This window comes from Nostoc sp. DedQUE09, assembly GCF_034530915.1.
Classification (GTDB): Bacteria; Cyanobacteriota; Cyanobacteriia; order Cyanobacteriales; family Nostocaceae; genus Nostoc.
In genome coordinates this window covers 1-57,671 of sequence record NZ_JAVRCE010000010.1, presented here as the reverse complement: position 1 = coordinate 57,671, position 57,671 = coordinate 1, and the positions used below count along the sequence as shown (strand labels likewise).

Below are 57,671 nucleotides of genomic sequence, written 5' to 3'. Positions count from 1 at the left end.
TCTTTTTAAGAAAGTATCGACGATGACCTGGAGGAAAATCTTCTAACTCTCCAAAAACTTCATACCCCAAGTGCTGATAAAATTCAGGAGCTTGGAAACTGTAAGTAAAAACATATACGTTTAAGCAGCCACGATTCACAGCTTCTTGTTCTGCCGCCAAAAGAAGTGCTTTTCCATATCCATCACCTCTTAACTCCTCTGCAATCCAGAGAGTACCGATATGAAGCCATCCCAAGCCGATAAAACCTTCCAAGCCACCCACTATATTTTCTTTTGAATCACGAAGCAATAGACACAGTGGCGTATATTGATAATCTCCAATCTTACTTATATTAAATTTATGAAGTTGCTTGTCTACAAAATCAACTTGTTTGGAGTCTGGTTGAATTTCAATTGAGATTTTGTACTCAGGCATCATTGCAAAGTACCGCGTTTGATTTGTTCGCTTTCAATGGCTTCAAATAAGGCGCGAAAGTTACCTTCGCCAAAACCTTGAGCTTGAAAACGGCGTTCAATAAACTCAAAGAAAAATGTCGGCTGTTCAAAAATGGGCTGGGTGAAAATTTGCAGTAATAAGGGTGCAGTATTGCCTCCCTCTAAAGAAGTATATTCTTGCCAGTCTACGAGAATTTCTTGTTGAGCGATCGCTTCTAGTTCTAGAGATGATAGTGTAATTCCTGGACGCTGTTTTAGTTGTGTGTAATAGCTTTGGGGAACCGAGAGTAAGGATAAACCACTGGCACGAAATTTAGCGATCGCATTCACAAGATTAGTCGTCCGCAAGGCAATATGTTGAATTCCTGGCCCCCGATTGACATCTAGAAATTCCTGAATTTGAGAATTCTTAGAAGCAGGTTCATTAATTGGCAATTGGACGCTACCGTTGCGCGAAACCATCACCTGGCTGTGTAAAGCAGAGCGATTGGTTTTAATTTTAAATGCCTGTTGGGGTTGAAAATCTAGAATGTTTTCGTACCAAGCCACAGCATTTTCCAATTCACCAACTGCCACGTTTAACACTATGTGATCTATGGCGGTAAAAGTGTTGTCACTTGTACTGAGCGTAGTCGAAGTATTTGTCATTTGTCCTTTGTCAAAAACCAATGACGGATGACTACTGACCAATGATCTTTCTATTAACGTATGAGTCAGTCCACCCCAGGCGGCAATTTTGCCACACTTGAGGGATGCCGTACCTATCTGGCGTTCCTGGATGGGTTGTAGGATTGTCGCACCGTATTTTTGAGCTAGTGCGATCGCGCCTTCAACATCTTCGACAGCAAAAGCGACATCTGCCACACCAGGTGGATATTGACGCAGAAATTCAGCTACTGGACTTGTAGGTAACAGAGGTGAAGATAGAAAAAAGCAGACACTACCATTTTTCACCACTTCTGTACAAGTGTGAAATGAACTGATGCGATCGGTTACTGCTTGAAAACCAAGATGGCGTACAAACCAATCTCGCCACACTTTGGCATCTTCTACATAGAAATGAACGTGATCAATTTTCATAGATATTGAAAATCAAGCATAACAGTTTATATATCTGTAAATTTTGCCTTTTTTGCTAGATTTTCACTTCTTTCCTAAGCAAGAATTATGTAAGCGTACTCCCACTCTAAAAGAATAAATGACTATCAGGTTGAATGTTAATTTCCATTGGCACAGCTTGCGGTTCGGCAGAAAGAGCAAAGAAAATCGCATTGGCAGCAGTTTCAGGACTGAGCATTTTTTTCCGGTCTACTTTTAGGTTGACGTTATCCCAAAAAGGAGAATCTACCCCACCAAAGTAGAATAGCGTGAACTTGATACCAAAACGCTTGAGTTCTTCTGCCATGCACTTGCTAAAACCGACAACACCAAACTTAGAAGCCGAATAAGCTGCCGCCATCCCCATCGAATGCTTGCCCAGAATTCCTACTACATTACAGATGTGACCAGACTTGCGCTTTTGCATTTCTTCAGCCGCCGCCTGAGTGGTGTAAAAGCTGCCTTTTAAGTTGACATCTAACATCTTGTCTAAATCAGCAGGTTCCAGGCTATTGTAGGGCTTGAGTATACCAGCGCCTGCTGTATTCACTAAAATATCAATTTGACCAAACTCAGCGATGGTCTTTTCTATCAAAGTATCTACCTGTTTGGGGTCAGTAATATCGGTGGGAACAGTCAAAACTTGTCCTGGTAAATCAGCAGCCAGAGTGGTTAAACGCACCGCATCTCTGGCAGCCAGTACCAACCGAACTCCGGTAGGCGCAAGTTTTTGTGTTAAAGCTGAACCAATACCACCAGTAGCACCGACAATAACAACAACTTTATTCTGCATCGTATTATTTACATTTCTTTACATCTCTGTACATAATACTGAATTATAGGCTCAGGTTATACGTAGACATCTAAAAAGTATCTATTCGGAGAATAGCGGCATTACCTCATATTCCTTGCCATTCATTTTTAATGTAAACGTGGGAGATGATTTTAGATATTTGGTAAAATTGGAACCTAATTTTAATTTTTTAATAATTGAATTAGGAGATTCTCCGGTTATTCTCCGTAACTCTGAGCCTAGTTTGGACACAGACACTTGAGTTTGGAGAGACTTTGTTTGTATATCTTGAATAATTTTTAATAATAATTTATCTAATGTTTTTTCATTAGGGATTTCCGCAGGATCTTCTTGAATTAATTGTGCAGATAAATTATTTATAATAGGGGTAATTTCATTTATAATAGGGGTAATTTCTTCAATTTCTGGTTGTTTATAATTAGATTTATTATTGATATTTGATCTTTCTTGAAACAAACTTGCAATCGTTGTTAACCTGTGTAATCGAGTATTGATTGAATCTTGTTCATTTTTAATTAAATCTTGAATTTGCTCAACTACTTTTTCTAAAGATGGAACTTCAGTTGCCATTGCTAAAGAATAATGAGTGAATTTGCCAGTATTCCGGTTTTCTATATGCAAAGTTTGCCCTTGTCTACGTACCCAATAGACAATTAATCCTTGGTTTTGGAGTTCATTACAGAGGTGAATTAAAATTCCATCGCTAGAACAGACTAATATTTCTTTAACAGTTGGATAAAAACGTACAATACAAGCACCGAAAGCAATCATTTTTGCATCAGCACTATCCTTACCTTCTGGCACATGGGCAAGTTGATAGCCACGGTTATATAGTTCAATATCTTGCTTTCCAATACTTGGATTTTTCCAGTTAGCAAATGCCATTTTAAATTGGAGAGGATACTTGCAGACACTAGCTAAAAATAATTCTGAATTAATATCTAATTTTAAGTTTTCTGCATCCAAAAGTAGAAGTGATATTCCTGTATCTAATTGATGTTTTATTTCAGGTTTTGGTTGAATCTTTTGGATAAATTGGCTGAAAGCAGCAGATTCTAACCAACTAGGCGATAATATTGTTTGCAGCAGTTGTTCAGCTAATGTCAAACTAAAAGAGCTAAGGCTTTTCTCTGTGATTTCTTCTTCGGGCAGGTTTTTTAATAAAGAAAGTTCCGTCGTTTCAGCCGTAGATACTTTAGTATATCCGTTGCTATTAGCAAGCAAGTCAGTTTCTAAGGAACGAGAGAATACAGATTCTAGGAATTGTTTACCACAATTTTTGCAGAGGTAATTCTGCTTGTCATTCCGACGACCATTTTTACGATATGAAGTAGATTCGCACCGGGGACATTTCATTTTATGATTCAGGTGGTCTAGAGCAAATACTTGTCTTTAAATATATAGTATAAAAAAATACTGTCAATATCAAATTACATTGCCTAACACCAGAAAAACTTAAAACAAGCGGAAATTCAATTTAACCCCTCATTTCCGCTTGCACTATGTATTAACCCTCTCAATAGCTAGAATTTAAAAAACACTTCAACTGACGCGAGCGAAAACATAGTCGCGGGTACGAGAATCCGCAGGGTTAGTAAAGATTTTATTGGTAGTACCAAATTCAACCATTTGAGTAATACGATTTTCATTACTATGAAAGAAAGCCGTAAAATCAGATAGGCGAGTAACTTGCTGCATATTGTGAGTAACAATCACAATTGTTAACTCAGAACGCAAGTTATGGATTAAATTCTCGATTTTCATACTACCCATAGGATCGAGACCTGAACAAGGCTCATCCATCAAAAGAACATTAGGCTTAACCGCTAAAGCGCGGGCAATACATAATCTTTGCTGTTGACCGCCAGAAAGCTCTAAAGCAGATTTGTGTAGTTTATTTTTCACTTCATCCCAAAGTTCGGCAGCTTTGATGGCAGATTCAACAATTCCATCTAATTCTACTTTCGGATGCCATCCAACTAACTTCACCCCATAAGCAACATTATCGTAAACGCTCATGGGAAAAAGATTTGGTTTGGGAAAAACCATACTAACTTGGCGACGTAAGCGATTGATGTTGACACGACGCTCATAAATACTCTGCCCAAAAAATTCTACTCTTCCTTCAACCTTTACTTCTGCTTCTAATTCACTCATGCGATTTAACGATTTAAGAAAAGTAGACTTCCCACAACCACTAGAACCAATAATTGCCGTGACTTGGTTTTGGTAAATATCCATTGACACGCCTTCAACTATCTTTTGAGTGTCGTAAGAGAAGCTGAAGTTTTTGACTCTGATGGCTGGAATTAGTTTACTCATATTCCTAAAACGTCTAAAACAAAACTTGATTAAGTAAAACAGTACAAATCAGCAATGCTGTTTCACCATGTTACTGCCAAAATGAGATATTCATGGAAATTACGTAGCTATACAGTAGTCATACAGCAAATAAAGTGTTATTAGATATTTGTATCAAGACTGTGTTCCAAAATTTATCTTTTACGGACTTTTTACACCCATCTTTTGCACCTTGACTTAGATAGCATCCTTTCTTATAAAAAAGGATTAGGTCTAGTTCGATTTGAGATAGCTAGGTAGAAATCAAAATATGAATATCATACAGCAGATTTAAATTTGGTGAGGTACGCAAGCAAAGTCTGTTAACCAGATATAAAGTGTATTTTACTCCGGAGTTCTGAATTCTGCTGTATATTTCTTATAGATAATGAGGAGTTATTTTTTTATAAAGATAAATTAGTAACTTTTTTAAACTACATTTTATGAGTATTTTATTGTGCAAGCTAGATCGACAAAAATCAATAAGTCATGTTTGAAAGTATCTTAACCGAAACGTCCTGAAATGTAGTCGCGGGTGCGGGGGTCTAATGGGTTGTTAAAGATTTGCTCTGTAGCGCCAAATTCAACCATTTGACCAATCCGACTTTCATCGGTACTAAAGAAAGCCGTAAAATCAGAGACGCGAGCGGCTTGCTGCATATTATGAGTAACGATCGCAATTGTCAACTCAGACTGTAAGCTATGAAGTAGTTCCTCAACTTTCATGGTGGCGATGGGGTCAAGAGCCGAGCAAGGTTCATCCATTAGCAGAACTTTCGGCTTGACTGCTAAGGCACGGGCAATACATAATCTTTGTTGCTGACCACCAGAAAGCCCTAAAGCTGATTTATCCAGCTTATCTTTGACTTCATCCCAAAGAGCAGCACTTTTGAGGGCTGATTCAACAATTTCATCTAATTCTAATTTTGAATACCTGCCTGCTATTCTTATACCGTAAGCAACATTTTCGTAAATGCTTATCCCAAAAGGATTTGGTTTTTGAAACACCATACCAATTTGGCGGCGTAATCGATTGATGTTGACACGACGATCGTAAATATTCTGACCAAAAAATTCTACATCTCCTTCAACTTTTACAGGGCCTTCTAATTCGCTAATGCGATTAAGAATTTTGATAAAGGTAGATTTACCACAACCACTAGGGCCAATAATTGCGGTTACTTGGTTCTGATAAATATCTATCGACACCTTTTCAATAGCTTTTGTTGTCCCATAGTAAAAGCTGATGTTTTTAACTTTGATAGCTGGAATTAGGTTACTCATACTTGCCCAAGGTGCGAAATAAAAATTTATAAAAACAGAATTCAGGAGTCAGATGAATATTATAGAATTCTCATTTTATTTTTCTCTGCCTAATAACTAAGCGAGAAAGAATACTGACACATAAAATTAAGCCGAGTAGAACTATAGAAGTAGTCCAGACTAATTGACTTTTCTGTGGATCGGGGTCGTTGTAGAGGTTAAAAATCAATACTGGTAAAGAAGCTGTAGGACTTAACAATCCTTCTGACCAATCTAGACTAAATAAAGCAGTAAAAATTAAGGGTGCTGTTTCACCAGCCGCACGAGCTACAGCTAATAAAATGCCTGTAGTAATTCCGGGGATTGCAGTAGTTACAACAATGCGAAAAGTAGTTTGGAAGCGAGTTCCGCCTAAAGCAGCAGAGGCAAGGCGTTGAGATGTGGGAATCAGCTTTAAAGATTCTTCTGTTGTCAGTATTATTACAGGTAGCATAATCACAGCTAAAGCAAAACCACCTGCGATCGCACTAAATCCTTTAGTTACCAAAACTATCACACCATAAGCAAACACGCCGACAACAATTGAAGGTACGCCTGTAAGAATACTAGTGACAAAGCGAACGATACTAGCAACTGGGTTAGTTTGACTAAATTCTGCTAAAAAAATTCCTGTCATGATCCCTGTGGGAATGCTGAAAATAGCACCAATTACCACCATGATTATGGTTCCCAAGATGGCATTGCCAAAGCCATTATCAATAACTGCTTTGACAAACATTTCTGATTTCAGCCCAGATATACCCCGGATGAAAATTTCCCACAAAATTGATAATAAAGGAACGAGTACTAGACCTGTAAGACCAAAGGCGATCGCAGTCATTAAGTATGTAAATATGACTCGCTTTTTTGGCAGAGGACTGCATAATTCTGCCGCCAAAGATTCATTTGTTTCTAACTGAACATAACCACTCATAAGTTTGAAAAAGTTTGATTGATAATTGTCTTTTTACACGGAGATATTTATAGGAGTTTCAAAGCGATATAGTGTTATTGATTTTTTCTGCCAACCCACTTCACCAATACTACAGCGCCAATATTTACAGTTAGAGTCAACCCAAACAAAATTAATGCTAAATAGCTTAAAGCACCTATATGCAATCCCGGTTCAGCTTCGGCAAATTCATTAGCTAATACAGAGGGAATTGTATAAGCTGGATCGAGTAAAGAAACGCTGATTTGAGCAGAGTTACCAATCACCATAGTTACAGCCATTGTTTCACCCAAAGCCCGTCCTAAAGCAAGCATTGCTGCACTTACTATTCCAGAAAATCCAGATGGTAGCAAGACTCGAAAAATTGTTTCCCAACGAGTACCACCCAAAGCCATAGATGCACTACGTAATTCTTTAGGGATAGCTATTAAGACATCACGACTAATTGCTGCCATTGTGGGCAAAATCATGATGGCGAGAATAATCCCAGCAGTCAACATATTAGTCCCAGAAGGATCTTCTGTATTAAATAGTGGTATCCATTTAAAAGTACTAGCTAACCACTTTTGTAGAGGTTCTAGAACTGGAATAAAGATAAAAATCGCCCATAAACCAATAATTACACTGGGAATTGCAGCAATTAATTCAACAACAAATGCTAGGGTGATTTGCAGCGATGTAGGTAAAAAATTTTCACTTGTGACTAAGGCTACTGCTATTCCCACTGGAACAGCGAATAAAATAGCGATCGCACTGCTTACTAAAGTTCCATAAATATAGGGTAATGCAGCAAAAATCTGATTACCTGTATCCCAATCTTGTCCCCACAAAAACCCCATTCCAAACTGCTTAATGGCTGGTAGAGCTTCGTGTAAAATTACCCAACTCATCAACAATAGTACTGCAACGGTAATTACGGCAAAAAAGTATACTAGCCGTGTAAAACCTTGGTCAAACCAAAAATTTATACCGCTAGTAGTAGTTAGATCGAAATTTTCATCGCCTAGATTTGAATTATCTGATAAATTTGCCATTTCAAATTAATAAAACAGATTTTTCTTACTAGTAGAGCAAGTTATTAACTCAGTCTATTAAGGGATAAAAGTAATAAAATAATCCTTCTACCCTTAAAAAGGGGGCTTTTAAAATACCCCTCTTTTTAAGGGAATTGGGGGACTCTTGTGAGTAAGTCCTAAAAATTACAAATTAAGGCTTGACAGAGCTATTCACTGTCTGAAGAACTCGATTTGCTACATTAGATGGAATTTTGGTGTAGTTAAGGTCATCGTTATACTGTTGACCGTCTTTCAATACCCAATTAATCCATTTCTTAATTGCATCAGCTTTAGCAGCATTAGCATACTGTTTGTAAACCATCATCCAAGTAAGACCGACAATGGGATAACCTTGTCCTGGATCTCCTATAAAAACGCGGTAGTTGTCTGGGAAAGTGACAGTTGATAAAGCTGCATTCGCAGATTCTAAAGAAGGAGCAACAAATTCTCCGTTCTTATTTTGTACTAATGCTGATTTCAGCTTATTTTGGACAGCGTAGCTATATTCAACATAACCAATAGAACCAGGAGTACGAGCTACTATAGCAGCTACCCCCGGATTCCCTTTGCCTTTGAGGACATTTGGCAGGTTCCAATTTGGAGCGGTGTTAGTTCCAACTCTGCCTTTAAAATAACCGCTGATGGCACTCAAGTGATTCGTAAAAATGAAAGTTGTACCGCTACCATCGGCACGAACAGCAAATTTAATTGTTTGATTTGGTAGATTAGCGCCTGGATTATCAGCTTTAATTTTCGCGTCATTCCATTTGGTAATTTGACCTGAATAAATTGCTGGTAGTGTCGCGCGGGATAATTTGAGATTGTTAACGCCTGGAAGATTGTAAACAACAGAAACAGCACCGCCTGCTGTCGGTACTAAGATTGCACCATTCTTGACTTTAGCGATTTCATCATCTTTCATTGCAGCATCACTACCACCAAAGTCAACGGTTCCAGCGATAACTTGACGAATACCACCACCACTACCAATTGCTTGGTAGTTAATTTTTAAGTCTGGATATTTCTTCTTCACTTCACGAGCATAGCGTTCGTAAAGCGGAGCCGGGAAAGTCGCTCCTGCACCATTGAGAGTTTCAGCTTGTGCGATCGCACCAAAAAATGGGCTAAGTGCGACAGAAGTTGTCACCATTGAAGTAGCAACGACACGATTCAATATGGCGGTCGAAAAAATCATATTATCTCTGATTCAAGAGTATGTTACTGCTGTAATTCCAATCTTAAATAGGCTACATTTTGTATGGTTAAAGCTTATTTAACAATTGATAAGCAACAAATTAAGATATGTTTAAATATTAAATTAATTTTTTCTTATTGATTTTGCTTGAATATATTGTTTGATTACAAATTAATGAAGACTTCAACTTTAATTGAAATAATTAAAAGTGAGTAAATCATGCAATCTAAAAATTATCATTTCAGTAAAAAAGAGATAAACACAGATGTTTATTGGTGAGTCCCTGTAATTGTGCATCTAAACAGAATCAGGATTTTGAGGATTTTGCCCTTCATCGTATCGCTCTTCTTGAGAAGGATGTCTTACGCAGTCACTTTATTATTTTATGTTTGCTTGCGTTTACAATACAGCATTAAAAGTATAAATAATCCTATTCCTGCCAAATATTTAATTGCATCGGGTACGATAGGATTAGGGGAGAAAAAACCTTCGATCGCACCAGCAATAATCAACATTGGTACAATCCCAAATACTAACTGTACTGCCTGATAACCATAGAATTTCAGTGCATCTCCACGGCGATATTTACCAGGAAATAAAATTGCTCTTGCTAATAAAAATCCGGCGCCCCCGGCAAAAAAGATCGCGGGTAATTCCAAGGAACCATGCGGAAATACAAAAGCCCAAAAAGGATAAGCCAAATTATTTTGACCAACTAAAGTGCTAACAGCACCAATTAATAAACCATTAAATACCATCAAATAGGCTGTGTATGCTCCACCTGTTATACCACCAGCGACAGCCCCAAAAGATACCGACAAATTATTGATTGCGATGCCGCTGGATGCCAGAGGTTCAACACCAACAATTGAACCCATCCATAATTTATGCTCATCTCGTACCTTGGTAATCAAGCTCTCAGGTACGATTAAAGGCATAAAGCTGGGGTTTTGCCAAGAATACCACCAAGCCACTAGTGCGCCTAGTAGAAATAGCGCCGTTGCCACAGCAATGTATACAAATGTTTTCTGGACTACAGATGGTAATCCCCAACGATAAAATTCTAGGATTGCCTGCCATTCTTGTCGCCGCGAACCTTGGTAAATCTGCGTATAAGCACGAGTTGTTAAAGATTGTAAACTTTGGATTAAAGTATTGCCGATTTGCTGAGTGCGGGCACGCGCCAAATCTGCCGCCACTGAACGATACAAACTCGCTAACTCTCTAATTTCTGCTGCCCGTAAGGACTTTAACCCTTTTTTTTCTATCTGCCTTAACAGGGCATCCAAACGCTGCCAATTCGGTTCTCGTCGTGCAATCCAACGTTGAATATTCATGAATTTTGGGAACACTGAGTTTAACTTAGCTTAAGATAGCCTCAAATTCATCTCCGTAATTTCAAGGGAAATTTAGCATTATGTCTGAAAACTTTGGATCTTCCGGCCAGATACAACCACTGAGTATCGGTAACGTTGTCAGTGCTGCGGTACGGTTGTATCGTTCTCATTTGAAGACTTATCTTAATCTGGCTGCGATCGCGCACTTGTGGATTCTAGTTCCTGTGTATGGTTGGGCAAAATATGCAGCCATCTCTGGACTAATTTCACGCTTGGCTTTTGGAGAATTGATTTACCAGCCTGAAGGTGTTCAAACTGCCCGCAGCCATATTAATCCACGCCTTTGGTCATTTTTAAGAGTTGGTTTGCAAGTAGGTATATCTTTACTGATAATTTATATTGGACTAGCGATCGTGGGCGGTGTACTAGCTGGCTTGATCGGAGTAGCATTAGGAGGAATATTAGGTACTTCAGGCATTATAGCCATAACCACATTGGCAATAATTGTAACGGCAGGCATTATATTGTTAGGACTAACCTGGTTCTACTCTCGTTGGATAGTAGCTGAAGTACCTTTAGCAGTTGAGGAAAATATCAATGGTGGCGAAAGTGTTGCCAGAAGTTGGGATCTAACTAAAGCCTCAGTATTTCGCATTCAAGGCATTGTTTTAGTTGCTTTTATCGTTACATTGCCGTTGGTGTTTGTATTAAACTATATACCTAGTTTATTCCTGATCAGGCTTGAGCCTGGTACTGCTATTTACTCGATTGTGTATATTATTTCTTTGATTGGAAGCTTGATCGGTGGAGTTTTAGTCATGCCATTCTGGCAAGCACTAAAAGCTGTTTTATACTTAGACTTGCGTAGTCGGCGTGAAGGTCTAGGTTTACAATTACGAGAACCTCCCTCGCAAGATTTTCGTTAACCCAATACTTTAATCCAACTCTATTAATTTTGAATTAGTTATATGCGCTTTTTTAATCGCATCACATTCCAGACTCCAGAAAGTGTAGAGTTGGAATTCACTCTAGCAGGAATCGGAAATCGAGCTTTGGCACTCCTGATTGACTATACAGTGTTGGGTGTAACTTTACTTCTGTTTGTCCTTACTTGGAGTGTCTTCTCGATACAGTTGTTAAATTTTGTTGAATACTTTTTTAAAAATTTACCAAGTTTAGATATTTGGCTGTTCGCAATTTTCTTCATTATCGCCTTTGCAATTTACATCGGCTATTTTGTATTTTTTGAAACCTTATGGTTTGGGCAAACCCCTGGTAAACGGGTTGCTAAAATTCGTGTAGTTCGAGATGATGGTAGACTGATCGGGTTACAACAATCAACGCTACGTGCTTTATTGCGCCCCTTTGATGAAACTTTATTTATTGGCGCTTTTTTAATTATGTTGGGTAGCCGCGAAAAGCGCTTAGGTGATTTGGCTGCTGGCACAATTGTCATTCAAGCCCAAACACCCACTGCATCTGCCAGATTGATAATTTCAGAACAGGCAAAAGGACTTTACGAACAGTTAATTGAAATTGCTGATTTATCGCAATTGATGCCAGATGATTTTGCTGTGATTCGTGAGTATTTACAGCGACGTGGTGCAATGTCATTAAAGGCAAGAGCATCACTATCTCTAAAGCTAGCCGAGCAAGTTCAAGCTATTATTAATTTAGAAAAATTGCCAGAAGCTATTACGCCTGATGTTTTTTTAGAAGCAATTTACCTTGGTTATCAACAACCGAAATTTTAAGCTAATTAATAATCAGTAGTCAGTAGTCAGTGAGTGTGAACTACTAACTACTAACTAATTACTAATTACTTAAAAATCTAAAATCGGCCAGTCTGGTTCACGATAATAGCGTGTCATGTTGTCAAACTTTCGCAATTCAACGCGATCAATCAAAAATTCTGGCAGATTAAACAGCCATTTTTCGTTCAATTGAGAAAGCATTGTGCTGAAGTTTGCGCGATCTAAGTCAGATGAAACCTCCCCAAAATAGGCTAACGTAATATGGGCTGTGAAGTGATAATGCTGCTCAATACCCAAGGCAATTAACTTGGGATTTTGATAAATTGTTCGACGAAATTTAATAATTTCCTCGTAGCAGCGTTCATCTTGAGGTACTAAACACACGGCTACAGCTCTTGGCATCAGTATCAGTCCCAGCATTTGCCATTTAATCGGATGACTCCCGTTTGTCATCAATTGTTGATATTGCTGGAATATTTCGGCTAAACAAGAGTGTAACTCCTCGTCAAATTTGGAATTTTTTTCGTAGGCATCAAGGTAAGCATTGTCCCAAATTAAATCCGCTAAAGTCAGATGGAAGCTAGCAGGAGGTACAGGTACAATCAAATTACGGTTTACAGGCAACTGCAAAAGTTCCTGTTGGTAAGTCTGTAATTTGGCATAGAAAGCAGAGTTTGGTGATTCTTCTTCTGCCGGCGGGGTAATTAGCGTATAGCCAGGAAAGGATACTGCTTGTCTCAACCCAGAATGTGGCTGAAACTTAGAAGATTCCTGAATATGCTGGGCTTGGGATCTGTAGGCTTCTGGCAGCGTCAGTCGTGCTAACCGATTTAAGTAAGTTTGATAGTTGTCGTCCAATCTTCATAGCCTCACGCTCTCACTTGATAGATTTTAGGGAAAATTACCTTGATTAACAGAATGATTTCAAAAGTATTTAATTTTTGGGAGTGGGGAGATGAGGAAGCAGGGGAGAAGTTGCAGTAAGTTTTCCTCTTTGCACCTGTGCCTTTTGTGTTCAATGCCCCTCAATAGTGCCGAGTTATGTTAGCGGTAACGGGGCGTTTAGCCCGTGCTGAGTTCTGAGTAAAGAAGTCAGATACCCTACTCAGCACCCGGAATTGTTTTGCCCAATGCCCGATTCTCCATCTACTAAGAGGTTTATCTATGCCAATCTATGTTTACTGGGGTGAAGATGATTTTGCGATGGAAAAGGCGATCGCACTTTTGCGCGATCGCGTCCTCGATCCCCAATGGACAAGTTTTAACTACACTGCATTCTCCCCAGATCAAGCTGATGCTGCTATCCAGGGGTTAAATCAGGTGATGACGCCTACTTTTGGCGCTGGTGGGCGCTTGGTATGGCTGATAAACACTACTCTGTGTCAGCACTGTCCAGAGAATGTGTTGGCAGAATTGGGGCGATCGCTAAGAGTCATTCCCGAAAACTCATTTTTATTGCTCACCAGCCGCAATAAGCCAGATGAACGCCTCAAATCCACGAAATTGTTAAAACAGTTTGCTACCGAATTCCGAGAATTTCCCCTCATCCCCCCTTGGAAAACAGAATTACTGGTGCAATCTGTTAATCAAGCAGCTCAGACAGTAGGCGTGAAACTGACTGCCAATACTTCCCATCTGTTGGCAGAATCTGTAGGCAATGATACACGGCTTCTTTACAATGAGTTAGAGAAATTACGGCTATATGTCCAAGGTAGCAATAAGCCTTTAGACATAGATACTGTTACGAAGTTAGTAAGAAATACTACTCAAAATAGCTTACAATTAGCAGCAGCAATTAGAACAGGAGATACAGCTAAAGCTTTGACAACACTGGCAGATTTGAGCAATGCTTCCGAGCCGGGATTACGGATAGTTGCGACGCTGATTGGACAATTTCGCACCTGGCTGTGGGTAAAGATTATGATAGAAAGTGGGGAACGGAATCAATCAGCGATCGCTAATGCTGCTGATATCGGTAATCCCAAACGGATTTACTTCTTACAGCAAGAAATCAAGCTGCTTTCTGTGCAACAGTTAATCTCTTGCTTACCCCTACTGCTGGAATTAGAGGTTAGCCTCAAGCAAGGAGCATCAGAAATATCAACTCTCCAGACTAAAGTAATCGAACTTTGTCAAGTATGCCGAGGAAATTGACAGTCAAATATAAAAGCTTTATGTATTTAGCAGTTCCTGGAACTTCCAACTCCGAAAATAATTCAAAGTTCTTATAATATCCCTGATGTAGTTTCGTGTCACACACTATATGAAAAAAATTTCTGATTTATCTTCTCGAACTGGCCGAAAGCGAACCCTTTCGCGATCGTTATGTTTCGGCGCGATCGCTACTGTGGGTGTGATTTTCAACGCTTTTTCATTGAGTTCCAAAGCTGATGCTCAAACTCCATCACCAATAGTTAACAATACGGAAATTAACAGTTACGCTCAAGCCGTACTAGCAATGGAGCCAGCCCGTCAAAATGCCTTTGAAGAAATTAAAAAACTTATTGGTAATGGAGAAATTCCCAATATTGTCTGCAACGATTCCAATAGTATAAATGGTCTTCCAAAGAAGGCTCAAGATATTGCAGTGAACTACTGTACCCACGCTCAAAAAATTGTTGAAGATAATGGTTTAAAATTTGAACAGTTCAACAAAATTACTATAGAACTACAAAATAATACTATCTTAAAAAGTCAGGTTTACAATACGCTATTACGCCTGCAACAACCTCCTGAGTCTCGGTAAGTAGAAGGACTACTTAAATCCAATCACATAGTAAGGAAGTGGTTAACTACTATGGAAATCATACTAATTATTTAGGACATTATCGCAGTCCTATTTGATTCATGAAAAATATAGATAAGGAAACGAACCACCTTCTGTAGGAGACACTATGTAAACGTGAGTTCGATGAACCTCTCCCTCCCAGCCTCCCTCTCCGAAACGGAAAGGGAGGAGCAACGAAAAATTCAGCTTTTTGCTCCCCTCTCCGTGTCGGAGAGGGGTTGGGGGAGAGGTCAAATAAGACTTGTCGAACTCACGTTATGTTAATGCGTAGCGTCTCCTACAGAAAGAAGCAAAGGGAAGAAAGAGATATATAATTTTCACAAATGATTTAGGAGAGGGGTGGCGGCAGAGGGGCAAAAGAGCCGAGGTGGGTATTCTTAAGTGGTAGTTTGACGGTAAACGTCGCTCCTTGTTCTTTGCCTGGGCTATCTGCATGGACAGTACCGCCATGTAATTCTACTAAATGACGGACGATCGCTAATCCTAGTCCTAATCCACCATAAATTCTAGTGCTAGAACTATCAGCTTGACGAAAGCGATCAAAAACGTAAGGAAGAAAATTAGGACTGATACCAATGCCTGTATCAATCACTTGAATTTGGGTATATTTATCCGTTGTCTGTTGTTTTTCTTGTCCACTAACTACTGACAATTGCACCTCTACCCTTCCGCCAACGGGTGTGAATTTGATGGCATTGGATAGCAGATTCCAAATGATTTGTTGCAAGCGCTCGCAATCCCCGGAAACTAAAAATTGAGAATTGTCGCCCAGCTTGCTGTCCTTTGAGTGTTGATTGGTTTGGGATTGTGCTTTTGGAAATTCGAGATTTTCGTGATGAACTCCTAATTCCCAATCTGAATTTGGCATTTCTTTTGAGGGAATCAGGGAAAATCTCAAATCAATTTCCTTGGATTGGGCGGCTAAACTAACAGTCTTGATGGCTGACTCAATGATCGGAACTAAATTACAAGTACGGACATTTAGGTGTAACTTGCCTCTAATCATCCGCGATATATCCAGCAAGTCTTCAATTAGCTGGGTTTGCGCTTTGGCGTTGCGTTCAATTGTCTCCGTAGCTCTAGCCATTTGGCTATCACTGAGCTTGCTTCGTTGCAGTAATTGCGCCCAACCAAGGATGGCATTGAGGGGCGATCGCAATTCGTGGGATAGTATCCCTAAAAACTCATCCTTCATCCGGTTGGCTTCTTGCAACTGCTCAGTTTGTTGTTGTAAAGAAGCAATTAAACTAGTCCGTTCCATTGCGATCGCTATTTGGTCGCATACTGCTTGCATCATCCCTTTTTGATTGTCGGTGAAGCTTAACCGAGTGCGACTGCCAAAAGAAAGAGTACCCAATAGCCGTCCTTGGGCAATTAATGGGTATGAATAATAAGCTGTAATTCCTAAAGAACGAATCAATGCTGTTTTCGGGTCAATTGATTGCTGCACATTCTCTAGAGCAATTGCACAACGCTTCTGGGCGACAGTCCCACAAACCGCTTCACCAAATTCCAAGGACTCGATTTGGTTTGCCAGTTCTGGGGAAAAGCCGCTGTAAGACTCTAGCCGCATTACCTGAGAGTTATCCACAACCAAATAGTTAAAGTAAATATCTAAACCAATTTGATCTGAGAGTTTTTGGTAGACGCTATCGATTAATGCTATTGGTTGCTGACTCGATAATAAATCGTTGGCTGTGTCAAATAGTAGCTTTAGCCTTTTGTAACTTAATGAGAGGGCTTTTTGTGCAGCCTTGAGGTTGCTGATTTCTTGGAACACTAAGATACAGGTAGCCGGATGACCGTGCATTGCTGGCAAGGTATCGGCAAATACTAGTAGAGAGCGCACACCAGCGGGAGTGTGCCAGTCCACCTCCAATCCATTCAGGCGTTCGCCACGGGCAACCCGCACTCCTGGCATCAGTTCATTGGGGATGCGATCGCCAGCGGCATCTGTATAGTAGTAAACTGTATGATAATCTTCAGCGGCTATACCTTTGGGAAATTCGCCCCCAGCTAATTCGTCAGCAGAGCGATTGGCAAAAGTTACCCGCGCCGTTCCTGGTTCGATAAACAGCAATGGTCTTGGCATCAGATTTAACACATCCTCTAGCCATTTTTGCTGTTTTAAAAGTACTTCCTCTGCTTGTTTGCGCTCCGTAATATCTAAAAATGCGCCAACGCTGCCTCTGGTTTTACCCTCTTCGTCAAACAAGGGTGCAACGTACTGCAACAAGTTGACGATTTTGCCATTTTCATGGACGACATCAAGTTCACAATCTAGAACTTCGACACCATGAGCAGCAGAGTACTGCATTGGGAGTTCTTCCGTTGACAGTTCCCTTCCCTGGCGATAGATTTTAAAGCTTGTTGGTCTTTCGTCCAAGTCAGCACTGAGGGAGGCATTTATATCTGACGATATCCCCAATTGGTTGGCAAATGAAGGGTTTACCTTAATATTTTGGCATTTTGGATCTTCGGCAATGCCTATTCCAATGGGAATTACCTCTAACAAGGTTTGTAATTCAGTAATCCGGCGCTGTAGATCCCTGTTTAGCTGTAAGATTTGTTCTTGGGTCTGCTTTTGCTCGCTGATGTCGCGACTCACAGTTGCTAAGGCAATTGGCTGACCTGTTTTGTTATCTATAACAGTGAAGATGTTGTAATCAACTGGTATCGGTTGGCCTGTTTGGAGATGCTGGAAGCAGAATTCACCCTGCCAGCGCCCTTCTGATAGTACAATCGGCAGTATATATTCTTGAAAATAGCCTTTGTCTTTGGGCATGAAGTAATCTAATACTGCTTTTTGCTTCACTTCATTCAGGTTGGCAAACCCCACCAACTTTTGACCTGCATCATTTATGTAGAGTAATTGACCCTCAAGGGTGGCAATGCCGATAAAGTCAGAGCTATTTTCTACCAGCAATGCTAATTTTTGTTGTTCTGCTTCTGCTTGTTTGCGTTCGCTCAAATCGAGGATAAAGGCTACTGACTCTTCGCGGTTTTCTCCTAGCAGCACGTAACCAACTAAAACTGGGATACGGCTACCATCTTTGCGAATATATTCTTTCTCGTAAGGCGTACAAGCAGCGTTTGTATTTCCCTTTGCTTCGGCGACACCTTGCTCATCCAAGTATAAATACTCTGGTGGTGTGATATTGCGCCAACTTAACTTACCTGCTGACAAATCCTCCTGCGTGTAACCAATCATCCTCAGAAATTCGTCGTTTGCCTGTTGGATACCGCCATACACATCGCTAAAGAGAATACCGATGACGTTAGAATCTACAAAACTCCCTAGTTTCACTTCATGGGTTCTCAGTGCTTCTTGAGCAAGGTCGCGTTGATAGCTGAGGCGTTCAATAACCCTGGCACTTTGCCAAATCAAAATAGTAAAAATTACAATCACAACGATCGCAAACACCGATACTGCAAATGCCGGATCGTATTGTCCTGCTCGTTGACCTTCGACAATTACCCATCCCAATATAAAAGGTACTGCGATCGCGGCAACTAGTAAACGACGTGCAAGTAAGCCGCCGTAACTATCACTTGTAACTACCCTCATTAAGCCATGTTCTGCCCGCGCCCACAGAATACCTAAACTTAGTAAGAGGAACAACACCGCTGTGTGTAACGCCATTGATGTTGTATAGGGGGCAAGTCCGTAGAGAACTTTTACTTTGTAGGCATAGCCCATTAGCGCCTGAAAGGAAATTAAAGTAGCAATCAGAGCAATAATTTGGGCATACCAATAACTGCGGTAGGTTTTTAGATAAATCAGAATCTGTAGGGCAACACTGACCAGGATAAAGTTCACTGCTGTGTTCGCTCCCATTCGCCCTGGATGCGATGTCGCTATACTAGTTTGCGAATCACGGAACACCAACTCATCAATGCCAAGATTCCAGCCAAACAGATATTCACAAAGGGTAAGCGCTGCAATTATGGTGACAGCTATTGCACAGACCTGGGACATTAGAAGAGTAAGTACGGGCAAAGAGGCTGTGGAACTATGCGGGTAATTTTGAATTGTTCTTTCTCCCCTACTCCCCTGCTCCCCTGCCCCCCCGCTCCCCTGCCCCCCTGCTGTTAAAAATAGCCACAGTGACAAACCACACAACACAAAACAAAGCGCTGTGTTGACTTTCATTGTGGCAGGACTACCAGGGAAGCCGCGCTTAAGAACTTCAATGCTAAGACACCAGCCAACTAATACCAAGCTACCAACAAAAACAGCGATCGCACTTGCGACTCTTGCCACAAGTGCATTTGTAGAGATGTCTAATCTATCTTGCAGTCGCAAGCGGTTAATATTTAACATTGAGTGTTCTCTAACCGCATCTATCTAGCGTTGTAAATTTACGTATTTCTTACGAGCTAATCATTGATGTTCTTTGTATTGTAGATTACACTTTGGCTGATTTCTCATCTACCTCTATGCATATTTTTTTTGCATAATTTGAAGTAGGAAGTAATGGTGGCTCAAAAACCACCTTTGCGAGTATTTCAGAATTGCAGAGCATGTGGCTTACCATCATCTTGAAAGCGTTGCTCTCCAACACCTACAAGTTCTACAATCACTTCTCGCAGTGGAGGTGTCCACTTTCCAAGTCTTGCTGCAATTTCCACTACTGTTTGGCTTGCCTGAGTAAATACACGGATGTTAGTTATTGAGTAGTTATTATCTTGATACTTGCTGGTCTGTCCATCATCTTCAAATAACTGATATTCATTGTTACCAGCCCATATTCGTAACCGTAGCTCGTCGAGTCGCGATTCATCAACGTATTGGCTAACAGGTTGCATAGGAACGATCGCACCGCTACGGACATACAGTGGCATTCTTTCTAATGGTGCATGAGCAAGAATGTGAATTGGGCCTTCATAGCGATCGCCACTCCACCAATCATACCAAGTGCCAGCGGGTAAGTAGACAGCTCGATGCTCAACTCCAGGGCGGTAAATTGGTGCAGCCATCAGCGATGCACCTAGCAATACTTGATCGTAGAGGCTATAGGTTTTCGGATCGTTGGGGAAGTGGTATAATAATGGTCTTAAAATTGGTGCGCCCGTTGTTGCCGCTTCCCAGAAAAGACTATAAATATAGGGAAGTAATTGATAACGTAGATTAATGTATTCTCGACAGATATTTTCAACGCGATCGCCAAATACCCAAGGTTCATGACGAGCAGTAGACATTGCCGAGTGACCGCGCATCAATGGGTAAAGCATTCCTACCTGCATCCACCGAGCGAATAATTCAGCTGTGGCGTTACCAGCAAACCCGCCAATATCGCAACCCACAAACCCTACACCCGAAAGTCCCATATTACAAAGCATCGGCAGAGACATTTCTAAATGCTCCCACAACGATTGGTTATCTCCCATCCATACAGAAGACCAGCGTTGCACACCAGCATAACCCGATCGCGTTAACACAAAAGATCGCTGTGAACTTCGATGCCGTTTCAACCCTTCATAACAAGCTTTAGCCATCATCAACCCATACAAGTTATGCACTTCTGTATGAGTAGACGCAGGTAAATTCTCCCCTGCCCCTCTGCTCCCCAGCCCCTCTGCCCCTCTGCTCCCCAGCCCCTCTGCTCCCCTTCCCCCCTGCGGTGCATCTAGGGGAAACCAAATCTTTTCACCATCATCGCCGAAAGGGCGATCGTTTATGGCGGGTTCATTCATATCATTCCAAATTCCTGCCACACCAATATCAGTTAGGCTTTTGTGTAAATCAGCCCACCAGTTACTCACATCAGGACGTAAAAAATCAGGAAAAACAGCCTTCTCAGGCCAAACATAGCCGTGGAACAACGTACCATCAGCTTTACGTACAAAATAGTCGTTTTCTATCCCTTGGTCAAAAACGTGATAATTACCTTCTGGTTCATACTTCACGCCAGGATCAATAATTGTGACTGTTTTGAAACCATCCTCTGCTAAATCACTAATCAGTTTTGCCGCATTGGGGAAACGTTGAGGACTCCAAGTAAACACTCGATAGCCCCGCATATAATCAATATCCAAGTGAATAACATCGCAGGGAATGCGGCGTTGACGAAATTCCTTTGCTAATTCCCGCACAACGTTTTCTGATTCGTAACTCCAACGGCATTGATGATAACCTAGCGCCCATTTCGGCGGTAATGGCATTCTCCCAGTTAGCTGAGTGTAAGTCTCCAGGATTTGGGCTGGTTCAGGGCCGTAGATAATGTAATAATCCAATTCACCGCCACGAGTTTCCATCTTCCAAATACCTGGTTGTTCAGCACCGATATCGAACTGACTCCAAAAAGTGGTGTTGAAAAAGATGCCATAGCTTACCTGCGGACGCAAAGCCATAAAAAATGGAATTGCCTGGTACATTTCATCAGTCAGTGAATCATAATCTAAGGCATCCGTTGTCCAGTTAGTTTTTACTTCGCTGAGTTTATCCAGAAAGCCTGTACGTTCGCCAAAGCCATAGAAATGTTCATCGGCTGCAATTTCTTTCCACCCGGCAACTGCGCCCATCCGCCAACCCATCCCCATATCCGCATCTTGGGCGAAGGGACGATTAGCTTTGTCAAAACAGGCGATGCGACACTTTTCCCGCTGAACGCACACACGAATCTGTTCTGTTTCAATTTCTACCGTTGCTTCAGTTTCCCGTACTGCAAAAGGTGTTATTGCCCATTCTGTACCATCCAACGTTACTGCCCAAGAGCGACGAGGCATAAATTCCCCAGTTGGTGCGAAACGCACGCGGATTAAATTTGGAGTAAGTACGCTGATAGTCAGGCGTGAGTCGCCACAGTCAAAATTAACAATATTATTTTCCCAGCTTACAGCTTTTACATTGCTAACAGTTGTCCAAGCTTGGTTTGTGGTGGGTAATTTTCCGAAATATTGCGGCATATCAGTTATTTAGCAGGTAAACACTTATCCGCATTCATGATTACAGAGATACTCACCCTCAAACTCTTTCTTTCGCTAGAAGTTGCTGAAAAATGAGCAGATATTTTTTACCAAAATTGTTTTTATAATGTACAAATTTGTGCATTGGTCTTTCAATCCGCGATAAATATCAAAGTTAAAATTGCATAATTTAAACAATTTTCTGGAATAGGCTAATGTAGTAATGTAGATTATTTACTGTAGTACATAAGGAGGACGAACTATGACTGAATTACTAGCAGTCCGGGTTACTTTGACCATCTCAACTCAAAGAACGCAAGGCCCAGAGATTCTGTTCAGTCCTCTTTTCTACAGGAATGAAAACTAGAATTCACAGACATTCTGGTGCGGGGTGTTCTCCTGCATAGAAGTGTCTTCCTCTGTGGAACCTTGTGCAAAACAAGTAGCACACATCGAGGAAACATCAATGAATTTGGATTATTTAGGCTGGAGTGACTTTTTTGCTCGCAGCTTTGAACCCTATCGCTTACAAGGATTTAGCGTTGGTAGGGTTGCTATTGAATACAGAAATACTTACACCCTCTATAGCGAACAAGGGGAACTTTCAGCAGAAGTTTCAGGTAAATTGCGGCATCGTGCTTCTCAACCACAAGATTTTCCCGCCGTTGGAGATTGGGTTGCGATCAGTGTTAGAGAATCTGAAGGACGAGCCACTATCAACGAGATTTTACCCAGGAAAAGCAAATTTTCTCGCAAGACAGTAGGTAGTAAAACAGAAGAACAAATTGTTGCAGCAAATATTGATACAGTCTTCTTAGTCTCAGGGCTGGATGGCGATTTTAACCCAAGAAGAGTTGAGCGTTATCTGATTCTGGCTTGGGAAAGTGGTGCAAATCCAGTAATTGTGTTAAACAAAGCAGATTTGTGCAATTCTCTAGAAGAGTATTTAACCCAAGTAGAAACAGTTGCTTTGGGTGTACCAATTGTAGTTTTAAGTGCCACCAATCATCAAGGATTGGATGCCTTAAAACCTTACTTGCAACTAGGACAAACAGTTGCTTTGTTAGGGTCTTCTGGTGTTGGTAAATCCACCATCACTAACCAACTGCAAGGTGCATCTGTCCAAGTTGTGCAACCAGTACGGCAAGGTGATGACCGAGGTAGACACACAACAACTAATCGTGAGTTGATTTTGCTCTCTACTGGCGGATTAATTATTGATACTCCAGGAATGCGGGAAATCCAAATTTGGGCAGGTGACGAAGGTTTGCAAGAAACTTTTGCAGACATCGAAACCTTGGCGCAAGAATGCCATTTCCGCAATTGTCAGCACAATAACGAACCGGGTTGTGTCGTGCAGCAGGCTTTGGCTGAGGGAGAACTTGATTATTCTAGATTTCTTAGCTACCAAAAGTTACAAAAAGAACTCGACTACCTGACCCGCAAACAAGACCAGAGGGCGCAATTAGCTGAGAAAGAAAGATGGAAGAAGATTCATAAATCTATGCGAAATCATCACAAGCGCTAGTTGCACAAGTGTCAGTACCGAATGGCACTAAGAAAAGGTAAATTGTCGAGGCAGTAAGGGGGCAGAGGAGCAAACAAGAGGATGGAGAACTCTTTAGTAAAGTGCTTTGTTGCAAATTTCCCCTCTGCTCCTCTACAACCCTTATGCTGCCTACTATACGGCGCAATGGCGATCGCTGTTGCCATTGCAGACTCGCTGCCTACACACTCCAGTACCGACTCTGCACCGCCTTGGGTAATCTCTTGCACGGTTGCGATGCGCCAGGCGATCGCACTCAGCCTAACCAGCAGCTTTCTTCGGACTTGCCAATCAGTGGCTAAGGGCACTTTGAACTCCTGTGTTTGCATTACAAGATTGAAATTGTCTTAACGCTCAGGACTGGTATTGTTCGTCGCTGACCTGTTCTAGCCAGTCCCCGGTCTTGCCGTCGAGTACTTGCTAAGTAGCGATATCAGTCATCGCCGTTGGCGGTGAAGGTGGCAATTGTCGTGCGTTTCGAACATCACTGCACCGTTTGGCCGCCGTCGATGACCATAGCGTGTCCAACGACAAAGGCAGCCGCATCCGAGCAAAGCCAGACGACGGCCGCAGCGATCTCCTCAGGCTTGCCCATCCGTCCGATCGGCTCCTCCGCAATCACCTTCGCGCGCCCTTCGTCTGTGCCGCCGGTGAAGCGACCCATCATCGGGGTGTCGATGTAGCCGGGACAGACGGCGTTGACGCGGATGTTCTGCGCGGCGTAGTCGAGGGCCGCTGCCTTGGTCAGTCCAATCACGCCATGTTTCGCGGCGGTGTACGCGGGGCTGCCCTTGATGCCGATGATTCCCGCACCTGATGACGTGTTGACGATCGCGCCACGTCCTTGCTTGAGAATCAGCGGGATCTCGTGCTTCATGCACAGAAAAACGCCACGGAGGTTGATGTCGATAATCCGGTTCCACTCATCCTCCTCGTACTCTGCGGTTGGAGCCGCCTTCCTCGGCTCGATGCCCGCGTTGTTGAAGGCAAAGTCCAGCCGCCCGAAGGTCTCGATGGTCTTGTCCAGCGCGGCCTTCACGTCCTCAGCCCGTGTCACGTTGCATTTGACAGCAAACGCCCGCCCGCCGAGTTCTTCGATCAGGCGTGCCGTTTCTTGATTGCCCTGTTCTGAAACATCAGCAACCACCACGCTGGCACCCTCACGGGCAAACGCCAGCGCCGTAGCTCGACCGATACCGCTGGCTGCTCCGGTCACAAACGCAACCTTTCCTGTGTAGTTTCCATTCTCGTGCGTCACTATTTTTCTCCTTAAAACCTTTGTTTTGCAAGTAGGACTTTTCTGATACTGCAAATTTGTGAAGTGTTGCAGATCCGTAGATATGATGATGCTTCTTGCGCGATCACTAGAACGAACCGTCTGTTGATTTCGATAGTTCTTCATTGGCGCGCATCGCCTGTAACCGTTCCTCGACAGCCGGCGCGATCGCCGCGATCGCGTCGCTGCCGGCAATGAACAGCTTCGGCGGATTTTCCATTCCGGCGATTTTGACCAGAGCATCGCCCAACTTTGCCGGATCGCCCTGCTGTGTACCGTTGTAAACCGACCACGTTTCCTGGACATTGCCCTCGGCGGCATAGTCTTCGATGGCGTTGCTGGGCCATCTGACATTCTGGCTGTCCAGAAGATCCGTGCGGAAGAAGCCAGGTTCGACGACCGTCATCTTGATGCCGAACCCCTCGACCTCGACCGCGACCGACAGCGAGATGCCCTCGAGCGCGAACTTCGATGCGGCGTAGGCGGCACAGTGCTTAAACCCGACAACGCCAGCAACGGAGCTGATGTTGATGATGTGGCCCGATCGCTGCTGACGCATAACCGGCAGCACCGCGCGCATGACGTACACCACACCATAGAAGTTCGTAGCGAACTGGCGTTCGATCTCGGCTGTGGTCATCTCTTCAAAATTACCAAGCAGGCTGTAGCCCGCATTGTTAACCAAAACGTCGATACGACCGAACCGCTTTACCGCCTCCTCGACGGCTGTTTTCGCCTGTACCTCGTCCGCAACGTCCAACTGGACAAATGCCAGATTCTCGCTTGCAACGTCGCGCAAGGCATTACGCACTTTGTCAAGGTTTCGGCCGGTAGCGACTACACGATCGCCAGCCTGCAATGCCGCCTTAGCGGTTCCGGTGCCAATGCCGCTGCCAGCGCCTGTGATCAACCAGACTTTGTTCATAATTATTTTCCTTTGACTCGGACTTAATCAAACGCTATATTGTTCATCACTGACCTTTTCCAGCCAGTCCACGGGCTTGCCGTCGAGCCATTCCTGAATGGCAATGTGCGTCATGGCTGTGGTTGCTGTAGCACCGTGCCAATGCTTCTCACTCGGCGAGATCCAGATTGTGTCCCCCGGTCGAATTTGCTTGATCGCACCGCCCCAGCGTTGTACGAGACCACAGCCAGCTGTCACGATCAGGGTTTGTCCCAACGGGTGAGTGTGCCATGCTGTCCTAGCACCAGGCTCAAACGTGACACTAGCACCGGATGTGCGGGCTGGCTCGTGTGCCTCGAACAGAGGGTCAATGCGGACAGTGCCGATAAAATAATCAGCCGATCCTTTGGCGGAAGGCTGTGAGCCACTTCTTTTGATGTCCATTTTCTTAATTCCTTCACTTGATGCCATTTTGGTGGCTAGCAGGCAAGTCTCTTGCCAAATCAAAACTGAGTTTTCTCTTAAATAAAAATCCAGAATGCTTATAAGAAGCCGAAATCATTTTTCATTGCTTTAGCTTCATTCTAAGAATCTTGAAGAACAAGTAATAGGACGATCGTCTAAGATAGTTGTACAATTCTGCAAACTTAGAAATGAACGCTGCCAAAACGAGTGAAAAGCCCGATCGCGATTTAATGAACGATCCGCAGGCAAAACGCGAGGCAGACAGAGCGCAAGCCAACAGAGACGAACTCAAAGAGCGGATTGCCCAAGCGATTCCTCATGATGGGACGATTGAGCCGTTGAAAGGATTGCACTTCAACCGCGCCTCCTCGCCTTCGGAATGCATTCATAGTGTCTCTATCCCTGCCTTTTGTGCGATCGCTCAGGGCAGCAAAGAAGTTCTTTTGGGTAGCGATCGCTATCAGTACGACCCGATGCATTATCTGCTGGCTACGATCGAACTGCCAATTATCAGCCAAATTCTGGAAGCGTCCAAGGCGCAACCGTATTTTAGCCTTCGCCTCGATCTTGACCCTACCCTCGTTGGCTCAGTCATGGTCGAGGCAGGATATCCCTCATCGCGCAACCGTGCTGATGTGAAAGCGATCGACGTAAGTCCGTTGAATACAAATCTGTTGGACGCTGTGGTGCGGCTCGTCAGGCTTCTAGATTCCCCTGCTGAAGCTCATGTTCTCGCACCACTGATTAAGCGGGAAATTATTTACCGACTCTTGATGGGAGAGCAAGGTAATCGGCTCCGTCATATTGCAGTTCTGGGTGGCTACACTTACCACATCGCCAGAGCCGTCGAGCGACTTCGTAAAGATTTTAACGAGCCAATCAAGATTGAAAGCATGGCCCGAGAGCTGGGAATGAGTGTATCGGGTTTCCACCATCACTTCAAGTCTGTCACTGCCATGAGTCCCTTGCAGTACCAAAAGCAACTGCGCCTCAGGAGGCTCGCCGTCTGATGCTGGGGGAAAAGCTTGATGCTACCAGTGCTGCCTACCGCGTGGGTTATGACGATGCCTCGCACTTTAACCGGGAGTACAAGCGGCTTTTTGGTGCGCCACCGATGCGCGATGTGGAGCGGCTGCGAGAAGCTGCTAGGGAAACTGCTAATTCAATATGAATGATGACAAAATTTTTGACTGCAAAAATAAGAATTTCTGTTTTCTTTTTCAAACATTAGTTTTAAATACTTTTATCAAATTTCCAAAAGTATCTAACTGCACATATTGGCTATGATAAATAATTTCATTAACTAGCTAATAGCGAGGGTGTAACCTATGACTATTAAAGGTTCTAAGGATAATCTTCTATTAAATAGATAAATAATTTGAGATTCGGCAAATTAATTAGTGAGATGTATGTTATGGTTTTTATAGGAATCAAACAAGTGAAAACACAAAAAGACTTCAAGACAAGTTTGAGGCAAGCTCAAGAAAGTTTTTTTGCTCTGGTAAGTCCCCTTCAATTAGCTACATCTTTTTTTGACGAAAATCTAAAACTAGATTGAGTAGGATAGTAGCCTTTGTAACAACTTGAAGTCAATCAAAATTTATCTGGGTACGAGCCAATAAGAGTTGGCTAACCTAGCTAGAGCATTACCCGCTAAAGGCATTACTCTTGGAGTCTGGGAAGAAAGACTCTTAGTACAGCCTGACAATTCAATAGAAATACAGAATATTTACTAACTTCGTCTTGCGGGAGTAAACATTTTCAACCGCAAACAAAGTTGAAGCAGTTACTGACTTTTGGAACGAAAATTTCAAGCAGAATGGTGTAGTTCCATAATTTCTAGGAATTTAACCATACTGTCAAAAGTCACCAAGATATTATCTCAGCCAGAGTATCAGATGTTGCCTGTGCAGGTATTATATGACTGCACTGGTAGCTACCACTTTTAGGCTGGAATTTATCCTGCTGCATCAATCACGAAACGAGAAGCGCTATAGATTTTCTTGGATACTTGACATCAGCAAAATCAGAAAAGTTGTAGCGACCATTAGAGTGGATTGCAATTTGGTTGGTTGTGTGGTTCAAGGAACAAATCTGCGTTCATTTGAATTCCTGCTGCAACCACTCTTGAGGCTTGAGCAACCATTTGGGATTCGTTACAACAACTGATAATGCTGAAGTCATAGTTTCAAAGGCTTTGTTATTAGGAGATTAGATTTCTCTATCTCTTAAGCCATCGCTTCGTGGGTAAATATGTTCTGATTTTAACTGCTTTTGCCAGGGTGCGATGTCTAGCGACAAGTCGCTATGCGTCAACGCCAATAGGCTCTACTTCCCTACGACGCCAAGGGTAAACAACTACATCAAGCTTACGACTCATTAACTAAATCATTGTAGGAAACACAACCATGACTGACGAAAAGATTAGACAAATAGCTTTCTATGGTAAAGGCGGTATTGGGAAATCTACTACTTCTCAAAATACCTTAGCAGCAATGGCTGAAATGGGTCAGCGCGTCCTGATTGTCGGTTGCGACCCTAAAGCTGACTCTACCCGTTTGATGCTACACAGTAAAGCTCAAACAAGTGTTTTGCAATTGGCTGCTGAACGCGGTGCTGTAGAAGATATTGAACTTGAAGAAGTAATGCTGACCGGTTTCCGCGATGTACGTTGTGTTGAGTCTGGTGGTCCTGAACCTGGTGTAGGTTGCGCTGGTCGTGGTATTATCACCGCTATCAACTTCTTGGAAGAAAACGGTGCTTACAAAGATGTTGATTTTGTAAGTTACGACGTTTTGGGTGACGTTGTATGCGGTGGTTTCGCTATGCCTATCCGTGAAGGTAAGGCACAAGAAATCTACATCGTTACCTCTGGTGAAATGATGGCAATGTATGCAGCTAACAACATTGCTCGTGGTGTTCTCAAATATGCTCACACAGGCGGCGTGCGCTTAGGTGGTCTGATTTGTAACAGCCGTAACGTTGACCGGGAAATCGATTTAATCGAAACCTTGGCAAAACGTTTGAACACCCAAATGATTCACTACGTACCTCGTGACAACATTGTTCAACACGCAGAATTGCGCCGGATGACTGTTAACGAGTATGCACCTGACAGCAACCAAGCTAACGAATATCGGACATTAGGTACAAAGATCATCAACAACAAGAATCTGACTGTCCCCACACCTATCGAGATGGAAGAGTTAGAAGAATTGTTGATTGAATTCGGTATTCTTGAAAGCGACGAAAATACCGCAATGCTAGTTGGTAAGTCTGCTACTGAAGCACCCGTAAAGTAGTACCAATTAAATAATGGTTTAGGATGGGCAACAGCCCATCCTTCCTCCAATTTTTGCATTTCTTTGTTTGAATCCTTAATAGAAATATATAGCGATCGCTCGCACCTTGCAAGAAGCCGCTACGCATCTATGTAGAAGAGATGTTTCGAGATTTTAAAATCAGTGGTTACAAATTCTAAGATACAAATCTCTCTGGCAAGCAATCACTTTATATCTCTAATTTTAATCATTTTTAGCTAAAAACTGGTAAAGAATTTGTTAATAACAATGATAGCTATACATCCCTACTCCCAAGTGGAAACATCTCGTAGTAAATTAGGAATTTCTCCTTGAGATAAGGGAAACTCTAGCAAAGTTTCTCTAATACCCAAATAACCAGATTCTGCAAACGACAAAAGCATTCGCGAAAGCGCTAGCCAAACCTCTGGTTCGTATTCCCAATCACGATAACGTGAAGCTTGACCAGCAATTGAACGTAGTGCCCAAAAATAAGAGTTTCTTACCACCGAACCACCCTTCTTAAACTCTGGTAAATCTTCGCGGTGGATAAAAAGTATTTTATTTTCAATTCTGGCTCTCATAGCAATTTTAGATTTTAGATTTTAAATTAAAAATAAATTTTAATTAGGCTGATTATGGCTTTAGTTTAACGCACTATGTTGTACGGCGGAGCGTCGTATTGACCAAAAAATACTGTAAAACCTCACTTTCCCAACCTTATGGAAAAGTGAGGTTTTGCAAATCATGTGAAAAGACATAATAATGTAGAGACTTTGCAATGAGAAAATCTCTACATTGAATACCTAAAAACTGGCGCTTAAACCCACACGAAAAGTAAATCCAGGGCTATATATGCGATTAACTCGCTCATATTGCTCACCGAGTAGATTTTCTAAGTAAACTGTCAGCCCGAAATTGTTAGTTAGAGGTATACGACCACTCAAATCTAAATTTACGAAAGACGGTGCAAAATCTGTAGGCTTGTCAGTAGAGTTAACGAAGATGGATCTGCGAGCGCCACTATTGTAGGTAACATATAAGTTAGCTTGCCAACCTGAATTTTGATAACCTACACCAGTTTGCAGTACAGAGTAGGGAATCAAACCTAATTGTAAACCTTTCTCTGTCCCTGTTTTTATTTGGGAATCTGTATAAGTATAGTTGAGGAAAGTTGACCAGCCAGTAGCAATTTTTAATTGCAATGCAGCCTCTAAACCATTGGTATCTACTAGTCCAATGTTTGCCCATCTTCCGGCGATGACTCCCAAGCGATCGCCTATACTACTACCAAAGTAAGTAAACTGTCCAATCAGATTTTCCGAAAAATTAACATCTACTCCCGCAGTCCAAGTTGAGCCAATTTCTGGTCTTAAATCAGGATTAGGTGCCCAACCATGAACTGTATCATAAACATACAACTGATCTAACCCAGGATTGCGTTGTCCACCTGCCCAACTTCCACGCACTGCTACTATTGGTGTGACGGCATAACGTAAACCAACACTAGGGTTGAGATAATTTCCAAATTGGCTGTCAAAGCTTTGTCTTAGCCCTAAATCTATCAGAAAATTATCGCTAATATTCCAAGTATTGACAGCAAATAAAGCTGTATTGAACAAACTTCGATCTTCCTTTTCGTTTTCGGCAATCCTAGTAGGATCTGTACTCAAAACATCACCGATTAAGTCGGTGTTTTTCAAATCTAATCCCCAACGCAATTTATTATTGGCAGTAATTTTCCACTCATGATCGACTCTGGCTGTGAGTTGTTGTGTATCTAAAGACCCTCTACGATAAAATGATGCTCCTGTAGGGCCATAAGTGCTAAAATAATCTTGGTTATAACCAATTGAGGTTGTCAGGTTAGAGCTTTCGCCATTACCTAGCCGAGTTTTCCAAGATAAACCAACATTTAAACCATCGTGGTCTAATCTATCTCTTTGCAGAGGGAACCCAAAATAAATTAAGCCGCGACGACTGCTGAGTGCAGTAACATCTAAATTCAGAGAATTTTTCTGATCTAAATCTACTCCAATGCTACCAAAGTATGTACTTGTCGCTGTGTCTGCATTCGATAAAAATCCCTGTTCATCACGATTTGCTGCACCTACAGGGACGCGGTAACGGTTATCTGTAAAGAATCTTTCAAAGCTAAAGTTGTACTTGACCTTATCAGACGAACCACCATAAGTCACTTGTTGATTATTTAAATTTAATGAGCCGAATTCTGCACTAGCATCGAATTTAGGTTTGCCATAACCTTCTTTGGTAATGATATTGACAACTCCTCCAAAGGCTGAGGAACCAAATAAAGCGGAGGCTGTACCGCTATATAATTCCACTCGTTCAATTGCCTCTACAGGAATACTATTTAAATCAGTTCCACCATGATAAGTGTTGACATTGTTGTTAATCGGTCTACCATTAATCAAAAATACAGATTGATTAATTGAAGCTCCCCGGTAGTATGTACCTGTGTGAATATCTGCACCATGACCTACATCATTGATGGCAAAACCGGGCATTCTTTTCAAAATATCAGCTAAACTTGCAGCACCCTGCTTTTTAATTTCTTCCTTATCAATTACGTAAGTTGGAGTAGATTGAGGTAGGTTGTCTGGTTCTGCGATCGCTTCTATAGAAATATCTGCATCATCTGTAGAATCTGACTCTGTTTCTACCTGAGTTTCTTCTGGATTAACTTGAATCGGTACAGATTGTTGAGTTAATAATTCGGCATTAGTAACAGGTAGCTTAACTTCACTCAAACTCGGAATATCTGAAATAACTTCGGTTGATTTATTAGTATTTCTCTGCTCAATTTCACTCTCAACAGCATAACTAGGAGATGCTATCAGTAAAGGTAAAGCAACTGATAGCAACAAAAAATCCTTTTTCACGTTCTCTTTCACACCAAGTAAAAACAGTCACTACGTAGCATTGTTGCTGTAATAGTAAAATCGTGTCAAAAGACACGTTGTCATATTTCTACAGACCGGATGAGACTATTTGTCAATTTACTATGTGTTAAACTCTAGAGCGATCGCATTTAAAGAAGCTAGAAGGGGATTTGACCCCAGATGATTTGAAGCTATGTAAAGAGCCGTCCCTTGCGGGAAGCTGGGGCAACAGTGAGGGTTTCAAACCCTTGCTTTTTAGCGTTAGCGCATCCTAACGCAGGCATCGCTTTACTCAAACAGATTGCGCGGCGTGTCGCAGACAGCGCAGTTTTTCTTCAGTCTGTTGCCCTCTACATTAATTTTTCCAACTTAAGGAATAGAGATTTTATTACTAATGATAGAGCAAGTAATATTATTTAGTAAGTTAAATTTTAATGTGACTGATTTTAAAGAATTATTAGTAACTCTTAGATTTTAACTAATTATTCAAAAAAGTCAAAGTCAATAATATTTGCCGAAAAACTAATATTCAAGATTTGCTTATGTATGTAGCTTTATGGCCGGGGAATGTATATCCTTTAGGTGCAACTTGGGATGGCAAAGGAACAAACTTTGCTTTATTTTCGGAAAATGCAACAGGGGTAGAGCTTTGTTTATTTGATAACGATGACGAAGAAATTCGCATACCTTTGACAGAAAAAAACAATTTTGTTTGGCATGGTTACTTACCAGGAGTTGGCCCAGGTCAAAAGTATGGGTTTAGAGTGCATGGAATGTGGGCACCGGAGGTAGGTCATCGATTTAATCCCAACAAACTATTAATTGATCCCTACGCCAAGGCAATTGACGGTGAATTTACTAACGATCCAGGTGTCTTTGGTTACTCTCTAGACGCTGAGGAAAAAGACTTAGTTTTTTCTGAACTAGATGATGCCAAATTAATGCCCAAGTGTGTTGTGGTCGATCAATCTTTTGATTGGGAAGGCGATCAACTGCTTGGTACACCTTGGTATAGAACTGTTATTTATGAAACTCACGTCAAAGGTTTTACTAAACTACATCCAGCTATTCCAGAAGAGTTGCGCGGCACTTATGCCGGGTTAGCGCATCCGGCTGCAATTCAACACTTACTGCAATTAGGAATTACAGCAGTTGAGTTGCTGCCAGTACATCACTTTCTATCTCATCCGGGACATTTAGAAGGGAAAGGATTAAGCAATTACTGGGGCTACGATTCCATCAACTATTTTGCTCCCTATTCTAGTTACAGTGCTAGTGGGACTGCGGGACAACAAGTCACTGAATTCAAGCAAATGGTCAAAGCACTACATTTTGCCGGAATTGAAGTGATTTTAGATGTGGTCTACAACCACACTGGCGAAGGAAATCATTTAGGACCAACATTATCTTTGCGAGGCATTGATAATTCTGTATATTACCGTTTGGTAAAAGATGATCCTCGCTACTACATGGACTTTACAGGCTGCGGTAACTCTCTGAATGTGCGCCATGCTCAAGTTCTGAAGTTAATCATGGATAGCCTGCGCTATTGGGTGACAGAAATGCATGTAGATGGCTTCCGCTTTGATTTGGCCTCGGCGCTGGCGCGGGAATTATATGAGGTAGATAACCTATCAGCTTTCTTTGATATTATTCATCAAGACCCAATCTTGGCAGATGTGAAGCTGATTGCTGAACCTTGGGACTTAGGAGAAGGCGGTTATCAAGTCGGGAACTTTCCACTGCGTTGGTCTGAGTGGAATGGTAGATATCGGGATACAGTCAGAGATTTTTGGCGTGGTGTCGATGATAGTTTAGGACAATTTGCTTACTGTTTTACCGGTAGCCCTGATTTATATCAAACAAACGGGCGTAACCCCAATGCAAGTATTAATTTCATAACTGCTCATGATGGTTTTACGTTAAATGATTTAGTCAGCTACAACGAAAAGCATAACGAGGCAAACGGGGAAGACAGTAGAGATGGTGAAAGCCATAATAGATCCTGGAATTGTGGTGTAGAAGGTGAAACCGACGATCCAGATGTGATGCGTTTGCGCGAACGGCAACGACGAAACTTTTTAGCAACCCTAATGCTATCTCAAGGTGTCCCAATGCTATTAGAAGGGGATGAAATTGGCTGTAGTCAAAAGGGTAATAATAATGTCTACTGCCAAGATAATGAGATTTCCTGGCGGCATTGGGATTTGCATAAAGCGAACTCGGATTTACTAGACTTTACACGCGAACTAATTAATTTTCGCCATCAACATCCAGTGTTTCGGCGGCGTAAGTGGTTTCAAGGTCGCCCCATTCACGGTTTAGGTATTAATGATATTGCTTGGTTTAATTCTGATGGCAGTGAAATGACCGAGAAGCAGTGGCTAGTTAGTTATGCCAAAGTAATGGAGATTTTTTTGAATGGGCAGGGAATTGCTACTCCAGGGGATCGTGGTGAGCGGATTATTGATGAAAGTTTTCTGTTATTTTTTAACGCTCACTACGAGTTAATTGACTTTGCTTTGCCCAATGAATTTAAAGATAAGGTATGGGAGATAGTAATTGACACTAATGAACCTCGATTTTTAGAGCGGGGAAAATTAGTTTCAGGCTCTCAAACTGTACCAGTTACAGATCGCTCTCTGATGGTGTTACGCCTGATCAGTTAACAGTGCGAGGAGAAAAAGATACCCTTTTTTATAGTTAAAAGGTAAATGTTGTACGAACTGTACCAACATAAATTTTGTCATTACTATTATCATTTTCAGGATTCGTGATGACAAATAAACCCGGAGTTATCGCTAGATTATCTGTGATTTGCAGGTGGTAAAAAGCTTCTAGATGTAAAGATGTATCCTCATCTTCAAAGGTATTACCGAAACTATTATCAATCACTTTAGGCGGTTGACCCACCACAAATCCGGCAAAGCTATCTTCTCTGCTAATATCTTTGATCGATAGTAATAACGCCCATGTGGAGATAAAAGCATTTGGGGTTGCTGCTAAATCTTCTGCTTTGGCATGAATAAAACCAACTCGGCCCCCAAGAGTGATACTTCGGTTAAGTTGCCAAGCGGCTTCTGCACCAAAGGAATTCGCAGTAATGGCATCTGCCTGATTATTAAAGGGATTGTTAGTTAATTCGCTGCCGGTTCCGGTATTCACATTATTGTAAGAGTAGATATAGGTAACGCTAAGTGCTGTTGTTTTGGTGGGTTCAAGTGTGATTTGAGCGATCGCACCATGAGGACTAGCAAAAATTCCCCTCTCTGGATTAGCTGCATCGTTGGTGACGTATGCCAATGACAGATTCAGAGAGTCATTTAAATTATGAGAAATACCGATACCTGCACCGCCACCTTGTCGTCGAATCGGATTTTCTCGTCCAAATGTAGAAATAGATCCGTCTCCACTACCGCTAAAAAGAGGATTGACAGTAGGAACAAAATCGCCTAATCCTCCTCCCAAAGCATAGAACGTTATGCGAGTTTGCTTACCTAGTGGAAATTTATAATTAATCTCATCTACTTCCATCTCATTGTCATCGTCGCCATCAAATCCCAAATTGGCCATTTTAGTTCCAGTAAAATCTGACAATTCTGGTGTATTTCGACCTTGCAAGCGTATTTGTAAGTTGTCTTTGCCGATAAAACTTGTCTCTAAGCTAAGACGGACGCGATCGCTCAACACTAAATTATCATTGATTTGCTTGGTTCTGCTATTGGCTTTTTTTCCACCAGCAACTCCAGTCATAGCAAAAATAATCTCTCCCTCTAACTCAACTTGGGGCGAAAACTGTTGTGTTTGTAATGCATTTACTTTGTTTTCTAAGAAATTGATGCGATTTCTAAAAGTTACTAATTCTGCCGAAAATTTTGCTTGTAATTTTTGAATGGTAGTTAATATTTCTCGATTTAGTTTACCATTACTTGTTAGCTCATTTATGTTTATCATGCAAGCATTTAATTTAATAGCAAACTGATATCTGGTCAGGCTTATATTGTTATTAATATTATCGTTATTAACACAATCATATTGATCAATCAAAGCTTGTAGTGTTTGAAATTCCCAACTATCAGCACTAATATCAGATAATTGAGAGACTGATGTAATATTATTTAATTGATTATTTTCTATTGTTGCTGCATTAATCGTTGCATTAGCTTTATTTAGGCTACTAAAAGCAAACAAAATGATTAAACTAATCAAGCGAACCTTCTGCCAAAAAATCAAACCCATCAATACTATCTCCTGAAAATACTACCGCAAAAATAGGGTGACAGATATAGCGATTCTCATTTCTATGCAATAGACTTTGACCTCTCTCCTAAAAGGAGAGAGGCTTTGAGTCTTACTCCTCTTCCCTTGTAGGGAAGGGGCTGGGGGTTAGGTCTGTATTGGACTCAACTGAGAATCGCTATAAATTAGCTGCAATACGTTTCAGGTAGGGGTTATTGGTCTTTCAAGACGCGATAAATCGCGTCTCTATATGAAGGTTTTGGGGTTATCTGAACTGTATTTAAATTGACTGGGGGTTATTGTATTGCACTTAACTCAGAAGCCCTATATTTACGAATTACGAATTATCCCAAGTCGCTTTTCGCACAGATTTAATAGTGCTTCTGCAAAAGGACGACGTTCTGCAAATTGGGTGCTGATATGAATATGTCGAACTAAAGTTAGGGTTGTATAGGATTGAATTGCACTGAGGAATTTATCGCTTGTAAGCTGAATAAATCTTTCAGTTAAAACATTTTCATACTCTTGTAATACTTGGGAATTACCAAAAGTCCGAAGGCTGTATTCTTGAATATGACCAATGAAATTAGCGATATCAAGTGCTGGATTACCTTCACAATATAAATCTAGGTCGATGAGATATAAACGAGAATTATTAATAATCACTTGATCGGGATAAAAATCACGGTGGATACCACAGCGTTTTGGTTCTGGCGTGTTTTCTCCTAAATGATTACTTGCTTCTAATATTCTCTCTAAGCGTTCTTCCCATTGTGGATATTGTTGCGTAATTAATGAAATCCGCTCATGCAAAATTCGCAGTTCATCTGACATAGTATGAGAACGATGAGGAAGAATATTAGCTTGGTGCAATTTATGGGCAGCTTCAGCAATTAGTTTTGCAGGTAAAATACTGTCAGTTGGTGATAAAAATTGAGTAGCAATAACCCCTTCAACTTTACGCTGTAACCACATTTGCCATTGGGGAATTACGCCTACAGGTTCAGGTACAGAAATTCCATCAGGACTATCATCACCAAATCCCGCAGACCATAGAGATTTCTGTAACTCATAACTATGAAAATCCGTTCCCTTAGCCCTAACCTTACCAATGAGCGTAATTATTTGTCCATCATCATTAATCAATTCATATTCAATCAAACAACACCGCCCCAACTTATGACGAATAACCCGGACTTTCTGCACACGACAATTTACAGCGATCGCTAAACACCGCCCAAAACACTCTTCCACCCGCAACCGATCAACCGCATCCGCCAAAAAAGGCATCTTCCCATCACTAAACCCCATACTCTGCGTACCTCTGCGTTAAAAAACTCCCCTCTAAACCCTCAAAGAAGCCTGCACTTGATACAAAGCTGCATAACGCCCATTCTGTTGCATCAATTCCAGATGAGTACCTTGTTCCACCACCTGCCCATTTTCCAGATAAAGAATCATATCTGCGCGAGTTGCCAGATAAAGATCATGAGTAATTAAAAAAGTAGTGCGATTTTCCGACAACTGTTGCAGTGCATCAATCACAGCCTTCTCATTACCCTGATCTAACCCTGTTGTAGGTTCATCTAAAATCAGGATAGGAGCTTGACGAATAGCAGCACGAGCGATCGCAATTCTTTGTCTTTGTCCTCCAGAAAGAGTTGCGCCTCTTTCTCCTACAAGGGTGTCGTATCCTTGTGGTAAAGCTTGGATAAAATCATGAGCATTAGCTAAACGAGTCGCATCTTCGATTTCAGCATCAGACACCCCTGCAATCCCGTAGCTAATATTTTCTCGAATACTAGCAGCAAATAAGAGACTATCTTGCAAAACTACACTAATTTGTGGACGTAATGATGCCAATGTGTATTCTCGAATATCCCGCCCATCAATCATTACGCGCCCTGCTGTTGGGTCATAGAGCCGTAATAAGAGACTGACTAATGTAGATTTACCACCACCAGAAGTCCCAACGATCGCTACTTGCTGTCCTGGTTGAATGTTTAAGTTGATGTCTTGCAGTAGAACTTGTCCTGATTGATAGGCAAAGTGGACGCGATCAAAACGCACTGCACCTCGGAAAATCGGGGCTGGGATTGCATCCGGCAAATCATAGACATCGGGTTGCTGATTTAATACATCTAAAATACGCTCACTAGAAGCCGCTGCTTTCGCCAGTCGTCCAGTGTACTTAGCGAAGTTCTGCACTGGCTTAAAAGCATTCTTCAGGTAGGTGAGAAATACCAGCACATCCCCAGGTGTTAACGCATCCCGCAACGCCAGCCAAGAACCATACCATAAAACGATCGCTGTTCCCAATGCAATCACAGCATCAACGGTACGTTCTAAGTGAGCCGCCAGCCGTTGGGTTTTGACGTTTTCTTTGAGACTACGTTGATTTTGTTGAGCAAATACGCGTGCAAAAGCGTCTTGCAAGGATAAGGCTTTAACTAATTTAATGGCAGCAATGGACTCAGCCGCCGTCGCCGCTACAGCACCTTCTTGTTGGCGTTGCTTTAATGAGGAATCTTTAATTCGCTGGCTGAGTCGGTTAGCAACTAGCCAAAATAACGGTAGCGTGAATAGTGAAAGTAGGGTGAGGCTGGGATTGATCCAAAACATTACCCCAATCATTCCAAATAGAGTCAGAATGCTGACTACTAGCGGTAATGCTGCCGTAATCATAATTTCTTGGAGACGGCTAGCATCGCTACTGACGCGAATAATTAAATCGCCGCTACGTGCTTTGGTGTGATATGCCAAAGATAAATCTTGCAGATGACAATACAAATGATTACGCACTTTCGCCATGACTCGGCTGCCGACTGTTGCTAATCCGACGGTACTCCAATAGGCAGCAAGGGCGCGTAAACTTGTAATGAGTAAGACTGCAACGGCTGAGAAAGTCAGTAATGTTATCGGTTCTAGACTAGCAATGACGGGAATATTATTTAGCTTTTTGCTGCGAAGAAGAACATAATCAAAGACAAACTTGAGCGGCCAAGGTTCTAATACGCGGAGTCCGACATCTGCAACTAAAGCGATCGCAGAAATCACAAGTAGTCCGAACTGTGGACGAATGTCAGACCAGAAATAAACTAGGATTCCCCACAAACCAGAAACATTTTGAGCTTTTGACATTTATCGTTTCACCTCCATCAGCAATGGAGATGCTATGTAGAGAATTTTTTGAGCGATCGCATCCCAAGTATGATGTGCGATCACCGTTTGCCGCGCCGCCTGTCCTAAAGTATGACGGAGAGTAGGCGATCGCCACAATTTTTCTAATGCCTCTGCTAAAGCGATCGCATCACCTGGAGGACAAAGAATACCATTCACCCCTGAATCAATTAAGTCTGCCAATTGCCCAATCCGACTCACAACTACAGGCAAACCAGCCGCCATATATTCATACACTTTCAATGGTGAGAAGTAAAAATCAGATTGCGCGGCGTAGGGTGCAACGGCGACATCCATTGCTGCTAAAAATTGAGGAACTTCATCAGGATTCACCGCACCAGTAAATTGAGTATGAGCATCTAATCCCCGTGCAGCTAATTCCATTTGTAGATTTTCGCGTTCGGGGCCATCGCCAACAATTAAGAGTTTGGCATTGGGAACACGTTGATGCAGTAAACTAAAAGCTTCTGTGAGAATTGGCAATCCATGCCACGGTTTCAACGTACCAACAAATCCCACTGTAAAGGTTTCAGGTTGAGTTACCGGACGAAGGATAGAAAAGCGGTGAGGATTGACACCATTAGGGATGACGTGAACTTTGCTACTGTCCACATAATTCATTAAGTAAGTTTTCAGTACATCTGAAACAGCAATCAGTGTTGTAGCAGCTGAAAACACTCGATTTGCAACTTCTTCCGCACTTTGGCGATCAATCAAACCCCGATGCTGTGCTTGTTCTGTGATCAAAGGCGAATTTACCTCCAACAAACCCGGAATTCCCATAGCTTGGGCATATTCCATCGCGCTATAACTCCAAAGAGAATAACGCTCATAAATGAAGTCAAAGGGGCCAAATCTTTCCAAATTTAAACGTAAATCAGGATTCATACCTAAAGCAACTTGCTCTCGCACCGCCCGTTCTAATTTAGGGATAACTGGGAGTTGATGAACAACATTAGCTAAATCTGCGGGTAATTCTCCCCCAATCCGAGTAGCAAATAATGTGACTTGGCTACCTTGCTTTTGCAACGATCGAATCACCTCTTGGACATGAATCGAACATCCTTTTTGACCAAATACAGGTATACCCGGATCAGCACAAATGTATGCAATTCGCATCTTCACACCTCCTGAATTAGTTACCAAATAAAAAAACATCCCAAATTTTCTTGTGGGATGGGCATCTTGCCCGTCCCAGATTTAGAGCGCTCATGTTGCCCACCCCACAAGATGGATAATTTTTGTCTTGGAAGTCCCTTAGCACTCTTTTATTACTCTCGTCAGATTAAATTTGAAACCCTATTTTGGCGTTAGTCCGCGCAGGCGGACTTTGTTTGTGTAGCCGCGATTTCTAATCGCCGGGGTTTCATTCCCGTAGAGAATAATTTCCGTAACATTGCAGTATTGCGATGAATATCAAACTCAGACTCAATTAATTGCCTAGCCTGGGTTGACAACTTAACCCGCAAAGCAGAATTAGTCAGGAATTGCCCAAGTGCATCGGCTAATTTCTCGGCATCATGTTGTGGCACAATCAAGCCAGTCTCGCCATCACGCACCAATTCAGGAATACCTGTTACATCAGTACTTACACAGGGCGTTCCTAAAGCCATAGCTTCGAGTAAAACTGTAGGTAGTCCATCCCGATTACCATCTTTGCCAATGACATAAGGTGCGGCAAACACAGCAGCTTTTTGTACTAATTGAAACACGTCATTTTGTGGACGCGGGCCGGCAATTTCCACAATAGATTGCAGTTCTAAATCTATAACTTGCTGACGCAAGGTCAATTCTAAAGAACCAGTACCGACAATTTGACACTGAAACTGATAATTTCTCTGCTTGAGAATGGCACAAGCATCAATCAAAACAGATAACCCTTTCTTCTCGATTAACCGACCGACTGAGATAATTAATGGCGGACGTTCAGCCGGAGAAGAATATTGTAATTGTCGTAAATCTAACCCGTTGTAAATGCGCTGAACTTGCTTTGCGGCTAAGTTATATGTATTGTGCAGATATCTGAGATTATAGTCACTGACAGTTACTACACTAGCTGCATCCTGTAGTTTACCTTGCATATCTTCAAATTCCACGCTTTCATGAAATATGTCTTTAGCATGAGCTGTAAAGGTATAGGGAATGCCTGTAAAGTGGGATGCTAGCCGAGCTACGCTAGTAGCCACAGTACCAAAATGAGCGTGTAAATGTGTAATGCCTTTAAGTCGCGCTTCTCGTGCTAACCATGCGGCTTGATAGACAGTGCTATCTTGTTCACCTTGAGCAAAGGCCAGTTTTGTCCAAAAGTCAGGGATAACTTTACTTGCTTCTTGTAATTCTGCCCAAAAATAGCTAGCAGCCGTAGGCGCAAGACTATTGAGTGATTCACTAACCCGCCCTTGAATTGGCCTCCGAATGTAACTTACAGGCGCACGCACTTGGGAAATAATATTTTGAAAGTGAGTGTCACATAGTGGTCGTAAGGCGAAAATTTCTATATCTAAGCCAGCCGCTTCATGAGCCAAAATTTCATTGACAACAAAGGTTTCAGAATAGCGGGGATAACGTTTAAGAACATAACCAATACGGATTGACATAATTCGTAATTCGTAATATTTCGACTCCTTTCGACTTCTCTACGAGACGCTACGCGAACGCTCAAGGCAAGTCGCTCAGTACAAGTTCGTAATTCGTAATTAATGAGGTGAAATTTTTGTCTTTGACAAATGACTAATGACAAATAACTGATACGAGGATTTCATTAACGAATTGAGGAATGCGGGTAAGTCCTTTGAGATCGACGAAATTACGGACTTGTGGTGGTTTTACCTCAAGGGTTAGCCAGTTGCTTAATGCTGTAGGTGTCAGTTGACGTGGTTGTATTACATCGATTAAGCCTAGTGCTTGTAATCGTTCAGCACGGATTAATTGTTCTCGTCGGGGTTTGATGCGGGGTAAAATGAGCGATCGCTTTGCAAATGACAACAATTCACAAGTTGTGTTGTAACCACCCATTGCAATCACACGTTCGGCTTGATTTAGTAACAGCGTCGGCTCGGCTAAATATTCCAACACGCGCAGATTGTCACGTTGCGCTGCATAGTTCTGGAGTTTTTGCCTAACTTCTCGCGGCATAAACGGGCCTGTCAAGATGATACCGTTCATCTCTGGTGGTAGTTCAGCATGAGCAAATGTTTCTGCTAACTGCGCTCCGTCTTGTCCGCCTCCCACTAAGCACAATACCAGTCGTTCAGATGACAGATTGAGCGATTTAAATGCTTGAACGCTGTCTAAATCCAGATGTTTGAGGCGACTGCGTTGGTCAAGATAGCCGGTGTAGCGGAATTTGGCAACAGTTTTTGGCTGGAAGTGATACTCTTTTGCTAGGTCATAGATGTTGCGATCGCCATACACCCAAACCTGATCGTAGTAAGCTTGAATCGCCTCTTCATTACCTGCTCGCTTCCAATCTCGACGCACAGAAGCAGGTTCATCTAAGATATCCCGTAAACCTAAAATGCAGTATGTTTTTCCTTGAGTACGCAAGTAATTTAGGGTTGGATCTAGCTCTCTGACTGCTCCTCGCGGTACATTATCCACAATAAAAATATCAGGTTTAAATGTTTTAATAGTGGTTAGTATCACTTGCGATCGCAGTGTAATAATTTCCTGCAATGATAGATCCAATCTTCTTGCCTGATATCGCCCATCAATATTTTTGTGCAAAGCCGGGAGCGTCAAACAATCTACCCCTGGAGGTGTTGGTACATTACTGGCATCTTGAATGCCACTAATCATTAAAACATCAGTTTTTAGGGGTGAACATCCTAAAGTTTGAGCAATCAACAAATTACGGCGTTTATGTCCTAGTCCCATTGTGTCGTGGGAATATAAAGCAATGCGCCACTTCCGAGTATTGCTAGATAAACTACTATTCTCCGGAGACATGATGCTAGCAGATGTTCTGATGATTTCTCCAGAGTGGGATAACAAGTTGTTCATTTGCACTCCTGACTAATTTTTCCCACAGAATCTAATCCCCCTTTTTATCTAGCAATCTGAAATAATTCATGAAAACACACCACATTTATGGAGTTTTTAAAATTCAGAAGACAGAAGGGAACCCACATTTAAAAACGTGGAATTGAAGCAAGCAGCGCCATTTGATGGCAGTTGCTTCTCTCAAAGGGAGACAGCGCGTAGCTTGCTTTCCCGTAGGGAAGTCGGGGAACCTGCCCACAGCAGTGGCTTTGCTTTGTATCTCGCGGCACTTTCTGCGACGCTCCTACGTCGCTAACGCTTCGCTATCGATACAATTCTTCTTTTGAACGTAGCTCTATAGGCAGAACTAAAGTTTTTACTGATACTGATTTTCTTCCAACCCTAACTTTGTTTGTCATAATTTTCGCGTACCGTTTAACTTGAACTTAACGTAAGTTTAACTAAAGCTTTATGAGAAGAGAATGAAAGTTACATGAGAACTTTCTCATGTAGCCTTCACCAGATATCAAATAATATTGTCTATTCGCTTTCAAAAGCTATTTTTACTAGTAACTCTAATTAAAAATTACGAATTACGTTAGGATTGAGAAAAATGAATACTTCACAGACACGATAGAAGACAATAATTTATGATTCAAGCCTTACGCAAACTAGTTACATTCGATGAATTCGTTGCTAAATATCCTGACAACACAGGAAAACGTTATGAGTTGCATGATGGAGTAATAGTAGAGATGCCGCAACCCACAGGCGATCATGAAGAGGTAGTTGGATTTTTAGCTTTTGAAATTACTAGAGAATGTATCCGTTTAAATCTCCCCTACTTCATACCTAAAACAGTATTAGTCAAACCGCCTGAAGGTGAATCGGCTTACTCACCAGATGTGCTGATATTAAATCGCCACAACTTGGTAAATGAACCTCTGTGGAAAAAAGAATCTACTGTAAGTCAAGCGGAATCAATACCCTTAGTCGTTGAGGTAGTGAGTAGCAATTGGCGTGATGATTATTTAAAAAAAGCTGCTGACTATGAGGCTGTAGGCATTCCAGAATATTGGATTGTAGATTATGCTGCTTTAGGCGGTAGGCGATTTATTGGCAATCCCAAACAACCAACTGTCTCGCTTTACACTTTAATTGAGGGAGAATACCAAGTTAGCCAGTTTCAAGGTAGCGATCGCATTATCTCACCTCTGTTCCCCGAATTAAATTTAACCGCCGAACAGATTTTTCAAGCTGGTGGATACCCTGTATAGCCTTAATAGTGTGCGATCGCTTGATTATGAGCGACAATGGCAGCAGGATAATCCCCTTGTCTGTAGTGTGCTACTCCCCGGTTTAGATAAGCCTCAAAGTTATTCGGTGCAAGATTTGTGGCTTGAGTACAATAACTCTAAAATTAGCGGGACAAAAAGCCCCGCAAATTATTAATTTTTGAAGTTAGATTTTAGCCTACTTCCAGTCTTTATCTGCTTGTGAAAGTACATAAGCAGTTACATCTTCAATCTGGTTAGGTTTTAAACGACTACCGAAAGCAGGCATGGCATTTTTACCTTTTGTAACTTGGGCAATAATCGCCTCCGCTGAGTACATACCATACTTTTCTAAAGCGTCCTTCTTCAGGTTCTTCGGAGCTTGAACAAGATTTTTACCTCCGGCGTGACAAGAGGCACAATTAGCACTAAATACTTTAGCTCCACTAGCAGCATCTGCTGCCAATGCTGGACGGCTGAAGGCAAAGGTGAAGATTGCTATGCCTAACAGTATGACTGTAATCATTTTTTTCATTTCGTGTTCTCTCTGCAATAACAGCTTATTCGGTGCAATATCCTCCATAATTGTGAGTTCAGCCGCTACCATAGTCAAATGACAAGCTGTCAAACTTTGGTTTATTAAATAAAGTTTTTGGATTTTGAATCTTGGCGATTTTAGATTTAGCTTTATTAGCACAAAAGCGATATGTAACGAGAATTTGCTTGTCTACAAAATACCTAGCTTTTTTATTTGCAAAGACGTGCTATTTATACTGATGATTAAAATGCAAAATTATGTAATTTTGAGTATTTTATAAAGAAAATTATTAAAATTTAAGGATGAAATATTAAAGATAAAAATTGTCTTGTTTCATCCTTTATACTTCATCCTTCGTTTTTTATTTGACCGATCCTAATTGAGTAAGCACATCTTCCGTGACGCGACAAATTCGCCAATCATCTAATATAGATGCTCCCATACTACGGTAGAATTCTTGGGCTGACTCATTCCAATCTAAGACACTCCACTCAAATCGCCCACAATCACGTTCTACAGCTATCTGAGCTACTTTAGTTAGGAGAGCCTTACCAATACCTTGCCTGCGATATTCTGGTAAAACAAATAAATCTTCCAGATAAATTCCTGGCTTAGTCAGAAATGTTGAATAATTATGAAAAAATAGAGCAAAACCGACAGCTTGACCCGCAGATTCTGCTAATATTGCCTCTACATACCTCCGCGAACCAAATAAATGCTCCTGAAGTGCTAGAGCATTGCCAGCGATCGCGTGAGATAATTTTTCATACTCTGCAAGTCCCTCAATTAATTTAAACAATACGCTGCAATCGGCTGGTTCGGCAAAACGCACAATCAAATTGCTACCCGAAGTCATTAGTCTATAGTCCATAGTTTATAGTCCATAGTCTATAGGTAACTGGGCAATTTATTTTGAGTATTGACTAAACAAGAGCCGAAAAAAGCTACAAAACACCCGATGTTTGCGAATTGCAAAGCTAATTAAGTTCCAGATTGCACCTCTATCTTGAGCAATGTAATTAAATCAACCAACCTTTTAAGCGTTTGGCTATGTGAGGACGGCGCAATTTCCGCATGGCTTTGCTTTGAATTTGACGCACTCGCTCACGAGAAAGATTGAACATATTGCCAACCTCTTCTAAGGTACATGGTTCGCTGCTTGTCAAACCATAACGCAGAGAAATCACATCTTTCTCTCGTGGAGTTAACACGTCACCCAAGACTTCCCAAATCTCCTGACGCATCATGTTTTCATTCATTTTTGCTTCTGGAGACAAGTTATCTTCATCTTCTAGCAAATCCATCAATTCCGTGTCTTCTTCTTTACCAACGCGGTGGTTGAGAGAAAGTGCTTGTCGCCGTAGCTGTTGTAGCTGGCGTAGTTGTTGCACACTAATTTCTAAATATTCTGCCATTTCTCCTTCGGTAGGATTACGACAGAGTTTTTGTTTGAGTTCCCGTTGGGCTTTTTTTAGCTTGTTTAGCTTTTCAACAATATGAATCGGTAGCCGAATTGTTCGCGCATCGTTAGCTATAGCTCTAGTAATGGCTTGTCTAATCCACCAATAGGCGTAGGTAGAAAATTTATATCCTTTATCGGGATCAAACTTTTCTGTAGCGCGATTTAAGCCCATTGCTCCTTCCTGAATTAAATCCAGAAAAGGCACTCCCCGATTTAAATATCGCTTGGCAATAGACACTACCAATCTCAAGTTCGAGCGAATCATTTTGCGTTTCGCTACTCTCCCTTGATACAAGCGATTTTCTAGTTGCTTTTCCGTCATTCCTAGCTCGGAAGCCACTTCTAGTTTGCTGGCTTCATGTTCCAGCTTTAACTCTAAAGCCGCTTGTATTTCTCTAAATTCTTCTAGAAACCTAACTCGCCGCGCTAACTCTACTTCTTCATCAGCTTTTAAGAGCGGATAACGTGCCATTTCTTTAAAAAATGCGCCGACAGCATCATCATGTTCAGTTTTGTTGTATCCCGAAGGACGAGCCGCAGCCATGTCATCGCCATCGCGTTCGTCTGATTCCAGATTTTCTACTACAATTGGAGATTCTTCTTCTGCCACTGCATTTAAACTATCGAGCGATGGTTCTTCGATATCAGCAGCATTCTCCAGTATTTCCATTTTTCCCAATTCAACAATATTCATATTTTCCTTTAGGGATTGTTGCTTTGTTTGGTACATCATTTATTTACACCTACTCGTTTGAGGCTTGGTAGTTTTCCCTAATGGACGACGCACCCGTAAAGAATAGCGAAATGTAGGCTGATGCTAATTTGTCTATAGAAATAGAAATCGGCATCTACCTAGTATCTATAGGTTACAGTTATATACAACCTATAACGAAACTTACCTTAGCACCCAGCAAAACTTTTTTCTTAGATTCCCAGCAGATATATTCTTCATTTTTTTCTGAATTATCAAATATGTCAAACCCCCTCAAACTTTCTCAACCTTAACAAATATAAAAATTCCAGCTAATCATCCAAATATTTTAAACTTTCATATATTTTTCTAAATATTTATAATGTTTTAGTCGCTGGAGTAGACTGTTGTATAAAAGGAAGACCTACTAATGGGTTACGCATTCCCGATTTGATTTCCAGTTACCTATATAATACAAATTACAAGAGTAGCAGTTTAATTTTGATCTGATCTTACTTTGTATAAAAGCATCTCATATACAGAAATGGTTGAATATCTACCGCTAGGCGGAAAAAGGCTACTCCATATTTAGTAGATAGAGTAACTGTTGCAGCAATAGCCGACATGCTTTTATTTGTATAGTGGGTACCAAATATTTATTGCATATATAGTTGATACGAATTTGTCTAGTAGATTACATAAGAGGAAAATTATCAAGTATTATGAAGAATAACAGTATTGAGAAATACCATTTAAATTTAAGAAAGCGAAAAACTAAAGTTTAGTTAGCTAGGTTGATTCTGACCAGCTATGTGAGGAAAATATTTAATTATAAAATCCGCAAGTATGTATATTAATGACATAAATTTATCTCCTTTAGTGGTGAGTGAACCGAGTGAATCATACAAGTCAGGTGAAACTGTTAATCGGTGGGTTGAAGTATTGGTAGACTGTCCAGGAAGTACAGGACTATTTACTTATCGATTGCCAGCCCAGTTAGAAATCAAACCAGGAGATATTTTGAGCGTGCCATTTGGGGCGCAACAATTAGGAGCGATCGCGATTCGGTTACTGGCACAACCCAATATCGATTTACCACCAGAAAAAATCCGAGAAGTAGAAGATATAGTCAGCGTTGGATTTTTCCCAAGTGCTTATTGGGAATTACTCAACCGAGTTGCTGCATATTACTATACGCCGCTGATTCAAGTAATCCGGGTTGCTCTACCCCCAGGATTGCTGGGGCGATCGCAGCGTCGTATCCGCCTGGTTGGAGGGAGAGCAGGGGGGCAGGGGAGCAGGGGAGCAGAGGGGCAGAGGGGCAGAGGGGCAGAGGGGAGTCGTTATTTACTGGGATCTGCCGATCCTTTGGCTTTTTTGACTCCGACTGCGCGGCAAGTTTGGGAACTTTTGCAAGGGCAACCGGCGGGGGACTATAGTTTTGTTTACCTTCAGCAAAAAGTCAAATCTGCTTATCGGGGAATTCGGGAGTTATTGCGATTTGGTTTAGTAGAGAGCTACTTAGAACCGCCGCGACTAACTCGACCAAAATTGCAAAAAGCAGTTACGCTCACAGGTACAATTGACCAAGAGTTAACTACTCGCCAACGAGAGATTTTAGAAGTGTTGCGGCGACGTGGCGGGGAGTTGTGGTTAAATGAGTTCTTACAGATTTGTAAAACAACTACCCCTACCCTGAAAGGGCTAGAGGAAAAAGGCTACATCATCATCGAAGAACGGGAAGTATTGCGAACTGAACAAGGCCCAACTTTGGTAGGCGATGGTGCTAAATCTTTAACTACAGCTCAAGCTAGCGCTTTAACAACAATTCAGACATTAGATAAATTTGCTCAAGTTTTATTGCATGGGGTGACAGGTTCAGGAAAAACCGAAGTATATTTGCAAGCGATCGCACCTCTCCTCAATCAAGGTAAATCCGCCCTGGTTTTAGTCCCAGAAATTGGACTTACACCCCAGCTAACCGATCGTTTTCGCGCTCGTTTTGGTAATAAAGTCAGCGTTTATCACAGCGCCCTCTCAGATGGTGAACGTTATGACACTTGGCGGCAAATGCTCACCGGAGAACCTCAAGTTGTCATTGGTACTCGTAGCGCCGTTTTCGCCCCTTTACCCAACTTGGGTTTAATTATTTTAGATGAAGAACACGATAGCAGCTTTAAACAAGATTCCCCTATACCCACCTACCACGCCCGCACCGTTGCCCACTGGCGAGCTGAATTAGAAAACTGCCCCTTGGTGTTGGGTTCTGCTACGCCTTCGTTGGAAACTTGGGTAAGTGTGAGGAAGCAGGGGAGCAGAGGAGCAGGGGAGCAGGGGAGCAGGGGAGCAGGGGAGCAGAGGAGCAGGGGAGCAGGGGGAGAATTCGTAACTCCTCACTCCTCACTCCCAACTCCTAACTCTTCACTCCCAACCCCTCACTCCTCACTCAGCACTCAGCACTCAGCACTCAGCACTCATTTCAGCACTCATTACTTAAGTTTGCCTGAGCGCATCAACTCCCGCCCTTTACCGCCGGTGGAAATCGTCGATATGCGGCAAGAGTTGCAACAGGGAAATCGTTCTATATTTAGTAGATCCCTGCAAGCAGCTTTGCAAGAGTTGCAAGAAAGAAAACAACAGGGAATTTTATTTATTCATCGTCGGGGACACAGTACTTTTGTGTCTTGCCGCAGTTGTGGATATGTGTTGGAATGTCCGCACTGTGATGTGTCGCTGGCGTATCACCACACCGAAGAAAAAGCGCCGGAATTATTGCGGTGTCATTATTGTAACTATGCGCGATCGCACCCCAAATTTTGCCCTGATTGTAGTTCCCCTTACCTGAAATTTTTCGGTAGCGGTACTCAACGAATCACGCAAGAACTAGCGCGACAGTTCCCGGAGTTGCGCTTGATTCGTTTTGATAGCGATACCACCCGCAATAAAGGCTCACACCGTACATTACTAACTCAGTTTGCCAATGGCGAAGCAGATTTATTAGTCGGAACGCAAATGCTTACCAAAGGTTTGGATTTACCACAAGTGACACTTGTGGGTGTTGTCGCCGCCGATGGATTGCTAAATTTATCAGATTATCGCGCCAGCGAACGAGCATTTCAAACCTTGACACAAGTCGCTGGACGTGCTGGTAGAGGTGAAGATCCCGGTAGAGTGATTGTGCAGACTTATACTACAGAGCATCAGGTAATTGCAGCAGTGCGATCGCACGATTATCAATCTTTCTCTCAAGCTGAATTGGAACAACGCCAAGCACTCAATTATCCTCCATACGGGCGGTTAATTTTGTTGCGTTTAAGTAGTCTCGACCCAATTCAAGTACAAAATACGGCGCAAGTTATTGCTACAGCCTTGAGTACAGAAGAAGAATTCGAGATATTGGGCCCAGCACCAGCGAGTATTTTACGAGTAGCTAATCGTTATCGCTGGCAGATATTGATTAAATTTGCCCCCGATGCCTTACCGCGATTACCAGATTGGGAAGAAGTGCGATCGCTTTGTCCTTCCTCTGTAAGTTTAACTATTGATGTAGACCCGTTAAATATTATGTGATCGTTATGCGATCGTAAATTACTACCCCAACTAGCAGGGTGGTTTCATACAAGCAGAGAAAAACTCAAGCTGGGTTTCAAAGCCTCTCCCCCCGTGGGGGAGAGGAATGGAAGTGAGGGAAAAAGCTATGCCACAAAACGAGAAATCAAGACTTATGTATTTTTCTTTTTTCGTATGAAACCACCCTGCTCCCCGCTCTTCGGGAGGGGAGACGAAGCGTAGCTTTGGCGGGGTGGGGTTCTTCGGATTTAATAAGTAATCAAGCGAACATGATATAACTAAAGCTCTTTCATATTAAAATTCCCGAAATTTTATAAAATTCGGGAATCTAGCCTTAGAAGTTTTTGAACGCACATTTGAATTTTAAAAAATGCCTAAAAGAATGATCAAAGTCAGCCCACAGAAGGCAAGTAAAGACATAATCAGAATGTTGCCTATACTGTGGTCAGAAGGTGTTAACTTATCTGTATTGGTAGCCATATAATCGACCAAATTTAAACAACCTTTATCTAAAATTATAACTATGTAAAACAAATATCACTTTGTTATTGAATAAAACTTTATTTTAATTTATTTAAGTTTAAATTAATAGTTAAAGTTTCAGCAAAACTATTAACTTTTGTTTCAAGTATTTCAAAAATAATTATAGCAATATAATCAATTATTACCCAAATTAACACAATATAGGAATCATATTTTATTTTTGAAATTATTTACCTTATATACAGCAGATTTTAAGTTGGTGAACTACACAGGCTAAGTCTCAAAGCCTATTTTACTTCTGCCTATTTTACTTCTGTTAGTTAGTGCAGCCTATTCTGACCGGAGCAACAGAAACGTCTCCGGCTCCTAAATTATGAATTCTACTGTATGTGCTGATAATCAAAATATACGCAAATAAATGATATAGTAAAGATTACATTAAGCAATTAAGGGCGTGATAATTTGTGCCCCAAATATTATTATGCAGTGATTTAGTAACCTCTATCAAAAGAAATAAAAATTGTATTCCTTTAGTGAGATCCAAAAATACTGAGTCATAGATACTTTAAGTAAAGTAGAACATGATTTCAGTGCCTGCTGAAAAGTTGATACTTGTAGGTACACAGGTAAATATAATTTATCTGTGTTGTTTCGTGTTTATATATGTCTAACAAAAGGTGGAGGCTTATTTGTCTTGCCTAAAAAGTTAACAATGCAAACATCGTCATTTAGTGGAGTTGCTATGTCTGAATTGCTTCAAGCAGTCTTAGATAGTGAAGAAAGAAGTGATTTACGTTCCTTTCTTAGTGAATTACGCCAACAAGAAAAGAAGTACTTGCTACGGAACGACATACTCAATGTATATAGTGAGTATTGCTCCAAATCCCAGAAACCTGAAGCCTTTTACACTTCCTCGGAGTTAGGCAAACTAATTTACTATACTCAGGAAATTATTCAGGAAGACTCAAACTTCTGTTTCATCATCCGTTCTAAGATTGCTAGCCAAGAAGTTTATTGGTTGACATCAGACTTAAGCATTGAGCCGATGACGGTGCAGGATTTGTTGGATCTGCGCGATCGCTTGGTAAACAAATTTCATCCCAACGAGGGCGACCTGCTAGAATTGGACTTCGGCCCGTTTTATGACTACACCCCAACCATCCGCGATCCCAAAAATATTGGTAAAGGGGTACAATTTCTCAACCGCTATCTATCCAGCAAAATATTTCAAGACTCCAAACAATTGCTGGACAGCTTATTGAATTTCTTGCGCCTGCACCACTACAACGGTGTGCAACTGCTGCTTAACGATCGCATTCAATCACAGCAGCAACTTTCCGAGCAAGTTAAGAAAGCGATCGGCTTTGTTAATAATCGCCCTGATGATGAACCCTACGAACAATTCCGCTTCCAATTGCAGTCAATGGGTTTTGAGCCAGGTTGGGGTAACACCGCAGCGCGAGTGCGAGAAACTTTAAATATTCTCGATGAATTGATTGATTCTGCCGATCCTCAGACCCTAGAAGCATTCATTTCTCGTGTCCCGATGATTTTTAGAATCGTCTTGGTGTCAGCTCACGGTTGGTTTGGGCAAGAGGGAGTTTTAGGGCGTCCCGATACCGGCGGTCAGGTAGTTTACGTCCTTGACCAAGCAAAGAGCCTAGAGAAGCAGTTACAAGAAGATGTCCTGCTTGCGGGTTTAGAGAAATTAAATGTTGAGCCAAAGGTAATTATTCTCACCCGCTTGATTCCCAATAGTGATGGTACTCTTTGTAATCAACGGCTAGAAAAAGTCCACGGGACTGAAAATGCCTGGATTTTGCGAGTACCTTTACGCGAATTTAACCCTAATATGACTCAAAACTGGATTTCCCGGTTTGAGTTTTGGCCTTATCTAGAAACCTACGCAATTGATTCCGAAAGAGAACTAAGGGCAGAATTTCACGGCACACCTGACTTAATAGTTGGGAACTATACTGATGGGAATTTAGTGGCATTTTTGCTGGCGCGGCGTTTGAAAGTTACCCAATGCAATGTTGCCCATGCTTTGGAAAAATCTAAATACTTGTTCAGCAACCTCTACTGGCAAGAATTGGAGGAGAAATATCATTTTTCCTTGCAATTCACTGCTGATTTGATTGCTATGAATGCTGCCAATTTTGTGATCAGCAGCACCTACCAAGAAATTGTCGGGACACCGGATAGTGTGGGACAATACGAGTCTTATAAATGCTTCACCATGCCGGAGTTGTATCATGTTACCAATGGCATTGAACTATTTAGTCCCAAATTTAATGTCGTACCGCCTGGAGTAAACGAGAATAATTACTTTCCCTACACGCGAAACAAAGACCGAGTAGAGAGCGATCGCCAACGCCTTGCAGAAACACTCTTTACTCTGGAAGACCCCACGCAAATCTTTGGCAAACTCGACGATCCTAACAAGCGCCCTCTCTTCTCAATGGCGCGTCTTGACCACATCAAAAACCTCACAGGTTTAGCTGAATGTTATGGTCAAAGTAAAGAATTACAAGAGCATTGCAACTTAATTTTGGTAGCAGGTAAATTACGCGTCGAAGAATCAGGTGACAACGAAGAACGCGACGAAATTATCAAACTCTACCAAATAATTGATCGGTACAATCTCCACGGAAAGATTCGTTGGCTGGGTGTGCGCCTGACTAAAACTGATTCTGGTGAAATTTACCGAGTCATTGCCGATCATCAGGGAATTTTTGTACAACCAGCTTTATTTGAAGCTTTTGGTTTGACAATCTTAGAAGCGATGGTTTCAGGATTACCGACTTTCGCCACACAGTTTGGTGGGCCATTAGAGATTATTCAAGATAAGGTGAATGGATTTTTGATTAACCCGACGAATTTAGAGGAGACAGCCACCAAAATTGTGGACTTCATCACTAAATGCGAACAAAATCCTAACTATTGGAGTGAAATTTCGCACCGAGCTATTGACCGAGTTTACAGCACCTATACTTGGAAAATTCACACTAACAAGTTGTTATCCTTAGCACGAATTTATGGCTTTTGGAACTTTACCTCAAAGGAAAATCGGGAAGATTTATTGCGCTATATCGAGGCTTTGTTCTATTTAATTTACAAGCCAAGAGCGCAACAGCTATTAGAGCAGCATAAGTACCGTTAGTTTGTCATTAGTCATTTGTCATTAGCTAAGGACTAAGGACAAATGACTAAAAACAATGGACAAATAACTAAATTGTCAATGCACCCCAAGTTCGTTCACCAACTACTCCATCTACACCTAAATTTCGCTGGTTTTGAAAGGCTTTGACAGCAGTCTCTGTTAGTGCGCCAAAAATTCCATCTACTCTTACAGCATAACCGTTAGACACTAATAACTGTTGTAAGGCTCTGACAGCAATACCAGAACTACCGAAATAAAGAGTCGGTAGAGGTTGGCTACTAAACTTCTGGAACCGTCCTGTAGCCTTTGTACGGACTTCACCTCCAGACTGAGAAGACTTCTTAGGCTTACCAAAGTTAGAAGAAATTAGTCCCTGATTTTTTTTGCTGATTTTCTGAAGTATGTGTTTTTTTTCTAGTTTCAGCACTGAGAGAGAAGCCTGAGAAATCTCATCTGTCTGCATAAATTCAGGTGGCGTAACTTTAGCAGCTATCTCTAACTGACTCTGTTTTGACTGGTTTACGTCATTTTCCATCTGAAATAATTGCTGCTGTGGCAAATTGGTCCCAGATGCTTGTCTTATTGTTAACACGCCCGTCATCATCAGGCCAATTTCATTCATTTTTGTTTATTTTACTTCAAGCAATATTTATTTTAACCAACAACATTGTTCCTGTCCGGGATAGTATATACTGAGCAAACGAAAAAATCATGTACTAATTTTTCCAGATAATATTTTCATGTTTATATTTGCTTCCCTCCGATTTCATTTAATTAGATTAATATCATTAATCAAGCCATCAAGTTATCAGACATACTATCTAAATCAATGGTTTTTGAAAAAAGATGCACCTTAAGAAAAAGCGTATAGGCATTGGCTGCCCTTAGATATCGCTTAATACTCTCAGTTGTGGCGAGATGAAAAACTTTTTACCTTTTTTCATCTCGCCACAAAGCAATACCGCCTAATAAACCGGTGATATTGGGTATAAGTTTGACATTTAACGGTAGCTGGAAATTCACTCTCACAGCTTCACCACCGCCAATGTAAAGGTAATCATAATTAAACAGATGTTGTAAAGATGCGATCGCTTTTTCTAAACGCCTATTCCATCTTTTCTCACCAATTTTTTCTAACTCTGCACGCCCCAACTGTTGCTCAAAAGTCTCTCCTTTACGAAACGGGTGATGCCCCATTTCCATATTCGGTACTAGCTTACCATCCACAAATAAAGCCGAACCAAACCCCGTACCCAGAGTAATCACTAATTCGACACCTTTACCTGCGATCGCACCAAATCCCTGCATATCTGCATCATTAATCACCCGTACAGGCTTGTTTAAGTGTTTTAATAATGCTGTTTCCAAATCAAATCCGATCCAATCTGGATGTAAGTTTACCGCAGTTTCTGTGACTCCACATCGTACCACACCGGGAAAACCGACTGAAACGCGATGAAATTCACCTTGAGCCGCTGCTAACACCACGATTGCATTAATTACAACCTCCGGTGTTGCAGGTTGCGGTGTATCTAAACGCGCCCTTTCCGTTACAGGATTACCCGTAATATCCAAAACCATAGCCTTAACGCCACTACCGCCAATATCAACCGATAGGGTACGAATCGATCCATTTTCTTCAACCATTGAGTGACATCCTTGTTAATACTTGTTATTTCGTTATTAATTATGCTCTGCTGCATTTGATAATATCTTGGATGTTTGGAGAGTCTTTATATTGATGGGGAGATGGGGAAGCAAGGGAGCAAGAGAGAAGTTGCAGTAAATTTTTCCCCTCTGCCCCTCTGCTCCCCTGCCCCCCTGCCCCTCTGCTCCCCTGCCCCCCTGCCCCTCTGCCCCCCTGCCCCTCTGCCCCTCTGCCCCTTTACCCCATTCCCAAAGTTAAAAATCCCATACATTCGATGCCGGACAGCATCTAGATTTGTTAATCTAAGAATAATGGAAATAGTACTAGCGTAGCTGCTTAAAATCCATCGGGTAGCAAATTTCTATTAAAAGTAATATAAGAGAAAGAATTATGACGGCGTTTGAACCTCAAAGCATCCGCTCGTATAGCCAAGAAGATGTCCAACAAATTCTGCACTTAGCGATCGCTCGTCAAGCAGATGATAAAGACACAGAATTTTCTTATGAGCATATATTAGAAATTGCTGCTGAGTTAGAAATTTCACCTGAGTCTTTAAAATTAGCAGAACGCGATTGGGTATTGCAACAGGGTCAAGTTCAACAACGAAAAGCTTTTGACGCCTACCGCATCAGAAGATTTCAGAAGCGTTTAAGCAAATATGCAATTTTCAATGGCTTTTTTATACTGCTTGATTTAATCAGTGGTGGCGGAATTTCTTGGTCGCTATACATTTTACTATTCTGCGGATTGCCTGTAGGGCTTGATGTCTGGAATACCTTTCAAATCAAAGGTGAAGAGTATGAAATGGCATTCCAAAAATGGAGTCGCAACCATCAGATTAAGAAAACCATCAGCACAGTTTTGAATAAGTGGTTTAAGGTATTACAGGCTTAATCAAAACTTTCCCTAACCCTAACCCATTTCTACTTAATTCCCCCCAGAAACCTACGGTGTATACACAAGTTTGAAATAGTTGATTAACTAGGGTTTTACCCCACCCTAACCCTCCCCTTGCAAAGGGGAGGGAACTAGATTCTCTTGTTTCCCCCCAATGCATCGGGGGGATTAAG

General features: G+C 41.7%; 45 protein-coding genes and 1 pseudogene (1 of these 46 running past the window's edge). 15 read left to right on the top strand and 31 right to left on the bottom strand.

Annotated features, from left to right (window positions below; translation table 11 throughout):
- The 10 genes from RMY27_RS08935 to RMY27_RS08890 form a co-directional block, all read right to left on the bottom strand.
- Positions 1-418 carry the 5' portion of a GNAT family N-acetyltransferase gene (locus tag RMY27_RS08935; protein WP_322662347.1) on the bottom strand. 23 nt of this gene lie to the left of the window's left edge, so only the first 418 of its 441 coding nucleotides appear in the window; it begins with the start codon at positions 416-418; its stop codon lies beyond the left edge, outside the window.
- Positions 415-1,515 (bottom strand): 4-hydroxyphenylpyruvate dioxygenase, encoded by a 1,101-nt coding sequence (hppD, locus tag RMY27_RS08930; protein ID WP_322662345.1) that lies wholly within the window; start codon positions 1,513-1,515, stop codon positions 415-417. The genes RMY27_RS08935 and hppD overlap by 4 nt, the downstream gene beginning before the upstream one ends.
- Positions 1,516-1,621: 106 nt before the next feature.
- Positions 1,622-2,326 carry an SDR family oxidoreductase gene (locus tag RMY27_RS08925; protein WP_322662343.1) on the bottom strand — a complete coding sequence of 235 codons (705 nt, stop codon included), beginning with the start codon at positions 2,324-2,326 and terminating at the stop codon, positions 1,622-1,624.
- An 81-nt stretch (positions 2,327-2,407) separates the two neighbouring features.
- Complete coding sequence (locus tag RMY27_RS08920) at positions 2,408-3,703, bottom strand: transposase-like zinc-binding domain-containing protein (protein ID WP_322662341.1); 1,296 nt, start codon at positions 3,701-3,703, stop codon at positions 2,408-2,410.
- A gap of 186 nt (positions 3,704-3,889) precedes the next feature.
- Positions 3,890-4,669, bottom strand: coding sequence for a phosphate ABC transporter ATP-binding protein (locus RMY27_RS08915; protein WP_322662339.1), 780 nt, complete (start codon positions 4,667-4,669; stop codon positions 3,890-3,892).
- Between the two features lie 522 nt (positions 4,670-5,191).
- Positions 5,192-5,971, bottom strand: a complete 780-nt coding sequence (gene pstB / locus RMY27_RS08910) for a phosphate ABC transporter ATP-binding protein PstB (RefSeq protein WP_322662338.1) — start codon at positions 5,969-5,971, stop codon at positions 5,192-5,194.
- Between the two features lie 70 nt (positions 5,972-6,041).
- Entirely contained in the window at positions 6,042-6,923 is an 882-nt protein-coding gene (gene pstA / locus RMY27_RS08905; RefSeq protein WP_322662336.1) for a phosphate ABC transporter permease PstA, read from the bottom strand.
- 74 nt (positions 6,924-6,997) lie between these two features.
- A complete protein-coding gene (gene pstC / locus RMY27_RS08900) occupies positions 6,998-7,975 on the bottom strand; it encodes a phosphate ABC transporter permease subunit PstC (protein WP_322662334.1) in 978 nt (325 codons plus the stop codon).
- 172 nt (positions 7,976-8,147) lie between these two features.
- On the bottom strand, positions 8,148-9,191 hold the full coding sequence (pstS, locus tag RMY27_RS08895; protein ID WP_322662332.1) for a phosphate ABC transporter substrate-binding protein PstS: 1,044 nt from the start codon (positions 9,189-9,191) through the stop codon (positions 8,148-8,150).
- 383 nt (positions 9,192-9,574) lie between these two features.
- Positions 9,575-10,528, bottom strand: a complete 954-nt coding sequence (locus RMY27_RS08890) for a stage II sporulation protein M (RefSeq protein WP_322662330.1) — start codon at positions 10,526-10,528, stop codon at positions 9,575-9,577.
- Positions 10,529-10,608: 80 nt separating this feature from the next.
- Here RMY27_RS08890 and RMY27_RS08885 point away from each other — a divergent pair, with 80 nt between their 5' ends.
- Entirely contained in the window at positions 10,609-11,454 is an 846-nt protein-coding gene (locus RMY27_RS08885) for a hypothetical protein (protein WP_322662328.1), read from the top strand.
- Between the two features lie 42 nt (positions 11,455-11,496).
- On the top strand, positions 11,497-12,282 hold the full coding sequence (locus tag RMY27_RS08880) for an RDD family protein (RefSeq protein ID WP_322662326.1): 786 nt from the start codon (positions 11,497-11,499) through the stop codon (positions 12,280-12,282).
- A 69-nt stretch (positions 12,283-12,351) separates the two neighbouring features.
- Here the strand turns inward: RMY27_RS08880 and RMY27_RS08875 are convergent, their stop codons facing one another.
- A complete protein-coding gene (locus RMY27_RS08875; protein WP_322662324.1) occupies positions 12,352-13,140 on the bottom strand; it encodes a DUF1868 domain-containing protein in 789 nt (262 codons plus the stop codon).
- A gap of 306 nt (positions 13,141-13,446) precedes the next feature.
- Here RMY27_RS08875 and holA point away from each other — a divergent pair, with 306 nt between their 5' ends.
- Together holA and RMY27_RS08865 are read left to right on the top strand one after the other, a co-directional pair.
- Entirely contained in the window at positions 13,447-14,436 is a 990-nt protein-coding gene (gene holA, locus RMY27_RS08870) for a DNA polymerase III subunit delta (protein WP_322662322.1), read from the top strand.
- A 109-nt stretch (positions 14,437-14,545) separates the two neighbouring features.
- A complete protein-coding gene (locus RMY27_RS08865; protein ID WP_322662320.1) occupies positions 14,546-15,028 on the top strand; it encodes a DUF4168 domain-containing protein in 483 nt (160 codons plus the stop codon).
- A gap of 370 nt (positions 15,029-15,398) precedes the next feature.
- Here the strand turns inward: RMY27_RS08865 and RMY27_RS08860 are convergent, their stop codons facing one another.
- On the bottom strand, positions 15,399-19,394 hold the full coding sequence (locus tag RMY27_RS08860; protein WP_322662318.1) for a PAS domain S-box protein: 3,996 nt from the start codon (positions 19,392-19,394) through the stop codon (positions 15,399-15,401).
- A 185-nt stretch (positions 19,395-19,579) separates the two neighbouring features.
- Positions 19,580-21,979 carry a glycoside hydrolase family 31 protein gene (locus RMY27_RS08855; protein ID WP_322662316.1) on the bottom strand — a complete coding sequence of 800 codons (2,400 nt, stop codon included), beginning with the start codon at positions 21,977-21,979 and terminating at the stop codon, positions 19,580-19,582.
- A 466-nt stretch (positions 21,980-22,445) separates the two neighbouring features.
- Here RMY27_RS08855 and rsgA point away from each other — a divergent pair, with 466 nt between their 5' ends.
- Positions 22,446-23,507 (top strand): ribosome small subunit-dependent GTPase A, encoded by a 1,062-nt coding sequence (gene rsgA, locus RMY27_RS08850; RefSeq protein WP_322662315.1) that lies wholly within the window; start codon positions 22,446-22,448, stop codon positions 23,505-23,507.
- 11 nt (positions 23,508-23,518) lie between these two features.
- On the opposite strand, the gene RMY27_RS08845 is transcribed toward rsgA, so the two are convergent.
- The 4 genes from RMY27_RS08845 to RMY27_RS08830 all read right to left on the bottom strand — a co-directional run bounded on the left by RMY27_RS08845 (position 23,519) and on the right by RMY27_RS08830 (position 26,176).
- On the bottom strand, positions 23,519-23,833 hold the full coding sequence (locus RMY27_RS08845; RefSeq protein WP_322662314.1) for a hypothetical protein: 315 nt from the start codon (positions 23,831-23,833) through the stop codon (positions 23,519-23,521).
- Positions 23,834-24,009: 176 nt separating this feature from the next.
- Positions 24,010-24,786: an SDR family oxidoreductase gene (locus RMY27_RS08840; protein WP_322662475.1), complete on the bottom strand. Its 777-nt coding sequence runs from the start codon at positions 24,784-24,786 to the stop codon at positions 24,010-24,012.
- A 103-nt stretch (positions 24,787-24,889) separates the two neighbouring features.
- Positions 24,890-25,726, bottom strand: a complete 837-nt coding sequence (locus RMY27_RS08835) for an SDR family NAD(P)-dependent oxidoreductase (RefSeq protein WP_322662313.1) — start codon at positions 25,724-25,726, stop codon at positions 24,890-24,892.
- Between the two features lie 27 nt (positions 25,727-25,753).
- Positions 25,754-26,176 (bottom strand): cupin domain-containing protein, encoded by a 423-nt coding sequence (locus tag RMY27_RS08830; protein WP_322662310.1) that lies wholly within the window; start codon positions 26,174-26,176, stop codon positions 25,754-25,756.
- A gap of 158 nt (positions 26,177-26,334) precedes the next feature.
- Here RMY27_RS08830 and RMY27_RS08825 point away from each other — a divergent pair, with 158 nt between their 5' ends.
- The 4 genes from RMY27_RS08825 (at position 26,335) to nifH (ending at position 29,472) form a co-directional block, all read left to right on the top strand.
- Entirely contained in the window at positions 26,335-27,180 is an 846-nt protein-coding gene (locus tag RMY27_RS08825) for an AraC family transcriptional regulator (RefSeq protein ID WP_322662308.1), read from the top strand.
- The gene (locus tag RMY27_RS08820) at positions 27,180-27,341 is read left to right on the top strand and encodes a helix-turn-helix domain-containing protein (RefSeq protein ID WP_322662306.1); all 162 of its coding nucleotides are present in this window, start codon (positions 27,180-27,182) and stop codon (positions 27,339-27,341) included. Before RMY27_RS08825 ends, RMY27_RS08820 begins: the two co-directional genes overlap by 1 nt.
- 749 nt (positions 27,342-28,090) lie before the next feature.
- A complete protein-coding gene (locus RMY27_RS08815; protein ID WP_322662305.1) occupies positions 28,091-28,339 on the top strand; it encodes a hypothetical protein in 249 nt (82 codons plus the stop codon).
- A 239-nt stretch (positions 28,340-28,578) separates the two neighbouring features.
- A complete protein-coding gene (nifH, locus tag RMY27_RS08810) occupies positions 28,579-29,472 on the top strand; it encodes a nitrogenase iron protein (protein ID WP_322662303.1) in 894 nt (297 codons plus the stop codon).
- A 284-nt stretch (positions 29,473-29,756) separates the two neighbouring features.
- On the opposite strand, the gene RMY27_RS08805 is transcribed toward nifH, so the two are convergent.
- The gene (locus tag RMY27_RS08805; RefSeq protein WP_322662302.1) at positions 29,757-30,053 is read right to left on the bottom strand and encodes a hypothetical protein; all 297 of its coding nucleotides are present in this window, start codon (positions 30,051-30,053) and stop codon (positions 29,757-29,759) included.
- A gap of 222 nt (positions 30,054-30,275) precedes the next feature.
- Positions 30,276-32,372: a TonB-dependent receptor gene (locus tag RMY27_RS08800; protein ID WP_322662300.1), complete on the bottom strand. Its 2,097-nt coding sequence runs from the start codon at positions 32,370-32,372 to the stop codon at positions 30,276-30,278.
- A 542-nt stretch (positions 32,373-32,914) separates the two neighbouring features.
- On the opposite strand from RMY27_RS08800, the gene glgX reads away from it, so the two are divergent.
- Positions 32,915-35,041: a glycogen debranching protein GlgX gene (glgX, locus tag RMY27_RS08795; RefSeq protein ID WP_322662299.1), complete on the top strand. Its 2,127-nt coding sequence runs from the start codon at positions 32,915-32,917 to the stop codon at positions 35,039-35,041.
- Between the two features lie 34 nt (positions 35,042-35,075).
- Here the strand turns inward: glgX and RMY27_RS08790 are convergent, their stop codons facing one another.
- The 6 genes from RMY27_RS08790 to RMY27_RS08765 all read right to left on the bottom strand — a co-directional run bounded on the left by RMY27_RS08790 (position 35,076) and on the right by RMY27_RS08765 (position 43,793).
- Positions 35,076-36,611, bottom strand: coding sequence for an iron uptake porin (locus RMY27_RS08790; protein ID WP_322662297.1), 1,536 nt, complete (start codon positions 36,609-36,611; stop codon positions 35,076-35,078).
- A gap of 330 nt (positions 36,612-36,941) precedes the next feature.
- Positions 36,942-37,922 carry a phosphotransferase family protein gene (locus RMY27_RS08785; RefSeq protein WP_322662295.1) on the bottom strand — a complete coding sequence of 327 codons (981 nt, stop codon included), beginning with the start codon at positions 37,920-37,922 and terminating at the stop codon, positions 36,942-36,944.
- Positions 37,923-37,955: 33 nt separating this feature from the next.
- Entirely contained in the window at positions 37,956-39,752 is a 1,797-nt protein-coding gene (locus RMY27_RS08780) for an ABC transporter ATP-binding protein (RefSeq protein WP_322662293.1), read from the bottom strand.
- The gene (locus RMY27_RS08775) at positions 39,753-40,910 is read right to left on the bottom strand and encodes a glycosyltransferase family 4 protein (protein ID WP_322662291.1); all 1,158 of its coding nucleotides are present in this window, start codon (positions 40,908-40,910) and stop codon (positions 39,753-39,755) included. It lies immediately after the preceding gene.
- A gap of 191 nt (positions 40,911-41,101) precedes the next feature.
- On the bottom strand, positions 41,102-42,388 hold the full coding sequence (locus RMY27_RS08770) for a glycosyltransferase (protein WP_322662289.1): 1,287 nt from the start codon (positions 42,386-42,388) through the stop codon (positions 41,102-41,104).
- 133 nt (positions 42,389-42,521) lie between these two features.
- A complete protein-coding gene (locus tag RMY27_RS08765) occupies positions 42,522-43,793 on the bottom strand; it encodes a glycosyltransferase family protein (RefSeq protein WP_322662287.1) in 1,272 nt (423 codons plus the stop codon).
- A 136-nt stretch (positions 43,794-43,929) separates the two neighbouring features.
- Here RMY27_RS08765 and RMY27_RS08760 point away from each other — a divergent pair, with 136 nt between their 5' ends.
- Both RMY27_RS08760 and RMY27_RS08755 read left to right on the top strand, forming a co-directional pair.
- Positions 43,930-44,088, top strand: a complete 159-nt coding sequence (locus RMY27_RS08760; RefSeq protein WP_322662285.1) for a hypothetical protein — start codon at positions 43,930-43,932, stop codon at positions 44,086-44,088.
- A gap of 334 nt (positions 44,089-44,422) precedes the next feature.
- Positions 44,423-45,049 (top strand): Uma2 family endonuclease, encoded by a 627-nt coding sequence (locus RMY27_RS08755; RefSeq protein ID WP_322662283.1) that lies wholly within the window; start codon positions 44,423-44,425, stop codon positions 45,047-45,049.
- A gap of 11 nt (positions 45,050-45,060) precedes the next feature.
- Here the strand turns inward: RMY27_RS08755 and RMY27_RS08750 are convergent.
- From RMY27_RS08750 to RMY27_RS08735, 4 genes and pseudogenes are all read right to left on the bottom strand, one after another.
- A pseudogene (locus tag RMY27_RS08750) lies at positions 45,061-45,180 on the bottom strand (tetratricopeptide repeat protein); the annotation flags it as partial.
- A gap of 65 nt (positions 45,181-45,245) precedes the next feature.
- Positions 45,246-45,581: a cytochrome c6 PetJ gene (gene petJ, locus RMY27_RS08745; protein ID WP_322662473.1), complete on the bottom strand. Its 336-nt coding sequence runs from the start codon at positions 45,579-45,581 to the stop codon at positions 45,246-45,248.
- 364 nt (positions 45,582-45,945) lie between these two features.
- Positions 45,946-46,440: a GNAT family N-acetyltransferase gene (locus RMY27_RS08740; protein WP_322662470.1), complete on the bottom strand. Its 495-nt coding sequence runs from the start codon at positions 46,438-46,440 to the stop codon at positions 45,946-45,948.
- 163 nt (positions 46,441-46,603) lie between these two features.
- Positions 46,604-47,776 (bottom strand): RpoD/SigA family RNA polymerase sigma factor, encoded by a 1,173-nt coding sequence (locus tag RMY27_RS08735; RefSeq protein WP_322662468.1) that lies wholly within the window; start codon positions 47,774-47,776, stop codon positions 46,604-46,606.
- 807 nt (positions 47,777-48,583) lie between these two features.
- Between RMY27_RS08735 and priA the strand changes: the two genes are divergently transcribed.
- Together priA and RMY27_RS08725 are read left to right on the top strand one after the other, a co-directional pair.
- Positions 48,584-51,307, top strand: a complete 2,724-nt coding sequence (gene priA, locus RMY27_RS08730) for a primosomal protein N' (protein ID WP_322662280.1) — start codon at positions 48,584-48,586, stop codon at positions 51,305-51,307.
- 1,225 nt (positions 51,308-52,532) lie between these two features.
- On the top strand, positions 52,533-54,953 hold the full coding sequence (locus RMY27_RS08725; protein ID WP_322662278.1) for a sucrose synthase: 2,421 nt from the start codon (positions 52,533-52,535) through the stop codon (positions 54,951-54,953).
- Between the two features lie 67 nt (positions 54,954-55,020).
- Here the strand turns inward: RMY27_RS08725 and RMY27_RS08720 are convergent, their stop codons facing one another.
- Entirely contained in the window at positions 55,021-55,575 is a 555-nt protein-coding gene (locus RMY27_RS08720; RefSeq protein WP_322662277.1) for a peptidoglycan-binding domain-containing protein, read from the bottom strand.
- A gap of 308 nt (positions 55,576-55,883) precedes the next feature.
- Positions 55,884-56,600 (bottom strand): ROK family protein, encoded by a 717-nt coding sequence (locus tag RMY27_RS08715; RefSeq protein ID WP_322662275.1) that lies wholly within the window; start codon positions 56,598-56,600, stop codon positions 55,884-55,886.
- Between the two features lie 391 nt (positions 56,601-56,991).
- Between RMY27_RS08715 and RMY27_RS08710 the strand changes: the two genes are divergently transcribed.
- A complete protein-coding gene (locus RMY27_RS08710; RefSeq protein WP_322662272.1) occupies positions 56,992-57,495 on the top strand; it encodes a 2TM domain-containing protein in 504 nt (167 codons plus the stop codon).
- The last annotated feature ends 176 nt before the right edge of the window (positions 57,496-57,671 follow it).

Bases quoted from the DNA above. Each gene is read 5' to 3' on its own strand.
- hppD (WP_322662345.1), bottom strand. From the start codon at position 1,515: ATGAAAATTGATCACGTTCATTTCTATGTAGAAGATGCCAAAGTGTGG.
- RMY27_RS08925 (WP_322662343.1), bottom strand. From the start codon at position 2,326: ATGCAGAATAAAGTTGTTGTTATTGTCGGTGCTACTGGTGGTATTGGT.
- RMY27_RS08920 (WP_322662341.1), bottom strand. From the start codon at position 3,703: ATGAAATGTCCCCGGTGCGAATCTACTTCATATCGTAAAAATGGTCGT.
- RMY27_RS08915 (WP_322662339.1), bottom strand. From the start codon at position 4,669: ATGAGTAAACTAATTCCAGCCATCAGAGTCAAAAACTTCAGCTTCTCT.
- pstB (WP_322662338.1), bottom strand. From the start codon at position 5,971: ATGAGTAACCTAATTCCAGCTATCAAAGTTAAAAACATCAGCTTTTAC.
- pstA (WP_322662336.1), bottom strand. From the start codon at position 6,923: ATGAGTGGTTATGTTCAGTTAGAAACAAATGAATCTTTGGCGGCAGAA.
- pstC (WP_322662334.1), bottom strand. From the start codon at position 7,975: ATGGCAAATTTATCAGATAATTCAAATCTAGGCGATGAAAATTTCGAT.
- pstS (WP_322662332.1), bottom strand. From the start codon at position 9,191: ATGATTTTTTCGACCGCCATATTGAATCGTGTCGTTGCTACTTCAATG.
- RMY27_RS08890 (WP_322662330.1), bottom strand. From the start codon at position 10,528: ATGAATATTCAACGTTGGATTGCACGACGAGAACCGAATTGGCAGCGT.
- RMY27_RS08885 (WP_322662328.1), top strand. From the start codon at position 10,609: ATGTCTGAAAACTTTGGATCTTCCGGCCAGATACAACCACTGAGTATC.
- RMY27_RS08880 (WP_322662326.1), top strand. From the start codon at position 11,497: ATGCGCTTTTTTAATCGCATCACATTCCAGACTCCAGAAAGTGTAGAG.
- holA (WP_322662322.1), top strand. From the start codon at position 13,447: ATGCCAATCTATGTTTACTGGGGTGAAGATGATTTTGCGATGGAAAAG.
- RMY27_RS08865 (WP_322662320.1), top strand. From the start codon at position 14,546: ATGAAAAAAATTTCTGATTTATCTTCTCGAACTGGCCGAAAGCGAACC.
- RMY27_RS08860 (WP_322662318.1), bottom strand. From the start codon at position 19,394: ATGTTAAATATTAACCGCTTGCGACTGCAAGATAGATTAGACATCTCT.
- RMY27_RS08855 (WP_322662316.1), bottom strand. From the start codon at position 21,979: ATGCCGCAATATTTCGGAAAATTACCCACCACAAACCAAGCTTGGACA.
- rsgA (WP_322662315.1), top strand. From the start codon at position 22,446: ATGAATTTGGATTATTTAGGCTGGAGTGACTTTTTTGCTCGCAGCTTT.
- RMY27_RS08835 (WP_322662313.1), bottom strand. From the start codon at position 25,726: ATGAACAAAGTCTGGTTGATCACAGGCGCTGGCAGCGGCATTGGCACC.
- RMY27_RS08830 (WP_322662310.1), bottom strand. From the start codon at position 26,176: ATGGCATCAAGTGAAGGAATTAAGAAAATGGACATCAAAAGAAGTGGC.
- RMY27_RS08820 (WP_322662306.1), top strand. From the start codon at position 27,180: ATGCTGGGGGAAAAGCTTGATGCTACCAGTGCTGCCTACCGCGTGGGT.
- RMY27_RS08815 (WP_322662305.1), top strand. From the start codon at position 28,091: ATGACTGCACTGGTAGCTACCACTTTTAGGCTGGAATTTATCCTGCTG.
- nifH (WP_322662303.1), top strand. From the start codon at position 28,579: ATGACTGACGAAAAGATTAGACAAATAGCTTTCTATGGTAAAGGCGGT.
- RMY27_RS08805 (WP_322662302.1), bottom strand. From the start codon at position 30,053: ATGAGAGCCAGAATTGAAAATAAAATACTTTTTATCCACCGCGAAGAT.
- glgX (WP_322662299.1), top strand. From the start codon at position 32,915: ATGTATGTAGCTTTATGGCCGGGGAATGTATATCCTTTAGGTGCAACT.
- RMY27_RS08790 (WP_322662297.1), bottom strand. From the start codon at position 36,611: ATGGGTTTGATTTTTTGGCAGAAGGTTCGCTTGATTAGTTTAATCATT.
- RMY27_RS08785 (WP_322662295.1), bottom strand. From the start codon at position 37,922: ATGGGGTTTAGTGATGGGAAGATGCCTTTTTTGGCGGATGCGGTTGAT.
- RMY27_RS08780 (WP_322662293.1), bottom strand. From the start codon at position 39,752: ATGTCAAAAGCTCAAAATGTTTCTGGTTTGTGGGGAATCCTAGTTTAT.
- RMY27_RS08775 (WP_322662291.1), bottom strand. From the start codon at position 40,910: ATGCGAATTGCATACATTTGTGCTGATCCGGGTATACCTGTATTTGGT.
- RMY27_RS08770 (WP_322662289.1), bottom strand. From the start codon at position 42,388: ATGTCAATCCGTATTGGTTATGTTCTTAAACGTTATCCCCGCTATTCT.
- RMY27_RS08765 (WP_322662287.1), bottom strand. From the start codon at position 43,793: ATGAACAACTTGTTATCCCACTCTGGAGAAATCATCAGAACATCTGCT.
- RMY27_RS08755 (WP_322662283.1), top strand. From the start codon at position 44,423: ATGATTCAAGCCTTACGCAAACTAGTTACATTCGATGAATTCGTTGCT.
- petJ (WP_322662473.1), bottom strand. From the start codon at position 45,581: ATGAAAAAAATGATTACAGTCATACTGTTAGGCATAGCAATCTTCACC.
- RMY27_RS08740 (WP_322662470.1), bottom strand. From the start codon at position 46,440: ATGACTTCGGGTAGCAATTTGATTGTGCGTTTTGCCGAACCAGCCGAT.
- RMY27_RS08735 (WP_322662468.1), bottom strand. From the start codon at position 47,776: ATGTACCAAACAAAGCAACAATCCCTAAAGGAAAATATGAATATTGTT.
- priA (WP_322662280.1), top strand. From the start codon at position 48,584: ATGTATATTAATGACATAAATTTATCTCCTTTAGTGGTGAGTGAACCG.
- RMY27_RS08725 (WP_322662278.1), top strand. From the start codon at position 52,533: ATGTCTGAATTGCTTCAAGCAGTCTTAGATAGTGAAGAAAGAAGTGAT.
- RMY27_RS08720 (WP_322662277.1), bottom strand. From the start codon at position 55,575: ATGAATGAAATTGGCCTGATGATGACGGGCGTGTTAACAATAAGACAA.
- RMY27_RS08715 (WP_322662275.1), bottom strand. From the start codon at position 56,600: ATGGTTGAAGAAAATGGATCGATTCGTACCCTATCGGTTGATATTGGC.
- RMY27_RS08710 (WP_322662272.1), top strand. From the start codon at position 56,992: ATGACGGCGTTTGAACCTCAAAGCATCCGCTCGTATAGCCAAGAAGAT.